Annotated in this window: 45 protein-coding genes and 1 pseudogene (1 of these 46 cut by a window edge); 17 read left to right on the forward strand and 29 right to left on the reverse strand. The window is 70.0% G+C overall.

Annotated features, from left to right (window positions below; genetic code table 11):
* Window positions 1–35: 35 nt before the first annotated feature.
* Together DFJ64_RS02260 and DFJ64_RS02265 are read left to right on the forward strand one after the other, a co-directional pair.
* Window positions 36–617, forward strand: coding sequence for a SigE family RNA polymerase sigma factor (locus DFJ64_RS02260; protein ID WP_245941260.1), 582 nt, complete (start codon window positions 36–38; stop codon window positions 615–617).
* Complete coding sequence (locus tag DFJ64_RS02265; RefSeq protein WP_115848931.1) at window positions 605–1,933, forward strand: WD40/YVTN/BNR-like repeat-containing protein; 1,329 nt, start codon at window positions 605–607, stop codon at window positions 1,931–1,933. The genes DFJ64_RS02260 and DFJ64_RS02265 overlap by 13 nt, the downstream gene beginning before the upstream one ends.
* 131 nt (window positions 1,934–2,064) lie before the next feature.
* Here DFJ64_RS02265 and DFJ64_RS02270 read toward each other — a convergent pair whose 3' ends face one another.
* Genes DFJ64_RS02270 through DFJ64_RS02285 form a run of 4 tightly spaced genes read right to left on the reverse strand, consistent with a single transcriptional unit; the run spans window position 2,065 to window position 6,105 of the window.
* Window positions 2,065–3,153, reverse strand: coding sequence for an ABC transporter ATP-binding protein (locus tag DFJ64_RS02270; RefSeq protein ID WP_115848932.1), 1,089 nt, complete (start codon window positions 3,151–3,153; stop codon window positions 2,065–2,067).
* A gap of 7 nt (window positions 3,154–3,160) precedes the next feature.
* Entirely contained in the window at window positions 3,161–4,048 is an 888-nt protein-coding gene (locus DFJ64_RS02275) for an ABC transporter permease (RefSeq protein WP_115848933.1), read from the reverse strand.
* Window positions 4,045–4,941 (reverse strand): ABC transporter permease, encoded by an 897-nt coding sequence (locus DFJ64_RS02280; RefSeq protein ID WP_211310465.1) that lies wholly within the window; start codon window positions 4,939–4,941, stop codon window positions 4,045–4,047. Before DFJ64_RS02280 ends, DFJ64_RS02275 begins: the two co-directional genes overlap by 4 nt.
* Before the next feature lie 21 nt (window positions 4,942–4,962).
* Entirely contained in the window at window positions 4,963–6,105 is a 1,143-nt protein-coding gene (locus DFJ64_RS02285) for an extracellular solute-binding protein (protein WP_115848934.1), read from the reverse strand.
* Window positions 6,106–6,326: 221 nt separating this feature from the next.
* Here DFJ64_RS02285 and DFJ64_RS02290 point away from each other — a divergent pair, with 221 nt between their 5' ends.
* The 3 genes from DFJ64_RS02290 (at window position 6,327) to DFJ64_RS02300 (ending at window position 12,274) form a co-directional block, all read left to right on the forward strand.
* On the forward strand, window positions 6,327–11,252 hold the full coding sequence (locus DFJ64_RS02290) for an Lhr family helicase (RefSeq protein WP_425452155.1): 4,926 nt from the start codon (window positions 6,327–6,329) through the stop codon (window positions 11,250–11,252).
* Window positions 11,253–11,299: 47 nt separating this feature from the next.
* Window positions 11,300–11,791 (forward strand): metallophosphoesterase family protein, encoded by a 492-nt coding sequence (locus DFJ64_RS02295; protein ID WP_115851763.1) that lies wholly within the window; start codon window positions 11,300–11,302, stop codon window positions 11,789–11,791.
* 87 nt (window positions 11,792–11,878) lie between these two features.
* On the forward strand, window positions 11,879–12,274 hold the full coding sequence (locus DFJ64_RS02300; RefSeq protein ID WP_115848935.1) for a PPOX class F420-dependent oxidoreductase: 396 nt from the start codon (window positions 11,879–11,881) through the stop codon (window positions 12,272–12,274).
* Window positions 12,275–12,383: 109 nt separating this feature from the next.
* On the opposite strand, the gene DFJ64_RS02305 is transcribed toward DFJ64_RS02300, so the two are convergent.
* Window positions 12,384–14,102 carry a glycerol-3-phosphate dehydrogenase/oxidase gene (locus DFJ64_RS02305; RefSeq protein WP_115848936.1) on the reverse strand — a complete coding sequence of 573 codons (1,719 nt, stop codon included), beginning with the start codon at window positions 14,100–14,102 and terminating at the stop codon, window positions 12,384–12,386.
* A 191-nt stretch (window positions 14,103–14,293) separates the two neighbouring features.
* On the opposite strand from DFJ64_RS02305, the gene DFJ64_RS02310 reads away from it, so the two are divergent.
* Together DFJ64_RS02310 and glpK are read left to right on the forward strand one after the other, a co-directional pair.
* Window positions 14,294–15,016 carry an MIP/aquaporin family protein gene (locus tag DFJ64_RS02310; RefSeq protein WP_115848937.1) on the forward strand — a complete coding sequence of 241 codons (723 nt, stop codon included), beginning with the start codon at window positions 14,294–14,296 and terminating at the stop codon, window positions 15,014–15,016.
* 75 nt (window positions 15,017–15,091) lie between these two features.
* Window positions 15,092–16,600: a glycerol kinase GlpK gene (glpK, locus tag DFJ64_RS02315; protein ID WP_115848938.1), complete on the forward strand. Its 1,509-nt coding sequence runs from the start codon at window positions 15,092–15,094 to the stop codon at window positions 16,598–16,600.
* Window positions 16,601–16,648: 48 nt separating this feature from the next.
* On the opposite strand, the gene DFJ64_RS02320 is transcribed toward glpK, so the two are convergent.
* A complete protein-coding gene (locus DFJ64_RS02320; RefSeq protein WP_115848939.1) occupies window positions 16,649–17,245 on the reverse strand; it encodes a nitroreductase family protein in 597 nt (198 codons plus the stop codon).
* Between the two features lie 121 nt (window positions 17,246–17,366).
* Here DFJ64_RS02320 and DFJ64_RS02325 point away from each other — a divergent pair, with 121 nt between their 5' ends.
* A complete protein-coding gene (locus tag DFJ64_RS02325; protein ID WP_115848940.1) occupies window positions 17,367–18,158 on the forward strand; it encodes a DNA-formamidopyrimidine glycosylase family protein in 792 nt (263 codons plus the stop codon).
* A 403-nt stretch (window positions 18,159–18,561) separates the two neighbouring features.
* Here the strand turns inward: DFJ64_RS02325 and DFJ64_RS19810 are convergent.
* The 7 genes and pseudogenes from DFJ64_RS19810 to DFJ64_RS02360 form a co-directional block, all read right to left on the reverse strand.
* A pseudogene (locus DFJ64_RS19810) lies at window positions 18,562–18,795 on the reverse strand (helix-turn-helix domain-containing protein); the annotation flags it as partial.
* A gap of 298 nt (window positions 18,796–19,093) precedes the next feature.
* Window positions 19,094–19,603 (reverse strand): CinA family protein, encoded by a 510-nt coding sequence (locus DFJ64_RS02335; RefSeq protein WP_115848941.1) that lies wholly within the window; start codon window positions 19,601–19,603, stop codon window positions 19,094–19,096.
* Window positions 19,600–20,166 carry a CDP-diacylglycerol--glycerol-3-phosphate 3-phosphatidyltransferase gene (gene pgsA, locus DFJ64_RS02340; protein WP_211310466.1) on the reverse strand — a complete coding sequence of 189 codons (567 nt, stop codon included), beginning with the start codon at window positions 20,164–20,166 and terminating at the stop codon, window positions 19,600–19,602. The genes DFJ64_RS02335 and pgsA overlap by 4 nt, the downstream gene beginning before the upstream one ends.
* On the reverse strand, window positions 20,163–21,812 hold the full coding sequence (gene rimO, locus DFJ64_RS02345) for a 30S ribosomal protein S12 methylthiotransferase RimO (RefSeq protein WP_115848943.1): 1,650 nt from the start codon (window positions 21,810–21,812) through the stop codon (window positions 20,163–20,165). The genes pgsA and rimO overlap by 4 nt, the downstream gene beginning before the upstream one ends.
* Window positions 21,813–21,885: 73 nt before the next feature.
* Window positions 21,886–22,866, reverse strand: a complete 981-nt coding sequence (locus DFJ64_RS02350; protein WP_115848944.1) for a mannonate dehydratase — start codon at window positions 22,864–22,866, stop codon at window positions 21,886–21,888.
* A gap of 33 nt (window positions 22,867–22,899) precedes the next feature.
* Entirely contained in the window at window positions 22,900–23,727 is an 828-nt protein-coding gene (locus DFJ64_RS02355) for an NAD-dependent epimerase/dehydratase family protein (RefSeq protein WP_211310467.1), read from the reverse strand.
* A gap of 257 nt (window positions 23,728–23,984) precedes the next feature.
* On the reverse strand, window positions 23,985–26,558 hold the full coding sequence (locus DFJ64_RS02360; RefSeq protein ID WP_115848945.1) for an FtsK/SpoIIIE family DNA translocase: 2,574 nt from the start codon (window positions 26,556–26,558) through the stop codon (window positions 23,985–23,987).
* Between the two features lie 339 nt (window positions 26,559–26,897).
* Between DFJ64_RS02360 and DFJ64_RS02365 the strand changes: the two genes are divergently transcribed.
* Together DFJ64_RS02365 and DFJ64_RS02370 are read left to right on the forward strand one after the other, a co-directional pair.
* Window positions 26,898–28,124, forward strand: a complete 1,227-nt coding sequence (locus DFJ64_RS02365; RefSeq protein WP_115848946.1) for a cytochrome P450 family protein — start codon at window positions 26,898–26,900, stop codon at window positions 28,122–28,124.
* 168 nt (window positions 28,125–28,292) lie between these two features.
* Window positions 28,293–29,351: a serine hydrolase domain-containing protein gene (locus DFJ64_RS02370; protein WP_245940916.1), complete on the forward strand. Its 1,059-nt coding sequence runs from the start codon at window positions 28,293–28,295 to the stop codon at window positions 29,349–29,351.
* Here DFJ64_RS02370 and DFJ64_RS02375 read toward each other — a convergent pair.
* Entirely contained in the window at window positions 29,342–30,022 is a 681-nt protein-coding gene (locus DFJ64_RS02375) for a permease prefix domain 1-containing protein (protein ID WP_115848948.1), read from the reverse strand. The two genes, DFJ64_RS02370 and DFJ64_RS02375, sit on opposite strands and share 10 nt — an antisense overlap.
* Window positions 30,019–30,342: a PadR family transcriptional regulator gene (locus tag DFJ64_RS02380; protein WP_115848949.1), complete on the reverse strand. Its 324-nt coding sequence runs from the start codon at window positions 30,340–30,342 to the stop codon at window positions 30,019–30,021. The genes DFJ64_RS02375 and DFJ64_RS02380 overlap by 4 nt, the downstream gene beginning before the upstream one ends.
* Window positions 30,343–30,510: 168 nt before the next feature.
* On the opposite strand from DFJ64_RS02380, the gene DFJ64_RS02385 reads away from it, so the two are divergent.
* Window positions 30,511–31,005, forward strand: coding sequence for a hypothetical protein (locus DFJ64_RS02385; RefSeq protein WP_115848950.1), 495 nt, complete (start codon window positions 30,511–30,513; stop codon window positions 31,003–31,005).
* Window positions 31,006–31,069: 64 nt separating this feature from the next.
* Window positions 31,070–32,662 carry a multicopper oxidase family protein gene (locus tag DFJ64_RS02390; protein WP_115851765.1) on the forward strand — a complete coding sequence of 531 codons (1,593 nt, stop codon included), beginning with the start codon at window positions 31,070–31,072 and terminating at the stop codon, window positions 32,660–32,662.
* Window positions 32,663–32,789: 127 nt separating this feature from the next.
* Here DFJ64_RS02390 and DFJ64_RS02395 read toward each other — a convergent pair whose 3' ends face one another.
* Complete coding sequence (locus tag DFJ64_RS02395) at window positions 32,790–34,040, reverse strand: DegT/DnrJ/EryC1/StrS family aminotransferase (RefSeq protein ID WP_115848951.1); 1,251 nt, start codon at window positions 34,038–34,040, stop codon at window positions 32,790–32,792.
* A 149-nt stretch (window positions 34,041–34,189) separates the two neighbouring features.
* Between DFJ64_RS02395 and DFJ64_RS02400 the strand changes: the two genes are divergently transcribed.
* Window positions 34,190–37,357: a heparinase II/III domain-containing protein gene (locus DFJ64_RS02400; protein ID WP_115848952.1), complete on the forward strand. Its 3,168-nt coding sequence runs from the start codon at window positions 34,190–34,192 to the stop codon at window positions 37,355–37,357.
* Window positions 37,358–37,428: 71 nt separating this feature from the next.
* Window positions 37,429–38,631: a DegT/DnrJ/EryC1/StrS family aminotransferase gene (locus tag DFJ64_RS02405; RefSeq protein WP_115848953.1), complete on the forward strand. Its 1,203-nt coding sequence runs from the start codon at window positions 37,429–37,431 to the stop codon at window positions 38,629–38,631.
* 65 nt (window positions 38,632–38,696) lie between these two features.
* Here the strand turns inward: DFJ64_RS02405 and DFJ64_RS02410 are convergent, their stop codons facing one another.
* Genes DFJ64_RS02410 through DFJ64_RS02445 form a run of 8 tightly spaced genes read right to left on the reverse strand, consistent with a single transcriptional unit; the run spans window position 38,697 to window position 48,459 of the window.
* Window positions 38,697–40,361, reverse strand: a complete 1,665-nt coding sequence (locus DFJ64_RS02410) for a hypothetical protein (RefSeq protein ID WP_147304564.1) — start codon at window positions 40,359–40,361, stop codon at window positions 38,697–38,699.
* 54 nt (window positions 40,362–40,415) lie between these two features.
* The gene (locus tag DFJ64_RS02415; RefSeq protein ID WP_115848955.1) at window positions 40,416–41,936 is read right to left on the reverse strand and encodes a polysaccharide deacetylase family protein; all 1,521 of its coding nucleotides are present in this window, start codon (window positions 41,934–41,936) and stop codon (window positions 40,416–40,418) included.
* A complete protein-coding gene (locus DFJ64_RS02420) occupies window positions 41,933–42,790 on the reverse strand; it encodes an ATP-binding cassette domain-containing protein (protein ID WP_115851766.1) in 858 nt (285 codons plus the stop codon). The genes DFJ64_RS02415 and DFJ64_RS02420 overlap by 4 nt, the downstream gene beginning before the upstream one ends.
* Window positions 42,790–43,806: an ABC transporter ATP-binding protein gene (locus tag DFJ64_RS02425; RefSeq protein ID WP_115848956.1), complete on the reverse strand. Its 1,017-nt coding sequence runs from the start codon at window positions 43,804–43,806 to the stop codon at window positions 42,790–42,792. Before DFJ64_RS02425 ends, DFJ64_RS02420 begins: the two co-directional genes overlap by 1 nt.
* Complete coding sequence (locus DFJ64_RS02430) at window positions 43,803–44,744, reverse strand: ABC transporter permease (RefSeq protein WP_115848957.1); 942 nt, start codon at window positions 44,742–44,744, stop codon at window positions 43,803–43,805. Before DFJ64_RS02430 ends, DFJ64_RS02425 begins: the two co-directional genes overlap by 4 nt.
* Window positions 44,687–45,706: an ABC transporter permease gene (locus DFJ64_RS02435; protein ID WP_115848958.1), complete on the reverse strand. Its 1,020-nt coding sequence runs from the start codon at window positions 45,704–45,706 to the stop codon at window positions 44,687–44,689. The genes DFJ64_RS02430 and DFJ64_RS02435 overlap by 58 nt, the downstream gene beginning before the upstream one ends.
* 1 nt (window position 45,707) lies before the next feature.
* On the reverse strand, window positions 45,708–46,598 hold the full coding sequence (locus tag DFJ64_RS02440; protein WP_115848959.1) for a Gfo/Idh/MocA family protein: 891 nt from the start codon (window positions 46,596–46,598) through the stop codon (window positions 45,708–45,710).
* Between the two features lie 34 nt (window positions 46,599–46,632).
* Entirely contained in the window at window positions 46,633–48,459 is a 1,827-nt protein-coding gene (locus tag DFJ64_RS02445) for a peptide ABC transporter substrate-binding protein (protein ID WP_115848960.1), read from the reverse strand.
* A 293-nt stretch (window positions 48,460–48,752) separates the two neighbouring features.
* On the opposite strand from DFJ64_RS02445, the gene DFJ64_RS02450 reads away from it, so the two are divergent.
* The gene (locus tag DFJ64_RS02450) at window positions 48,753–49,775 is read left to right on the forward strand and encodes an NAD-dependent epimerase/dehydratase family protein (protein ID WP_115851767.1); all 1,023 of its coding nucleotides are present in this window, start codon (window positions 48,753–48,755) and stop codon (window positions 49,773–49,775) included.
* Window positions 49,775–50,833: a dihydrodipicolinate synthase family protein gene (locus DFJ64_RS02455; protein ID WP_115848961.1), complete on the forward strand. Its 1,059-nt coding sequence runs from the start codon at window positions 49,775–49,777 to the stop codon at window positions 50,831–50,833. Before DFJ64_RS02450 ends, DFJ64_RS02455 begins: the two co-directional genes overlap by 1 nt.
* A gap of 27 nt (window positions 50,834–50,860) precedes the next feature.
* Here the strand turns inward: DFJ64_RS02455 and DFJ64_RS19145 are convergent, their stop codons facing one another.
* Window positions 50,861–52,120 (reverse strand): response regulator, encoded by a 1,260-nt coding sequence (locus DFJ64_RS19145; protein ID WP_147304565.1) that lies wholly within the window; start codon window positions 52,118–52,120, stop codon window positions 50,861–50,863.
* 75 nt (window positions 52,121–52,195) lie between these two features.
* Between DFJ64_RS19145 and DFJ64_RS02465 the strand changes: the two genes are divergently transcribed.
* Window positions 52,196–53,188 carry a dihydrodipicolinate synthase family protein gene (locus tag DFJ64_RS02465; RefSeq protein WP_115848963.1) on the forward strand — a complete coding sequence of 331 codons (993 nt, stop codon included), beginning with the start codon at window positions 52,196–52,198 and terminating at the stop codon, window positions 53,186–53,188.
* Window positions 53,189–53,254: 66 nt separating this feature from the next.
* On the opposite strand, the gene DFJ64_RS02470 is transcribed toward DFJ64_RS02465, so the two are convergent.
* From DFJ64_RS02470 to DFJ64_RS02485, 4 genes are all read right to left on the reverse strand, one after another.
* Window positions 53,255–53,632 (reverse strand): hypothetical protein, encoded by a 378-nt coding sequence (locus tag DFJ64_RS02470; protein ID WP_115848964.1) that lies wholly within the window; start codon window positions 53,630–53,632, stop codon window positions 53,255–53,257.
* Window positions 53,633–54,253: 621 nt separating this feature from the next.
* A complete protein-coding gene (locus DFJ64_RS02475; protein WP_147304566.1) occupies window positions 54,254–55,090 on the reverse strand; it encodes a hypothetical protein in 837 nt (278 codons plus the stop codon).
* Between the two features lie 230 nt (window positions 55,091–55,320).
* Window positions 55,321–55,695 carry a hypothetical protein gene (locus DFJ64_RS02480; RefSeq protein WP_147304567.1) on the reverse strand — a complete coding sequence of 125 codons (375 nt, stop codon included), beginning with the start codon at window positions 55,693–55,695 and terminating at the stop codon, window positions 55,321–55,323.
* Between the two features lie 916 nt (window positions 55,696–56,611).
* Window positions 56,612–57,671: the 3' portion of a ribonuclease J gene (locus DFJ64_RS02485; protein WP_115848967.1), read on the reverse strand. 632 nt of this gene lie beyond the right edge of the window; the window shows 1,060 of its 1,692 coding nt (coding positions 633–1,692); its start codon lies off the right edge, out of view; it ends in the stop codon at window positions 56,612–56,614.

The following is a 57,671-nucleotide window of genomic DNA, read 5'->3' on the forward strand; positions in this document are numbered from 1 at the left end:
GCGAGGAGGCGTTCGATGCGTTTGTCCGCACTCGCATGCCGGAATTGTTGAGGTTCGCCCACATGTTGACGGGCAACCCCGACGCCGCCGCGGACTTGGTGCAGGACGCCTTGGAACGCGCTCTCGACGCCTGGCCTCGGATTCGCAATCACGAGGACCCGGAAGGCTACGTCCGCCGGATCATGGTCAACCGAAACGTCAGCATCTGGCGTCGCCGACGGCGTGAGTACCTCGTCGAGGGGGTCCCCGATCAAGCGCACCACGACGACCCGCCCATGCTCGACCCGGAGCTGCGCGCCGCGCTCGCGGCACTGCCACCGCGTCAGCGGACCGTCCTCGTCCTCCGGTACGGCGAGGACCTGTCCGAGCGGCAGGTCGCGGAGATGCTGGGCTGCTCGGTCGGCACGGTGAAGAGCCAGGCCTTCAAGGCGCTCGCGAAACTGCGGGAGCACTTGTCACGCCCCACCGACAGCACGCCGGCGAGCACGGCCGTGGCCGCCCCCACGCGCGACGACCCGGTGCGTGGGAAGCCGGTGTCAGCGCCGAGAACCAGCGGACGGGACGAGAGCACCCCAAGCGAACCCGGCGGGGAGGAGGCCACTCCATGGACCCGCTAGAGGAACGCCTCCGTCAAGCGCTGCGGGACGAGGCGTGGAGCCTGCCGGTCGACCCCGCGCTGCTGTCCCGCGTGCGCGCGGGAGCCGCCCGGAGGCGCCGGCGGCGGTCGCTCGCGCTCGCTGCCGCGGCGGTCACGATCGTGGCGACCGGCTTCGGCGTCGTCGGTCTCCTCCTGGGCTCGGAGCAGGCGACCGTGGCGAGCGGGGCGGGCGAAGCGGCGACCATGATGGAGCGCTCCGCAGCGGGTGACGACACCTCGACGTCGACCGGTGCTGATCCAACGCCGCTCGACGCGGGAGCCGAGCGGGCTCCCGTCCCCGACACACCCGACCCGTCGACGACCCGGACCCACCGGGCCGGACCCACCCGCGCTCCGGCCGAGGCGCCCGTCCCCGACGGCTTCACGCCGACGGCCGTCGCCGCCGCGAGCCCCAGCACCGCCTGGGTGCTGGGAACCTCGGACGGCGTCGATGGCGCGGTCGTGGCCGTGTCCGAGGACGGCGGGGCGACGTTCGCGCTCGCGGGCACGATCGGGGCCGCCCTCGCTCGCAGCGACGGCGAGACGGGACCGGACACGGTGCGCTGGCTCACGTTCGCCGCGGACGGACGACACGGATGGGCCTACGGCGGCGCTCTGTGGACGACCCAGGACGCCGGCCGGTCCTGGTCGGTCACCCGCAGCGTTCCCGGCACGGTGGAGCGCGTGGAGACCGACGGAACGACCGCGTACGCGCTCGTCCGCGACGGGGACGTCTGGCGGCTGTGGCGGGCTCGCGTCGGCACGGTGGACTGGCGGGCGCTTCCGGTCGAGATCCACGACCCGAGGACGGTGACGGTCACGGATCGGCTCCTCGCTCTCACCGACCGCGACGACACCGGTGCGTACGTCCTGGTGTCCACCGACTCCGGCGCTTCGTTCACCCGGCAGGAGACGCCGTGCTCCCCGGACCTCGACGCCGGGCAGGTGACGGCCGCCGGCGCCTCCCTGTGGCTCACCTGCCCCAGCGGCAGCCAGCAGACCGTGCACCTGTCGACCGACCACGGCCTCACCTGGACACAGGTCCCGACGGGACCGCTTCCCGCCACCGCCGCCGAGCTCAGCGCCCGCGGCGCACGTGACGCGGTGGTCGCTCTTCCCGGTCGCGCGATGCTGCTCGACCCGGACGGCGCCCGGCACGCCAGCGTTCCCGGCATGGGCGAGCCGATGATGGCCGCGTTCACCACCGAGGGGACCGGCTATCTCCTCGACGTCGAGGGCAATCTCTTCCGCACCACCGACGAAGGCAGCACGTGGAGCCGCGTGACCGTCGACTGAGCCCGTGCGCCGCACGGTGAGGGCGTCAGGCGCGTGCTCGTCGACAGCCGGCGCCGGCCAGGGCCAGCCCCTGGGCCTCCGGTCTCGTCACACCGCGTGCCAGACCGTCGTAGCCGGGGCCCTCTCGGGACTCAGGAAGCCGCCACCGAGCCCGTCGGCGCGGTGGGCGAGCCGCGACGCAGCCGGTCGTCGACGTAGACCAGCGCACGGCCGAAGCGGACCCGCACCTCTTCCTCCGTCCCTTGCTCCAGACCGACGAACGCGCGCACGGTCACGACGCCGAGGTCGAGCACGATCTCCTTGTAGTGCCCCCGCGGCATGACCCGGACGATCCGCGCCTTCGCGCCGTCACCGTCGGCCACGATCTGGACGTCCTCGGGACGGACGCCGACCGTGCCGGGCGTGTCGAGCAATGCGGTCGGCGCCGCGCAGGGGACCACCACGCCGTCGCCGAGGTCGACCACGGCTCCCTGGCCCGTGGACCGCACCCGGGCCTCGAGGAAGTTCATCGTGCCCACGAAGTCGGCGACGAATCGGGTCTCCGGCTCCCGGTACAGCGCGTGTGGATCGGCGTACTGCTCGATCCGACCGTTGTTCATGACAGCGATCCGGTCGGAGATCGCGAGCGCCTCGTCCTGGTCGTGCGTGACGAACACCGTCGTGATGCCGACGCGCTGTTGGATCTGCCTGATGTCCTCGCGTACCCGCACCCGCAGCTTCGCGTCGAGGTTCGACAGCGGCTCGTCGAGCAACAGCACCTTGGGCTCGAGGACGAGCGCCCGGGCGAGCGCCACACGCTGCTGCTCCCCGCCGGAGATCTGCGCGGGATAGCTGTGGATGTGATGGGTCAGGTTGACCGACGCGAGAACGCGTTCGACCCGCTCGGCCACCTCCCGCTTGGGCAGCTTGCGCAGCCGCAGACCGTATGCGACGTTCTTGAAGACGGTCATGTGCGGCCACAACGCGTAGTTCTGGAACACCATCGCGGTCGGGCGCCGCTCCGGCGGCGTGTGGGTGTACGGAGTGCCGTCGATCAGCACCTCGCCCGCGTCCGGACGCAGGAAGCCGCCGATGATCCGCAGGGTCGTCGTCTTTCCGCAACCGGAGGGACCGAGCAGACAGACCAGCTCGCCACGGCGCACCTCGAGGTCGAACCCGTCGACGATCGTCCGCCCGCCGAGCACCTTGGTGATCCCGCGCAACGTCAACCCGTCGCTCATCTGACCCCTAACGCAGGTGGAAACCCTCGGCGAGACGACCGCCCATGACGTGCCGACGCACCAGCAACATGAGCAGCACCGAGGGGATCGACAACAGGATGGAGAACACCGCCGCGGCCTGCTCCGGGTAGTTGAGCACGAGGGTGTACATCTCGGTCGGCATGGTGATGTAGTTCGGCGCGCCCACGAGGAAGGTGCCCTGAGCCTCGTCGAACGACGCGAGGAACGACAGGATCATCGCGACCAGGATGCCCGGCGCGGCGAGCGGGAACGTCACCGTGAAGAACACCCTCAACGGCCCCGCGCCGACGTCCCGAGCCGCCTCCTCCAGGCTGCGGGGAACGGACGCGAACGCCGCCGCGGGTATCCACGTCATGAAGACGATCGTGCCGAGGAGCTGGACCACGACGACGCCGAGGAACGTCCCCATGAGGTGGAGGCTGTAGAGCAGGCCGGCGACCGACACGAACAGTCCGATCTTCGGGAACGCGTTGGTCGCGAAGAGGGAGACGAGGAGCACCCGCCGCCCCGGGAAGTTGAACCTCGCGAACGCGTAGGCAGCGGGCAGGCAGATGAGCGCGGAGAGCGCCGTGACGACCGGCGCGAACGTGAAGCTCAGCCGGATGGAACTGCCCAGCGTCTGGTCCGCCAGGACCTGCCGCCACCAGCTCAGCGTCCAGCTCTCCGGCAACAGCGAGGGGTACGACCAGGAGGCCGCGAACGCCCGGAGGGACAACCACACGAGCGGGCCGAGAATGAACACCGCGAGCAGGAGCACGCACAACCCGAGCACACCCCGGGCGACCACCCGGCGGACGACGTTCACGACCGGCCGGCGGGGCTCCGGGACCGCGGACGCCTCGTCGACCCGCTGACGCGCCTGCACCGTGCTCATAGCACCGCTCCCGAGCGCTTGGCGGAGCGGAAGTTGGCCCAGACGTACACCGCTCCGATGCCCGCCGCGATCGCGAACACCACCATCGCCATCACCTGCGCCTGCTGGGGTTGGTTGAACGCGCCGAAGGTGTTGGTCATGAGGGGGCCGAGCATGTTGGGCGCCGAGGGCCCCGTGAGGTAGGGCACCGTGAAGCTGCCCAGCACGGCGATGCCGGTGAAGGACGCGACGATCACCGTCGGGACGAGGTTCAGGGGCACGAGCACCGACACCACCGCACGAGGAAGCGAGGCGCCCGCGTCACGGGCCGCGTCGATGAGCACGTCGGGCACGGCGGCGAGGCCGGACGTCATCATCAGCACGCCGAACGGCAGGTTCACCCACACCTGCGCGATCGTCACCGCGACCATGGTGTAGCTGAACGTGGGCGCCGACTCCCAGCCGAGGAGAGCCGCGACCGTCCGGACGAACCCGTCCGACGCGTAGAACGTGAGGATGGCGTACGACGCGATCACCACCGGGATGAAGAGCGGGACGACGGCGAGGGCGGAGAACACCTTCGCCACCCGACTCCCCGACAGTCGCACGTACAGCGCGATCGCCCACGCGAGCGTCAGCGTGACCGCCACCGACACGACGGTCACGATCACGGTGGCGACCACGCTGCGCTGGAACTGCTGGCTCGCGAAGACCTCGGCATACGCGTCGGTGGTCCCCCACCAATGGTCGGCGAAGTGCTGCCGCTGACCGATCGAGGCGACCACCGAGTTGGGCCCTCCAGTGTGACCGAGCGTGTACATCGCCGCAGTCAGCACCGGAAAGCCCACGAAGAGTGCCACCACCAGGACGGGCGGCGCGACCATGAGCAGGCCACGGATCCGCTGGCTTCTCATCCGCGCGTTTCCCCGGCCGGCTCAGCCTGGCACCTTCTGCTGCCAGAGGTTGTTGAGGTCGCTGATCATCTTCTGCGAGTAGGTGAGGCGGAGGTTCTGGGTCTCCAGCCCGGCGAACTTCTCCTGCACCTCGGCCGGCATCTTCTCGAGGTTGATGGCGGGATAGCCGGCCAGGACCTCGACGATCTTCTGCTGTTGCTCGGGCTCGAGCACCCAGTTGAGCAGCTTCAGCGCCGCCTCCTTGTTGCGGGCGTTCTTCGGCATCCCGAGGTAGGCGGCACCGCCGGTGAACGAGGGGTTTCTGATCTGGGTGAGCTTGATCTCCGGCCCGAGCAGGCCGCTCTCCATGCTGGAGAGCGCCATGTCGGACCAGACCGGCGCCATCCAGATCTCCCCCTTGCCCAGGAGGTTGAGGACGTCTTGGTTGCCGTTGGGGTAGACCCCCTGATAGATCGCGGGATGCAGCTCCTTGAGGACGGCGAACCCCTCGTCCCACAGCGACTCGAGCTCGGGGACGTACCCTTCGACCATCTTCTGACGGTCCTCCTCGGAGAGGAACTTGTCGAGGACCGTCGTTACGAACGACTGGCCGGAGCCTCCGGTGCTGGGGGAGTTGTAGGTGAACTTTCCGGGATTCGCCTTGATCCAGGCCAGCAACTCGTCGAGGGTCTGCGGCGGCTCCTTCACCTTGGAGGAGTTGTAGGCGAGGACGACCGACGACCCGCGGTAGGGCACGGCCGCGTGGTCGACGGGTTCGAGCGCGCTCTCGTCGACGTTGGCGAGGTTGGGGACGCTCGTCGTGTCGACCTTGGCGAGCAGACCCGACGTCGCCGCCTGGCGCACCAGGCCGCTGTCGGCGAGGTCGAAGCCGGCGTCCTGGTCCGCCTTCACCGCGGCGCCGAGTTTCGCGAGCGTCGTCGTGTCGTTGACACCGTGCTCGGAGAACGTCACCCGGACGTCGTAGCCCGGGTGCGCTTCCCGGAACGCCGGTATCAGGGTCTTCTCCCACAACCCTCGAACGTTGACGTCACCACCGATGTAGAGGCGGACCGTCTTGCCCTCGCCGGACGAGCCCGCCGACGTGTTTTCCCCACCACAGCCTGCGGCGGCGAGCGCGACCGTCGACGCCACCCCGGCGACCAGAAACTTCATGAGCGTGCGCACGACAGACCCCTTCGTCGTCCTTCGCACCCTCCTGTTCGATTGGTGGGGGAATTACACATTGACTGGTGGGCGTTAGGCAATATCTCGGCGGAGATGGGACGGGTGGCCGTTCGACCGCCACGGCGGCCGGCCGAGGGCCCGACGACGCGTCGGCCTTGTGAGGATCCGTCGCGAACGCGGGGTTCCTTGGGCCTGTCGACGCCGTGAGGGAGTATGGGGCGGTGGTGCCCCACGGTGACGTCCTCGAACGCTTCTCACCGGCGACCAGGGAGTGGTTCCGGTCGTCGTTCCCCGAACCCACGCCGGCGCAGGTGGGCGCGTGGGACGCGGTGAGCCGGGGCGAGCACAGCCTGGTGGTGGCGCCGACCGGGTCGGGCAAGACGCTCGCGGCGTTCCTGTGGGCTCTCGACCGGCTCGCGACCAGCTCGCCACCCGCCGACCGGCGCCGTCGCTGCCGAGTCCTCTACGTCTCGCCGCTCAAGGCCCTCGCCGTCGACGTCGAGCGCAACCTGCGTGCCCCCCTCGCCGGCATCCGGCACACCGCGCAGCGGCTCGGCCTGCCGACCCCCGAGATCGAGGTGGCGATCCGGACGGGAGACACACCCGCCGACGCTCGGCGCCGGTTCAGCCGCCGTCCCGCCGACATCCTCATCACCACGCCGGAGTCGTTGTTCCTGCTGCTGACGTCCCAAGCTCGCGAGGCGCTGCGCGGCGTGGAGACCGTGATCGTCGACGAGGTGCACGCGCTCGCCGGCAACAAGCGGGGCGCGCACCTCGCGCTGAGCCTGGAGCGCCTCGACGCGCTCGTCGCCGGCCGGCCGGGAGCACCCCGTGACGGGGACACCGGTGAAGGGGGCCCTTCTCCCTCCGGTCCATCCGGTCGACCCCAGCGCGGCCCCACCCAGCGCATCGGGCTGTCGGCCACGGTCCGTCCCGTGCAGGAGGTCGCGCGCTTCCTCGGCGGCGTGGCACCGGTGACCGTGGTCAATCCGCCGTCCGCCAAGGAGCTCGACCTCCAGATCGTCGTCCCGGTCGAGGACATGGGGGAGCTCGGGCAGACCTTGCCGATGGAGGAGCAGCTCGGCGCCGCCGCCGGCCCGGAGCGCCGCTCCTCGATCTGGCCACACGTCGAGGAACGGGTCGCCGACCTGGTGGAGCGGCACCGGTCCACCCTCGTCTTCGCCAACTCCCGTCGGCTCGCGGAGCGACTCACCGCGCGGCTCAACGAGATCCACGCCCTTCGGCTCGAGGAACGAGGCGACGGGGACGTCGACTCCGCGGCGGACGGGAGCTCGGCGCCCAGGATCCCAGCGCAGATCATCCCGGCGCAGATCATGGCCCAGTCAGGGGCGAGCCGAGGCTCTCCCGCCGTCCTCGCCCGCGCTCACCACGGCTCGGTCAGCAAGGAGCAGCGGGCACGCATCGAGGACGATCTGAAGTCCGGTCGGCTCCCGTGCGTCGTCGCCACGAGCAGCTTGGAGCTGGGCATCGACATGGGGGCCGTCGACCTCGTCGTCCAGGTCGAGTCCCCGCCCTCCGTGGCGAGCGGTCTGCAGCGCGTCGGCCGGGCGGGACACCAGGTGGGCGCCGTCTCTCGCGGAGTCATCTTCCCCAAGTACCGCGGCGACCTGCTCGCCACCGCCGTCGTCGCCGAGCGCATGCGCGCTGGTCTCATCGAGGAGACCCGCGTGCCGGTCAACCCGCTCGACGTCCTCGCCCAGCACATCGTCTCCGCCGTGTCCGTCGACACCTGGCACGTCGACGACCTCTTCGACCTCGTACGCCGGACGGCGTCGTTCCAGACCCTGCCCCGCTCGGCCTACGAGGCGGTGCTCGACATGCTGGCCGGACGGTACCCGTCGGACGAGTTCGCCGAGCTACGGCCGCGCCTGGTCTGGGACCGCGTCGCCGGGACCCTCACCGCCCGCCCCGGCGCCCAACGGCTCGCGGTCACCAGCGGGGGCACGATCCCCGATCGGGGGTTGTTCGGCGTCTTCCTCGTCGGCGAGAAGTCCAGCAGGGTGGGCGAGCTCGACGAGGAGATGGTCTACGAGTCCCGGGTCGGCGACGTCTTCACGCTCGGCGCGTCCTCCTGGCGGATCGAGGACATCACCCACGACCGGGTGCTCGTCTCCCCCGCGCCGGGTCAGCCGGGCCGACTCCCGTTCTGGCGAGGTGACACCCTCGGGCGACCCGCCGAGCTCGGACGGGCGATCGGCGCGTTCGTTCGGGAGCTCTCCCGCCTCGATCCCGACCAGGCCCGCGAGCGGGTACGCGCCGCGGGTCTCGACGAGTGGGCGACCGACAACCTCCTCGACTACCTGGAGGAGCAGCGCCAGGCGACGCGCCACCTGCCCAACGACCGGACGATCGTCGTCGAGCGGTTCCGCGACGAGCTGGGGGACTGGCGGGTGTGCGTGCACAGCCCCTACGGCGCGGCGGTGCACGCTCCGTGGGCACTGGCCATCGCCGCCAGGTTGCGCGAGCGGTACGGCGTCGACGTCCAGGCCATCCACGCCGACGACGGCATCGTGCTGCGCATCCCCGACACCGAGGACACCCCACCCGGCGCCGACCTCGCGCTGTTCGATCCCGACGAGATCGAGCAGATCGTCACCGAGGAGGTCGGTGGGTCGGCGCTCTTCGCGGCACGGTTCCGCGAGTGCGCCGCCCGCGCCTTGCTCCTGCCACGTCGGGACCCTCGACGGCGGTCTCCGCTCTGGCAACAGCGCCAACGGTCGGCGCAGCTGCTCGCGGTGGCGAGCAAGTACGGGTCGTTCCCCATCGTGCTGGAGACGGTGCGGGAGTGCCTGCAGGACGTCTACGACCTGCCGGGCCTCGTCGAGGTGCTGCGCGGCATCGCCGCCCGCCGGATCCGCGTCGTGGAGGTCGAGACCAGCGAGCCGTCGCCGTTCGCCAAGTCGCTGACCTTCGGCTACATCGCCGCGTTCATGTACGAGGGGGACGCGCCTCTGGCCGAGCGGAAGGCCGCCGCGCTCTCCCTCGACCGGTCCCTGCTGGCGGAGCTGCTCGGCCAGGCCGAGCTGCGGGACCTGCTCGACCCTGAGGTGATCGCCCACACCGAGGCGGAGCTCCAGCGGCTCACCCCCGACCGTCGCTGCCGCGACCTCGAGGGCGTCGCCGACCTGCTCCGGCTGCTCGGGCCGCTGTCCACCGAGGAGGTCGCGGCACGCTGCGCCGAGCCTGACCGAGCCGCCGCGTGGCTGGCGGAGCTGGAGCGTGCGCGACGGGTCATTCGCGTGCGCGGACCGGCGACCCACCCGGCTGGAGCCGGCGAGCAGGCGGAGCCGGTCGAGCGGTGGGCGGCCATCGAGGACGCGGGACGGCTGCGCGACGCCTTGGGCATTCCCCTGCCGGTCGGGGTCCCGGAGGCGTTCACCGAGCCGGTCGCTGACCCCCTCGGCGACCTCGTGGCCCGCTACGCCCGGACCCACGGGCCCTTCCACGCCGTCGACGTGGCCCACCGCTTCGGTCTGGGCGTCGCCGTCGTCCTCACGACCCTGCGCCGCCTGGCGGCCGAGGGACGGGTCGTCGAAGGCACCTTCGGAAGGTCGCCTTGGACCAGCCCGCCCTCCGACGGCGCTGGTGATGGGCTCGCCGCGGACTCGGACGCGTTCGTGGACGCGAGCCTGTCCGGAAGCGAGTGGTGCGACGCCGGTGTGCTCCGACTCCTGCGGCGGCGTTCACTCGCCGCCCTCCGCCGCGAGGTCGAGCCCGCCGAGCCGGAGACCCTGGCCCGTTTCCTGCCGGTCTGGCAGCACGTGGGTGGCCGGCTTCGCGGGACAGAGGGCGTGCTCCGGGTGGTGGAGCAGCTGGCCGGGTGCGCGGTGCCGGCGTCGGCGCTCGAACGGCTCGTCCTCGCCGTGCGAGTCGCCGACTACTCCCCCGCCATGCTGGACGAGCTGACCGCCTCCGGCGAGGTGCTGTGGGCCGGTCACGGATCCCTCCCCGGCACCGACGGGTGGATCTCCCTGCACCTCGCCGACACCGCGCCGCTGACCTTGCCCGAACCGGACCCCGCGTTCGAACCCGGACCACTGCACCGCGCGATCCTGCGGGTCCTCGAACCCGGCGGTGGCTACTTCTTCCGACCGCTGGCGGACGCCGTCCAGCGCCTGCTCCTCGACGAGCGCCCGTCGGACCAGGCCCACGAGGACGCCGGCGATCCGACCCTCGTGACCGACGCGGCGCTGGTCACCGCCCTGTGGGACCTGGTCTGGGCGGGGTACGTCACCTGCGATACCGCCGCCCCGCTGCGGGCGCTGCTGTCCGGCGGATCGCCGGCGCACCGACAGCGGACGACGCCGACCCGGGCGAGATTCGCTGGTCGGCCGTCCCTGCGCGGCCGGCCGGCGCTGCCGACCCGGACCGGGCCACCGATCGCCGCCGGCCGGTGGTCGCGACTGCCGGAGCGGGATCCGGACCCCACCCGCCGGGCCCACGCGATCGCCGAGGTGCTGCTCGATCGTCACGGCATCCTCACTCGTGGCGCCGTGGTCGCCGAGCGGATCCCGGGTGGCTTCGCCGCCGCCTACCAGGTTCTCTCGGCCTTCGAGGAGGCGGGCCGCTGCCGTCGGGGCTACTTCGTCGCAGGGTTGGGCGCCGCGCAGTTCGGGGTGCCGGGGGCGGTCGATCAGCTCCGCGCGATGGCGCAGGAGGCACGGACCGACGGCGCGCCCCTGGACCTCGCGGTGGTGCGGGAGCGGACGGTCGCGGACCGTTCCACTCGTACCCTCGTGCTGGCCGCGACGGACCCCGCGAACCCCTACGGCGCGGCACTCCCCTGGCCGCCCCGCCCTCACCAGGTGCAGGAGGAGTCCGCCGGGCACCGGCCGGGCCGGAAGGCGGGCGCGCTCGTCGTCTTGGTCGACGGTCGGCTCGTGCTGTACGTCGAACGGGGTGGTCGGACGTTGCTGACCTGGAGCGACGACCCAGGGGTGCTGCAGCCCGCGGTGGACGCCCTGGCGTTGGCCGTGCGGGAAGGCGTCCTCGGCAAGCTGAGCGTCGAGCGGGTCGACGGCGAGGCGGTGCTCAGGGCGCACACGGACGGCGAGAGCCCGCTCGCCTCCGCTCTCGCCGCGGCGGGCTTCTACGTCACGCCTCGCGGCCTGCGCCTACGCGGGTGAGCGCCGAGTGCGAGGCTCCGACCACCGCGGGAGAGGACGAGAACAGGATGCGACTGCTGGTGGTGTCCGACACCCACGCGCCCCGTCGCTGGCGCTCCTGCCCTGAGCGTGTCGCTCAGCACGCGCGGACGGCGGACGTGATCCTGCACGCGGGGGACGTGTGCGTCCCCGGCGTTCTCGACGAGCTCTCCGCCTTCGCGCCGGTCCACGTCGTACGCGGGAACAACGATGGACCGGACGTCGCCGCGTGGGGAGCTCCGGAGGAGCTCGAGCTGACCCTCGACGGCGTCCGGGTGGCCATGGTGCACGACAGCGGTCCGACGAAAGGTCGCGCGCACCGGCTGCGCCGCCGGTTCCCCGAGGCCGACCTCGTGGTGTTCGGCCACTCCCACATCCCGTGGGTCCAGGAGGACGACGGGGTCTGGTTCGTCAACCCGGGCTCACCGACGGACCGGCGTCGGCAACCCCACGGCACGATCGGGATCGTCGACGTCGAACGTGGCCGGGTCCTGGACGTGCGCATCGTCCCCGTCACGTAGGGCGCCCGCCGGCCGTCCGGCGGCCCGGCGGGCCGCCCTATCATCGGGGCGGTTCGTGGCCGTGGTCGTCAGCGGAAAGGAGGCCCCGTGCCCACGCCGCCCCTGCCGGCGCACTTGATCCAGACGCTGACCAAGCCCAATCCCGCAGTGATGGCCACCGTGCGTCCAGACGGGACGCCGGTCAGCGTGGCGACCTGGTATCTGTGGGATGACGGACGGATCCTGCTCAACATGGACGCCGGCCGGGCCCGGTTGGGTCACCTGCGTGTCAACCCGCGCGTCTCCCTCACCGTGTTGGACGACGACTCCTGGTACCGCCACATCAGCCTGCAGGGCACGGTGACGCTCCAGCCCGACCCTGACTTGGTCGACATCGACCGCCTGGCACGCCACTACACCGGCAAGCCCTACTGGAACCGGGAGCGTCCGCGGGTGACCGCGTGGCTGGAGATCAGCTCCTACCACGCGTGGGGCTTCGACTGAGCCGACGCTCCCCGGGTAGGCGCGCCGGCGCGACGTTCTCTGGCGCGACGTTTTCTGGTGTGACGTTTTCTGGTGTGACGGCCCCAGCCCCCCGGCACACCGTCACTCGTCACAGCAGGGCGCGACCGACCGCGAGCTCACGGGTGTCGGGCGCCAGCAGCCGCTCGGCGTCGGCGCTCAGGTCGTCCGGTTTGCGCTGGGACTCCCGCTCCGCCGCGACTCGCGCCTTGTAAATCTCGACCTCGGTCCGAACCCGGTCCTCGTCCCAGCCGAGCACGTCCGCGACGCAGCCCGCCGCGGCCGCCGCCGTCTCCGTTCCCCGGTGCGCGGTCTCGATGGAGATCCGAGTCCGACGGGCCAGCACGTCGTCGAGATGGACGGCGGCCTCGTGCGTCGCGGCGTAGCGCGCCTCGACGGCGAGGTACTCCCCGGCGCCGGGCAGCGGCTCCAGCAACGTGCGGTCGTGCTCGGCCAGCTCCAGCACCTCATCGATGAGGGAGCCGTACCGCCCGAGCAACCGCTGCATCCGCCACACCGGCAATCCGTACTCATCCGCGAGCGTCTCGACCTGGTTGGCGAGCGCGTGGTACCCCTCCGCGCCCAGCAGGGGCACGTTCTCGGTGACCGAGTCCGGCACCGACGGATCCAAGTCGGCCCGTGCGGCGTCCACGGCGTCCTTGGCCATGACCCGGTACGTCGTGTACTTGCCACCCGCGATCGAGACGAGGCCTGGCAGCGGCCGGGCCACGGCGTGCTCACGCGACAGCTGGCTGGTCTGCTCAGACTCCCCCGCCAGCAGGGGGCGGAGGCCGGCGTACACCCCCTCGATGTCGTCGGGTGTGAGCTTCTCCACCAGCACGTCGTTGACGTGTGCGAGGAGGTAGTCGATGTCGGCCCGGCTCGCCGCGGGATGCGCCTTGTCGAGATTCCAGTCCGTGTCCGTCGTGCCGACGATCCAGTGGTTGCCCCACGGGATGACGAAGAGCACGGACTGCTCCGTCCGCAGGATCAGGCCGACCTCCGACGGGATCCGGTCCCGCGGAACGAGAATGTGCACGCCCTTCGACGCCCGCACTCGGAACCGCCCACGACCGCCGGTCAGCCGCTGCACGTCGTCCGTCCACACACCAGTGCAGTTGATGACCACCTTGGCCCGGATCGTCGTGGTCGCGCCGGAGTCGACGTCGCGCACGTGCGCGCCCACGATCCGTCCGCCCTCGCGGAGAAACCCGGTGACCTCGGAGGAGTTGCGCACCACCGCCCCGTAGCGCGCGGCGGTCCGAACCACGGTGAGCGTGTGGCGGGCGTCGTCCACCTGGGCGTCGTAGTAGCGAATCGCACCGACAAGGGAGTCCCGCCGCAACGCCGGACACAGTTTGAGGGCGCTGCCCCGGGTCAGGTGCCGGTGCATCGGGGTCGTCCGACGTCGCGCCATCGTGTCGTACAGGATCAGGCCCGCACCGACGTAGGGACGCTCCCAGAACCGGTGGCGCAGCGGGTAGACGAACGGCACTGGCCTGACCAGGTGTGGTGCGAGGCGGGAGAGCATGAGGTCGCGCTCCTGCAGCGCCTCCGCGACGAGCTCGAAGTTCAGCTGCTCCAGGTAGCGCAGACCCCCGTGGAAGAGCTTGCTGGACCTGCTCGAGGTCCCGCTCGCGAAATCCCGCGCCTCGACCAACGCCGTGCGCAACCCCCGGGTCACCGCGTCCAGCGCCGTGCCCGCGCCGGTCACACCGCCACCGATGACGAGCACGTCGAACGGCTCGCGGCCGAACCGCCTCCACGCCTGCGCTCGTTCGGCGGGGCCGAGCCTCGCTGAATTTCTCACAACACTATCTCCCCCGATAAGTTCCGACGATTCTACGAGGATTTTTTACTTCGCGAGCGAAGGATCAACACAGTCGGCAGGATCTTCACAGCGGATCCTCACAACGGATAGCGCTGAAAACACGACGCGCGCGATGCCCACACCGTTCTCAGGAAACCACACCGAGGACGGCCCGGCAGGAGGTCGCAACGATGTGGAAGATCATCCTTTCCGAGACCGTCGGGACGATGCTGCTGACCCTGCTCGGCTGCTCCGTCGTCGCGAACAATCTGCTCAAGAACACGAAGGGACACGCCGATGGCTGGCTGCTGATCTGCTTCGGGTGGGGTCTTGGCGTCTTCGCCGGGGTCTACGCGGCCTTCCATTCGGGCGGACACATCAATCCTGCGGTCACGGTCGGCATCCTGGTGAGTGGCGCGTCGAGTTATGCGCCTGGCATTCCGGTCACCTTCGCGAATACCATCGCCTACTTCGTCGGAGAATTTGTCGGCGCATTTCTCGGCGCCGTCTTGACCTGGCTCGCTTATCGAGAACACTTCCAACGCACGGAGGCCCCGGCCGACAAGCTCGCGGTGTTCTCCACCGGACCGCAGTACCGCAGCTACCCGTGGAACTTCCTCACCGAGGTCGTGGCGACGTTCGTCCTCGTCTACGTCGTCTTGGTGTACGGCCACACACCGTCCGGGCTCGGCCCGCTCGGCGTCGCGCTGGTCGTGGTGGGCATCGGCGCGTCCCTCGGCGGTCCGACCGGGTACGCGATCAACCCGGCCCGCGACCTCGGGCCGCGCATCGCCCACGCGGCCCTGCCGATCAAGGGCAAAGGGAGCAGCGACTGGTCCTACTCGTGGGTCCCGGTCGCCGGACCACTCGTTGGCGGTGTCCTCGCGGCGCTCCTCTCGCGCGTCGCCACCTGACCCACGCCACCTACCGACCTCCGTCGGCGCTCCGTACGCTACCCCCACACTCACCGATCAGCGAGTGGAGATTCGATGACCGACTACGTCGCCGCGATCGATCAGGGAACGACCAGCACTCGGTGCATGATCTTCGACCACCTCGGTCGAGTCGTCAGCAGCCACCAGGTCGAGCACAAGCAGATCTTCCCCCGCGCGGGCTGGGTCGAGCACGATCCCGAGGAGATCTGGACCAACACCCGTGAGGTCGCGGCCGGAGCCCTCGCCAAGGCGGGCCTCAACGCGAGCTCCATCGCCGCCATCGGCATCACCAACCAGCGCGAGACCGCCCTGGTGTGGGAGCGGTCGACGGGGAAGCCGGTCTACAACGCGATCGTGTGGCAGGACACCCGCACCGCCGAGATCTGCGAGCGGCTTGGCGCGTTGGGCGGCGGCGCGGATCGCTACCGCGATCGCGTGGGCCTCCCGCTGGCCACGTACTTCTCGGGCCCGAAGGTCATGTGGATCCTGGAGAACGTCGAAGGCGCTCGGGAGAAGGCCGAACGCGGTGAGCTGCTCTTCGGCACGATCGACACCTGGCTGCTGTGGAACCTCACGGGTGGCCCCGACGGAGGGCTCCACATCACGGACGTGACGAACGCGTCCCGCACGATGCTGATGGATCTCGAGACGCTCCAGTGGGACGCCGACATCGCGGCCGAGATGGGCATCCCCCTGTCGATGCTGCCGGAGATCCGTTCCTCCTCCGAGGTCTACGCGCCGGGTCGCGCTGGAGGTTGGATGTCGTCGGGGGTTCCCATCGCCTCCGCGCTCGGTGACCAGCAGGCCGCGACGTTCGGCCAGGTGTGCTTCGACGTGGGTACGGCCAAGAACACCTACGGCACCGGGAACTTCCTCCTGCTCAACACCGGCACCGAGCGGGTGCGCAGTGAGAACGGCCTGATCACGACCGCGTGCTACAAGATCGGCGACGGCCCGTGCGTCTACGCCCTGGAGGGCTCCATCGCGGTGACCGGCTCCCTCGTGCAGTGGCTGCGCGACAACCTCGGGCTCATCAAGAGCGCCCCGGAGGTCGAGGACCTCGCCCGCACCGTCGAGGACAACGGCGGAGCCTACTTCGTGCCGGCGTTCTCCGGGCTGTTCGCGCCCTACTGGCGGTCGGACGCGCGTGGCGTGCTCGTCGGCCTCACGCGTTACGTCAACAAGGGCCACATCGCGCGTGCCGTGCTGGAGGCGACCGCCTTCCAGACTCGCGAGGTCGTCGACGCCATGAACGCCGACTCGGGCGTGGCGTTGAGCGAGCTGAAGGTCGACGGCGGCATGGTGGCGAACGAGCTGCTCATGCAGTTCCAGTCCGACATCCTCGACGTTCCGGTGATCCGTCCGCAGGTGGCCGAGACGACCGCGCTGGGCGCCGCGTACGCCGCCGGGCTGGCCGTGGGGTACTGGTCCAACCAGGACGACCTTCGGCGGAACTGGCAGGAGGACAAGCGCTGGCTGCCGAACATGGACGCCGAGGTACGCGAGCGCGAATACGCCCGATGGAAGAAGGCGGTCACCCGAACCTTCGACTGGGTGGACTGACCGACTGGGTGGACTGACGCGCGCCTGCAGCGCGCCCTTCCAGCGCGCCTACCACCGGCCGCGGTGGACCACCTCGTCCAAGCCTCGCCTACCCCGTCGCAGCGAGGGCGACGGACGGTCGGGCGCTCGGTGGCCGAGCGCGACGACGCCGATGGGCGTCTGGTCCTCGGGCACCCCGAACGCCGCACGGAACGTCTCGAGGCGCTCGGGTGGGATCCCGAAGAAGCAGGCGCCCAGCCCTTCGTCGGTGGCGGTGAGCAGCATGAGCAGGGTGGCCATGCCGGTGTCGATGTGCCAGTACGGCACCGGCCACCGCGACTCGTCGCGGTCGGTCCAGCCCTTGTCGGGCTCGGCGTAGCGGTCGAGGTAGGCGCGCTTGCACGACATCGGCACGATCAGCACGGGCGCTCGTCGCAGGCCCCGCGACCAGGTGTCGACACCCCGACCCGGAGGAGTGGCCGCCTCCCAGAACCGCGCCACGTCCTCCGGGGTGTCCAAGAGCAGGAAGCTCCACCCTTGGGTGAAGCCCGCCGACGGCGCGCGGATCGCGTTGCCGAGAACGCGGGTCACCACAGCCGGGTCGACCGGCCGTGGGTCGAAGTTGCGCACCATGCGGCGTCGCCGTACGACGTCCTGGAACTCCACGCCTCGCCTTCCGCTCCCCGGCCGGAGACCCTGCCGGCCTCGGCAGCCGATCGTACGCCCGCGGGCGAGAATGGCCTGGTGAGGACCCTGGTGAAGATCACGTCGGACGCGCTGGTGTGCAGTGCCTGAAGGCGACACCGTGTGGCTCACCGCGCGGCGCCTGCACACGGTCCTCGCCGACCAGGTCCTGGTCCGCGCCGAGCTCCGCGTGCCCAGATTCGCCACGGCCGATCTGGTGGGCCGGCGTGTGCTCGAGGTGCTCTCCCGAGGGAAGCACCTCCTGACCCGGATCGAGCCGAACCTCACCCTCCACACGCACCTCGGCATGGACGGCTCGTACCGCATCCATCGCGCTGGCCGATGGTGGCCAGGGACGCGCGAGCCCGTCCGAGTAGCCCTGGCGACCGCGCGTCACGTCGTGGTCGGCCGGAATCTCGCCCGGGTCGACCTCGTGCCGCTCGAGGAGGAGTCACAGCTCATCGGCCACTTGGGTCCCGACCTGCTGGGCGCGGACTGGGATCCTGACGAGGCGGTTCGGCGGCTGATGCGCGATCCGGATCGCTCGATCGGTGAGGCGCTGCTCGACCAGAGCAACCTCGCCGGAATCGGCAACCTCTACCGGGCCGAGCTGCTGTTCCTCCGTGGCGTGCATCCCGCCACGCCCGTGCGTGACGTCGGTGACCTCGACCAGCTGGTCCGCCTCGCCCACCGACTCCTGTGGGTCAATCGCGAACACCCCGAGCAGACGACCACGGGAGACCCCCGAAGGGGGCAGGAGCATTGGGTCTACCGCCGCGCTGGTCAGCCGTGCCGACGCTGTGGGACGACCGTTCGGCGCGCCTTCCTCGGACCCCCAGGGCAGGAACGCGTCACATTCTGGTGCCCCACCTGCCAACCCGAGCGACCCACGTGACCATGCCGCACGGCAGCCGGCGCCAGTCGACCACCGTCCACGACGAACGTCAGTCGCCCCGTGGGGGAAGCGGTGGTCAGGCCGCGGCGACGACGTCGTGCGAGTCCGCGGCGTCGACGAGCTCGCCCTCGTCGAGGCGAGCCTTCTCCACCCGCGCCGACTCCACCACGCGAGGCTCGATCTTCTCCACGACGCCCGGCGGAACGTCGTCGACGACCGCGTGGTCGAGTGTCGGTCGGCTGACCCGGCGTCGTCTGGTCCGGCTCGGCTGCTCGTCTGCGGCGTCGGCCGGAGCGCCGTTGGCTTCGACAACCTCGGCGACACCGATCGGGGTGGAGTTCAGGTGCCGAGACGGCACACCTCGCGGCGCCGTGGTCGAGCCGGCCGCGAGCGCCGCCGCAGCTTCGACCTTGTCGATCTCGTCACAGACCTCGCGCAGTACCTCGGACAAGGGAACGTCGAGCGCCTGACAGATCGCGGAGAGCAACTCGCTCGAGGCTTCCTTCTGCCCGCGCTCGATCTCGGAGATGTATCCGAGGCTGACCCGAGCGTCCCGGGAGACCTCGCGGAGAGTGAGCCCTTGCCGCAGGCGCTGGCGGCGCAGCACGCCACCGATCACGTGCCGAACCAGGACCATCCTTCACTCCCTCCGCATCTCCGACTGTGGACACTCGCTGACAAGGGACGCACGACACTGATACGCGCCCAGGCAGCACCCACCGTACCCGGGACGACCGTCAACTGACGACCCATGACTCTGGTCTTATCACCCGTGCGGTCGACTGCCGGAGCCTGGCGTCCCCGCCGGACGACCCCTACCGGACCAACCGGACCAGACAGCCCGATATTCCGATCCGCCAACGAGAGTCCGCCAACGAGAGTCCGCCGGGGAGAGAGGCGGCCGACGAGCTGGCCTGGCGCCGCACGGTGAGCGATCACCCGGTCGTCCGGATCAGGACCTCGCGGAGCAGCTCGAGGGCGGCCACGACCGCCGCGCGCCGCACCGCCTGGCGGTCTCCCGACAGCTGGTACCGCCGAACCACCGTCTCCCCCGGTCCCGCACAGGCCAGGTCCACGGTGCCGACCGGCTGACCGCCGTGCGGCTCCGGCCCGGCGACACCGGTGGTCGCCAGGCCGTACGTGGCACCCAGTCGGTCACGCACGCCGACCGCCATGGCCTGCGCCGTCCGCGGGTGTACCGGTCCGTGCCGCTCCAACTCGGCGGCCGAGACCCCGAGCAGCGAGACCTTGAGGTCTGACGCGTAGGCGACCACGCCGCCACGGTAGATCCGCGACGAGCCCGCCCGCGCGGTCAGCGCCGCACCGAGAAGGCCACCGGTCAAGGACTCGGCGGTCGCCACCGTCCGTCCAGCCGCGAGAAGCCGCTCGTGGCACCACGCGGCGAGCTCAGCGCTCTCGTCCGCGGACGTGGTCGCTCCCGTCATCGTGTGCTCGCCTGTCGCAGCCGAACCGCCCGAACGACATAGTCGATTCCCGTCGCGACGGTGAGCACCACCGCCGCGCCCATGGTCACCTCCGCCACGAGTCGGGCCGCCCCCTCCAGGGGTAGCAGGTAGAGGGCGATCGCCACCGTCTGGAGCAGCGTCTTCGCCTTTCCACCGGGACTCGCGGCGATCACGCCGTGCCGGATCACCACGAACCGCACGGCGGTGACGCCGAGCTCGCGGACCAGGACGACCGCCGTGACCCACCAGGGCAGCTCGTTCAGCGAGGACAGGCAGATCAGCGCCGCCCCGACGAGGACCTTGTCCGCGACCGGGTCCGCGATCTTCCCGAAATCCGTGATCAGCGCGCGTCGGCGGGCCAGCTCGCCGTCGACCTTGTCCGTCAACGCCGCGAGGAGGAACGCGCCGAAGGCGAGCAGCCGTTGGCTCGAGCCGCCGTCTACCATCAGCCAGACGAACGGTGGCACGAGCACCAGGCGTAGCGCCGTCAGCGCGTTGGCGACGTTCCACGGCCCAGGACGGCGCTCCGATACCTGCGTCACCCGCCCACCTCGACCCACTGGTGGCCGACTGCTTCTCCGCCGGCCCGTTCGGGGCTCGTCCCGTCGCGGTCGACTGCGGCCGCGATGAGGTCGACGCCTTCGGTGGCGACGACACGCGCGCGCACCACGTCGCCCACCCGCGCGGACGTCACCCCGAGCACCCGCGTGGTGCCGTCGACCTCAGGTCCTTGGTGGGCCGCACGCCCCTCGATCACCACCGACCTCGCACCGCACGCCTCGGAGGTGCCACCGTCGTCGAGACCGCCGTGCGGGGCTCCGTCGACGTCTGTCTCGCCGGGTCCCGCCTCCCCAGGGCCAACGCTCTCGACGATGACGTCGACCACCTCCCCGATCCGGTCCTCGGCCCGCTGCGCCGTGAGCTCGTCGACCAGCGCCGTCACGTGCTGAACCCGGGCTTCGATCTCGTCCTCGTCGAGCTTGCCGTCGAACGTCGCGGCCTCGGTCCCGTCCTCGTCGGAGTAGCCGAAGACGCCCACGACGTCGAGCCGGGCAGCCTCCAGGAACTGGCAAAGCTCCTCGACATCGTCCTCGGTCTCGCCCGGAAAGCCCACGATCACGTTGCTCCGGATGCCGGCGGTGGGGTCCTTGGCGCGGATGGCCTCGATCAGGTCGAGGAAACGCTCCCGGTCGCCGAAGCGTCGCATCCGGCGTAGCACGGTAGGGCTGGCGTGCTGGAACGACAGGTCGAAGTACGGCGCCACGCCCGGTGTTCCCGTCAGAGCGTCGACGAGGCTCGGCCGCAGCTCCGCGGGCTGCAGGTACGAGAGCCGGATCCGAGCCACGCCCTCGATGGCGGCCAACTCCGGCAGGAGCCGTCGCTCCAGCAGCCGGAGGTCGCCCAGGTCCTTGCCGTAGGAGGTGGAGTTCTCGCTGACCAGGAACAGCTCCCGCGCGCCGTGCTCGACGAGCCACCGCGCCTCGGCCAGGATCTCCTCGGGCGGCCGGGACACGAAGGCACCCCGGAACCGCGGGATGGCGCAGAACGTGCACCGCCGGTCACATCCGGAGGCGAGCTTGAGCGGCGCGACCGGACCCTTGCCCAACCGCCGGCGGTACACCCGTGGCCCGCTCGCCGGACTGATCCCCACCGGCAGGTCGGGTGGCGCGAGCTCGGGCGGCTCAGGCGAGACGGCTCCGTGTCCGGGAATCACCGCGCGTGCGTTCCTCCGCTCGACCGGCGTGATGGGGAGCAGGGTCCGCCGGTCGCGTGGAGTGTGCGCCTCGTGCGGTGTGCCAGCGAGGATCGCCTGGAGCCGCGCCGCGATGTCTGGATAGTCGTCGAAGCTGAGAACCGCGTCCGCCTCGGGGAGCGCCTCAGCGAGCTCCTTGCCGTAGCGCTCGGCGAGACAGCCGACCGCGACGACCGCGCGTACGCGGCCGTCCTCCTTCAGGTCCGCCGCCGCCAACAATTGGTCCACGGAGTCCTTCTTGGCGCTCGCCACGAAGCCGCAGGTGTTGACCAGGACCGCGTCCGCCTCGCTCGCGTCATCCACGAGCGTGAAGCCGTTCTCGGCCAGTCGCCCGGCCAGCTCTTCGGAGTCCACCTCGTTGCGGGCGCAACCAAGCGTCACCAACGCCACCGCTGTGGGACGCGTCGCGCGCGTCGAGCCATCGTGCTGCGTCATCGGCGTCCATCTTCGCGTACGAGCGCGCCGTTGACGCAGCCCGGCCGCCGAACATCGTGGGATTGGTTGATTCCTACGAGCGGAGCGCCTCCTGCATGCCGCGTATGTACCCAAGTGCGAAGAGTCGCCCGTACATCGAGTAGCCGGGCTGATCGTTGCTGTCACCCTCCACGGTGGGCACGTGATCGGGCCGAATCGGCCCGTCGAAACCCACCTCGTGGTAGGTGCGCAGACACTCCCACATGTCGGTGGGCCCGTCGTCGTGCCACGTCTCCACGAACTTCTCGGCCGTGCCACGCACGTCTCGGAAATGGACGAAGAAGATCTTGCCTTGCCGACCGAAGTGGCGGATCACCGCGGGCAGATCGTCGGTCATCAGCCGGAAGTTGCCCTGACAGAAGGTGATGCCGTTGACCGGGCTGGGCACGAGGTCGAGCAGCCGCTGAAAGTTCTCGACGCTGCGCATGATCCGGCCGACCCCTCGAACCGGCGAGATCGGCGGGTCGTCGGGGTGCATGGCGAGCTTGACGTTCGCCTTCTCCGCCACGGGCACCACGCGGCGCAGGAAGTACTCCAGGTTGGCCCAGAGCTCCTCCTCACTGATCGGTCCGGCTTCGCTCGGCGGCGCCTGCTCCATGAGCGCGTGGTCGTAGCCGCTCACCAGCGATCCACCGCGCGAGGGAACGGCGGTGTCAGTCCGCAGCCAGTTGAAGTCCGCCATCCACTCGTAGCACCACACGGGGATGCCGAGCCGCCCCATGTTCTCGATGAGCGTGCAGACGGCGTCGATCTCCTCGTCGCGTCCCGGCAGTCCGCGCTTGGTCTTCTGCAGGGGCGGACGGGCCTCGATGACCGCCAGTCGCAAGCCCGCGTTCTCGTAGCGCTGCTTCATCGACAGCAGCGGTAGGTAGTCCCACGGGGCGTCACTGCCGCGGCGGTCGACACCGCTCGTGACAGGCAGTCCACCGACCGCCCACTGCACACCGGCTTGCACGACGAGTCTGCGCAGGGCGTCCGCCTCAGGTCCCGGTGGAACGAACTCCGCGAGCTTCATGGCGTCCCTCCCTACGCGTGGCGCGCGTCGGCCTCAGGCGTCGTGCGTCCACCCGAGCACTCTCGTCGCCTTCTGGCAGTCGTAGAACCCCTCGTGGCGCTCCAGCGGACGTCGAAGTGGAACGTCGGGATAGAACCGGCGATGGAGCTCAGCCGACTCGATGGCGCTCGTCGTCGTGGGCGCGACGATGAAGAAGACCTCGTGCCCGGTGAAGTCGGCGCGCAGTCCGAGCAGGCAGGCCCGCACGCTGGCGTCGAGGTCGACCCAGCCCCACAGGTGCTTGGCCTCCGCGGCGAGCTGGTCCGGCGGAGCCACCTCGCGGGGCGGCGGGCCGGGCCGAATGCCGTGGAACCGCAGACTGGCGATGCGCATGTCGGGGTAGAGCCTGGCCACGGCGTCGGCCTGCTGTTCGCCCAGCCATTTCGACAGGCTGTAGGCGTCCTCGGCGTAGGTGGGGTGTGCTTCGTCGACGGGGAGGTAGTCGTACCGTGGCCGCCGGCTGTAGATGCCGCCGATCGCGTTGATGCTCGACGCGCAGACCACGCGACGGATGCCCACCTCCGCGGCCGCCATGAGCGCGTTGTAGGTGCCGACCACGTTGTTGGCGTGCACGACGTGCGGTGGTGCGTCCCACGGGGACGGCCTGGCCGCGAGGTGGATCAGACCCTCACAGCCGGCCAACCGAGCGCGCAGAGCGTCGTAGTCGGTGACGTCCACAGCGGTGACCGGGAGCGAGGCCGAGGTCCGAGCGGCCGGTTCGGCCACCTTGTCGAGCGCGACGACCTCGTGTCCTTCCGCCGCTGCGGCCGCGACCACGGCCCGGCCGAGTCGTCCACTGGCACCAGTGACGGCGATACGCACCCGCCCACCCCTCTGTGTCTTCGCCTCGGTGTCCCTGTCGGTGTCGCTGTCGGTGTCGGTGTCGCTGTCGGTGTCGCGGCGTTGCCGTGGTGTCGCCCTGTCCTCGCGGTCGACGACCGGGATCGCTTCGCGCTCGGTTCCCTCAGGGCGTCGGAACACGGCCGTGGACCGCGAGCCCGCACGCATCATCCCTGATCCCGCACGAGCGGTCGCGCCGACGGCCGAGGTTGGTCGCCCCTCGACGGCGAGACGGCGGCTCAGCCTTCGCCACGGAGCCGGGCGAGGAGGTCGTCCAGCTCCTCCGGCTTGACCAGGACGTCTCGCGCCTTCGATCCCTCGCTCGGTCCGACGACGCCCCGGCTCTCCAGGATGTCCATGAGCCGGCCGGCCTTGGCGAACCCCACCCGCAGCTTGCGCTGCAGCATCGATGTCGAGCCGAACTGGGTGGAGACGACGAGCTCGGCGGCCTGCAGCACGAGGTCCAGGTCGTCACCGATGTCGTCGTCGATCTCCTTCTTCGTCGCCGCCGACGCGGTGACGTCCTCGCGGTAGTTGGGCTGGAGCTGGCTCTTGCAGTGCTGGACGATCTTGCGGATCTCGGCCTCGCTGACCCACGCGCCCTGGATGCGGATGGGTTTGCTCGCGCCCATCGGAAGGAAGAGCCCATCACCTTGCCCGACGAGCTTCTCCGCGCCTGGCTGGTCGAGGATGACGCGGCTGTCGGCCATGCTCGACGTGGCGAACGCCAACCGGGACGGCACGTTGGCCTTGATCAACCCGGTCACCACGTCGACCGACGGGCGCTGGGTGGCGAGGACCAGGTGGATGCCGGCGGCCCGGGCCAGCTGAGTGATCCGGACGACGGAGTCCTCGACGTCGCGCGGCGCGACCATCATGAGGTCGGCCAGCTCGTCGACGATGACGAGCAGGTAGGGATAGGGCGCGAGGACTCGTTCACTGCCCGGCGGCGGAGTGATCTTGCCGGTACGGACGGCCTTGTTGAAGTCGTCGATGTGCCGGAAGCCGAAGGCCGCGAGGTCGTCGTACCGGCGGTCCATCTCGGACACCACCCACTGCAGCGCCTCGGCGGCCTTCTTCGGGCTGGTGATGATGGGCGTGATGAGGTGGGGGATGCCGTCGTAGGCCGACAGCTCGACCCGCTTCGGGTCGACCAGGATCATGCGCACCTCGTCCGGCGTGGAGCGCATGAGGATCGAGCAGATCATCGAGTTGATGAAGCTCGACTTACCGGAGCCCGTGGCGCCGGCCACCAGCAGGTGCGGCATCTTGGCGAGGTTGGCGACGACGAAACCGCCCTCGACGTCCTTCCCGAGGCCGACCACCATCGGGTGCGAGTCCCGACGGGCGACTGACGAGCGCAGGACGTCTCCGAGACTGACGATCTCCTTGTCGGGGTTCGGGATCTCGACGCCGATCGCCGACTTGCCGGGGATGGGCGACAGGATGCGGACCTCGTTGCTGGCCACCGCGTAGGCGATGTTCTTGCTCAAGGCGGTGACCTTCTCGACCTTGACCGCGGGACCGAGCTCGACCTCGTAGCGGGTCACGGTGGGACCGCGGGTGTAGCCCGTCACCTGCGCGTCGATCTCGAACTGCTCCAGCACCTCGGTGAGCCGCTCGACGATCTTGTCGGAGGCCTTCGTCCGAGGCTTGTGCGGCGACCCAGGAGCCAGCAGGTCGCTCGGTGGGAGAACGTACGTCACGTCACCCGACAGCGCCAGCTGCTCGACCCGTTGCGGGAGAGGTGAGTGCGGCGGAGGTTCCGGTGCCTTGGCCCCCTTGTCGGCGTCCGCCGGATCTGGTGCGGCGTCGACCGTCGCGCGCGCCTCGGTGCCGGACGCGTCGGCGCCGGTCGACCGGGCGCGTTGCGCCTCCTTGCCGGCCAGCACCGGGCTGTCGTACGGCAGGTCGCCGCCGACCGCGTCGTCGGACCCGCCTTGCGTCATGGCGCCGATCCGTCGGCGTGGCCGGGACCGACGCAGCGGCTGAGTCCGCTTGGCGTCCTCGTCGACCAACGTGTCGCCGTTCGCCGAGGAACCGGCCGAGCCAGGGTGGCGGATCCTCGTGTAGAAGTCGTGCACCCGGCTCGACAGCGCGTGCAAGGGAGTGCCGCCCAGGACGAGCACGCCGAAGAGCGTCAACAGCACCAGCAGGGGCGCCGCGACGTACGGCGTGAGCAGATCGGCCGGAAGCGAGGCCATGACGTACCCGATCGCTCCCCCAGCCGGCTCCAGGCTCTCGACCCCGTTCGTCGGGCGCGGGATGCCGTGCCGGATGTGGATGAGCCCCAGCGATCCGCCCAACACCGACAGCCAGCCGATGAGCTGACGTCCGCCGGGTCCGTCGCGGTCCGGATGACGAAGGGTCCGCCAGGCGACCACGAGGAGCAGCAACGGCATCGCCCAGCTCAACGTGCCGACACTGCCGGACACGATGCTCCGTACGACCTCGCCGACCCGGTTGGGCATCTGCCACCAGACCGACGCCGCGACGATCACCGCGACTCCGAGGACCAGCAGACCGACGCCGTCCCGACGGACCTCGGGGTCGACCTCCTCGGTGCCGGAGCCGAGCCGGCGCACGATGCCGCCGACGAGATGGGCGAGACCGAGCCACACGCCGACGACGAGGCGGGCCAGCGCGACACCCGCCCGACTGACCACGCCACTGCCCAAGGGCCGAGGTGGCGGGCGGCGAGCCTGAGGGCGGCGGGTGGCGCCACGGGTCTTGGTCGCGGTCGCCCTGGTGCGGGCGGAACTGGTGGTGCGTGCCTGCCCCCGGCCTACGGACGACGACGTACGGGGCGACATGACTAGTGAGCGTACGGGATCGCCGCTGCGGGCTCACGTCTCACACGCCGTCGCGGCCGAGGGCCCGGGATCGGACGTCACCCGGCGGATCCGGCGTGGTCGCGAGCGTCACCGAGGGGCTCGACGTACGTCAGCTCACGGCCAGCTCACGGCTCGTCAGCTCACGTCAGGTCACCGTTGGGAGCAGGAGTCCTGTCGGCCAGGAGTCACTGTCCGGAGCACGAGCCACTGCGGGAGCAGATCGCCACCCCTTGATCGTTGCCATGACATCAGCGGACGCTCAGAGCCTCTGGAGCTTCTGACCGACCTCAGCCGGACCACGAGGGAGGACGCACCGGCATGGCCCAGACCGACATCGTTGGGACGACCGAACCGCTGGCGTTGGACGACAGCTTCGTGCAAGACCCCTACGCGGTCTACGAGTGGCTGCGCGACGAGGGACCGGCCCGCAAGGTGCTCCTCCCGAGTGGGTGGGGCGTGTGGGTCGTCACCAGGTACGCGGAGGCTCGCGCTGCCCTCACCGACCCACGTCTGCGCAAGGACAGTCGGGTCCTCCAGCGGTACATGCCGGACGCGGCGCCTCCTGAGGATGACTCCTTGGCCCTGGCTTTGCAGGCCCACATGCTCAACTCGGACCCTCCCGACCACACCCGGCTCCGGAAGCTCGTGGGCAAGGCGTTCACCGCCCGTCGGGTCGCGGCGCTGCGACCGCGGATCGAGGCCATCACCACGGAGCTGCTCGACGCGATGGCGGACCTGGACGACGACCCGGTGGACCTGATCGACCACTTCGCCTTTCCGCTACCGATGACCGTCATCTGCGAGCTGCTCGGCGTCCCCGACGGCGACCGACAGGAGTTCCGCGCCTGGTCGACAACCGTTCTGTCGGACGCTCCGGACCAGGAGGTGCGCGCGGCGTCGACTGCGATGGCGGACTACCTCGTCGACCTGCTCGCGGTGAAACGCGCCAAGCCCGCGGACGACCTGCTCACCGGGCTCATCCAGGCGCGTGACCACGAGGACCGGCTCAACGAGCAGGAGCTCGTGTCCATGGTGTTCGTGCTCCTGGTCGCCGGGCACGAGACGACGGTCAACCTCATCGGCAACGGCACTCTCGCTCTGCTCCGCCACCCCGACCAGCTGGCCCGACTCCGTCAGGACCCGTCGCTCGTTCCGGGGGCCGTCGAGGAGCTGCTGCGCTACAACGGACCGGTCAACCTGGCGACGATGAGGTACACGACCGAGCCGGTCCGACTCGGCGATGTGGAGATCCCGGCCGGGGAGTTCGTCCTGGTCTCCCTCGCGTCCGCGAACCACGACGACCGACGGTTCGCGGACCCGGAGCGGCTGGACATCGGCCGCGAGGCGACGGGTCACCTCGCGTTCGGCCACGGCATCCACTACTGCCTCGGCGCGCCCTTGGCACGTCTGGAGGGGGAGGTCGCCTTCCGTCAGCTTTTCGACCGCTTCCCCGGCCTCCGGCTCGCCGCCGCGCCTGCGGAGCTGCGCTGGCGGAACAGCACGCTGATCCGCGGGTTGGTTCGCCTGCCCGTCCACCTGGCCTGATCGCGCCCCGCGGGCAACCTGCCTCGCGAGCAACCCGCCCCGTGGCACGCCGGCCACGGGTGGGCAGGACCACGGTGTGGCGCGCGCCGGCGCGGATGATGATCGACACAGAGGATGATCGGGGAGTGGGTGACGACCCCCTCTCCACCAACGAGTCGAAGGAGCCTCGTGACCGCGGACCCACTCGTGTCACACCTCCGCGCCGCCCGCGCGGCGCGCGCGTTCTCCGGCGCCGCCTGGTCGGTCGGCACCGCGGACGGACCGGTGAGTCGGGGTGTCGTGGGCACCCTGTCCTGGGATGGTCCGCCCGTCGCCGACGACACCCTCTGGGACCTCGCGTCGCTCACCAAGCCGATTGTCGGGCTCGCCGTCATGGCGCTGCTCGAGCGAGGACGGATCGCCCTCAGCGACTCGGTCGAGATGCACCTGCCGGACTATGCCGGGACCGAGGTAGGCGGTGTGACGGTCTGGCACCTGCTGACCCACACCGGCGGAGTGCCCGGGCACCAGCCGCTGTGGCGAACGCACTCGAACCGGTCGGGCATGCTCCGTGCGCTCCGCGAGCTGCGCCTGCAGAGTCCGCCGGGCACGCGGGTCGCCTACTCCTCCCCCGGTTTCATGATCCTCGGACTGGTCGCCGAGGCCGCGGCCGACCAACCGCTTGACGAGCTCGTCCGCCAGACGGTCACCGAACCGGTGGGGATGCCGGACACCGGGTTCAACCCTCCGCGCGACCGGTGGGCGCGGACCGCCGCCACCGAACGGTGTCCGTGGCGGGGGCGGGTCGTGCAGGGCACCGTGCACGACGAGAACGCCCACGTCTTCGGCGGTGTGGCCGGGCACGCCGGGCTGTTCTCCTCCCTCGGCGACATGGAGCGGCTCGCGCTCGCTCTGCTGCGTGGTGGCCGGACGGAGGCTGGTCGTCTCCTGGACGCCCACACGCTCCACGTCATGACCAGCCCGGCCACCGATCACCTCAACGAGCGACGGTCGTTGGCCTGGCAAGGAGTCGACCGGCTCGCGGCGGCTCCGGGCGACCTGCTCAGCGCCCGCGCCTACGGGCACACCGGCTTCACGGGGACGAGCGTGTGGGTGGACCCGGAGCTGGACTTCTACGCGGTACTGCTCACCAACCGCGTCCACCCGACCCGGGACTCGCCGCAGATCGCGACGGTTCGGGCGAGGTTCCACAACCTCGCCGTCCTGCGGACCCGACGTCAGCCCTGACGGAAGACCAGCCGAGCGGTTCGGTACAGCGACGCCACCTGCCAGGCCACGACGATCAGCGTGGCCAGGCCGACCAGGCTGACCGGGGTCGATGCCGCCATCATGTCGAGCGCCCGGGCCGGGGTGAGCAGGTTCATCGCCACCGAGCTCGCCACGACGGACGCCACGGCGACACCGCACACGGCGACGAGGGCGACGACGACGGGACGGACCGGCCGGCGTCGCCGTGCGGTCCAGGTCACCGAGGCGAGTCCCGCGACACCGCCCAGCGCACCGAGGATGCCGAACCCGTCGGTCAGCGTCGACAGCAGGCTGACCAGCCGGCTCGACGGCTCGGATGGCGACATCGCCGCGCCGGCCGGTGGCCACAGGCGCCAGGAGAGCATCCAGGCCAGCGTCAGCGCCGGCATCGAGAGCGCGAAGAGCGTCGCGGTCCGCCCCGCCTGGGCCGCGAGGAGCTCAGGACGATACGCCGCCGCCACGTCAGCAGGTGGGCCGGCGTCGGCGACCGCCCGGCGCTCGGCGTCGTGAGCGGACAGGCCCGCCCTTCGGTACGCGTGTGCGGCGTCGTGCAACCCGTCGGCCAGCTCGGCGAGGACGTCACGACGGAGGCCGCGGGGTCCGGGTAGATCCTTCGCCACCTGGCGCACGTACGCGCTGATGACGCTCACGCGTGGCTCCCGAGGGCCTCGCCAATGACCTTGGTGAAGTGTCCCCACGCGTCCCGCTCCCTGGCCAGGGCGAGCCGTCCAGCGGGGGTGAGCGCGTAGGTGCGCCGCCGCCGTCCGCCGACGACATTCCACTCGCCGCTGATGTACCCGGCCCGCTCGAGTCGGCGCAAGGCCGGGTAGACGCTGCCGGTGGGGGCATCCAGGGCCCCGCCGCTGCGGACCTGGAGCGACTCGATGATGGCATACCCGTGGAGGGGGCCGTCCTCGAGTGCGGCCAAGAGCAGGGCGTCGAGGTGGCCGCGGACGAGGTCGATCTTCACGACTCGCAGCGTAGCCCGTCGAACCGGTCATAACGCGGCCCGAGCGCGAGGTCAGGGTGCGCTCAGGGTTGCCCTGACCGCCGGCCCGGGGCGGGCCAGGGGCGTTCCGGATGCATGCGTAGGCAGCCAACGCATAGGGTCGTCGGCGTTCGTCATGAGGGAGGAGTTGTGACACCCGCCGCTAACCTCGCCGCCGCGGACGCCGTCTCATCCACGCAGTCCCCCACGGGACCGCGCGCCAGCCTGTGGACACTGCGCGTCATCGTGTCCCTCCACGCGCTGTTCGCCCTCGCTCAACCGGTGCTGGCGGGTGCGTACCTCAACGGCGAGTTCGACGCCCTCAGCTACCACGGGATCAACGCGGACCTCGTCATCTTCTTCGACATGGTCCAGTTCGTCGTCGCGGTGATCTACTGCTGGGCCGGGAAGGGCTCGGGTCTGCCGGCTCTCCTCTCCGTCGCGCTGTTCTTCGCCGAGGGTCTGCAGATCGGCATGGGCTACGAGCGCAACCTCTTGATCCACATCCCCCTCGGCGTCGGCATCGTCGTGCTGCAGCTCGCGCTCGCCGTGTGGGTCTGGCGCGCGAAGGCACGGAGACCGAGGAGCTGGGGTTTGCGCGCACGGCCCTCCAAGGCGCGCGCCCAGGCGCGTCCTCGCCCGTAGCGTTCCCCGCCCCGGGCCTCGACCATCGCCGGACTGTCAGCTCACATCGCAGGAAGTGTTCGTGATGACTTCGCCGTTCCGCCACGCCTCCGCGCGGCCCGCCCTCACCCGACGCGGGTTCCTCGGCCTCCTCGGCGCGGCCGGCGCCGCGACCGCCCTCGCCAGCTGCGGGCTCGGCGGGCTGATCGGCCAGACCGCCGAGCTGCTGACCAGCCGGGCTCCCCTGCCGAAGCCGTTCCGGGTGCCGTTGCCGATCCCGCCTGTCAAGCGTCCCGTGCGCAGCGACGGAACCACCGACTACTACGAGATCGTGCAGCGGCCGGCCGAGGTCGAGATCCTTCCAGGGCTGAAGACGCCGATCTTCGGCTACGACGGGATCTTTCCCGGCCCGACCCTGGTGACCCGCAGCGGCCGGCGCACGGTGGTCCGCCACCGCAACGAGCTTCCGGTGCCGGTCGTGGTGCACCTCCACGGTGGCCACACCCCGGCCGACAGCGACGGCTTCGCCACGGACCTCGTGCTGCCGACGAGCGGCTGGCGGCCTCCCCGCCACATGGCCCACGGAGGCGGCGCCATGCTGGGCGACGTCTCCGAGGGCGAGCGGGAGTACGTCTATCCGATGAACCAGCGCGCGGCGACGCTGTGGTACCACGACCACCGGATGGACTTCACCGGTCCCCAGGTCTACCGGGGCCTGGCCGGCATGCACCTGGTTCGGGACGACGAGGAAGAGGCACTTCCCCTTCCGGACGGCGACCGCGACATCCCGCTGATGATCTGCGACCGCGCCTTCGAGGAGGACGGCGCCTTCCGCTACCCCGCGCTCGACCGGAAGCTCTACGACACCCCCGGTGTGCTCCCCGACTACATGGAGGGTGTGCTCGGCGACGTCATCCTCGTCAACGGAGCGCCGTGGCCGGTGCTGGAGGTCGAGGGCGCCCGTTACCGCTTCCGCATCCTCAACGCGTCCAACGCGCGTCGGTACCGCCTCGCCCTCCGGCCGGGTCCCTCGGAGGGAGCTGCGTTCGTCCAGATCGGTGGTGACGGCGGCCTGCTCGAGGCACCGCGCGAGCACGACCACCTCGACATCGCGCCCGCCGAGCGTTTCGACGTGGTCGTGGACTTCTCGGCGTACAAGCCGGGCACCGAGGTGACCATGGTCAACCTGCTGGGCGAGGACTCGACCACCCGGGTCATGCGGTTCCGGGTCGGTCGCCGCGTGCGTGACCACAGCCGGGTACCCGCCAAGCTGTCCACGATCGAGCGCCTCGACCCGGCCAAGGCCGTCCGCACCCGCGAGTGGTGGTTCCGGCGCGGCAGGACCGGCAGCCACAAGGGCTGGACGATCAACGACAAGACGTTCGATCCCCGGCGGATGGACGCCCGACCGAAGCTGGGCGACATCGAGATCTGGCGGTTCGTCACCGACCTGCACCACCCGGTGCACGTCCACTTGGACCCGTTCCAGGTGATCAACCGGGGTGGCCACGCACCGGGCCCGTTCGACGCCGGCTGGAAGGACACGGTGGACGTCCGTCCGGCCGAGCACGTCGAGGTGGTCGTGCGGTTCACCGACTATCGCGGGCCGTACATGCTGCACTGCCACAACCTCGAGCACGAGGACATGGCGATGATGACGAACTTCGAGACGGTGTAGCCGCGCCCTTCGGGACCTCGAGCCGTGTCCTCGAGGGGTGCGAGCCCGCCGCCGGGGTCGTGCGGTCGCGTCCGGGCCCCTGTCACCTACGCGTCAGTCCCACCTACGCGTCACGGTGGTCGCCGTCTCACGCGGTGAAGGCGCGGTGCACCTTGGTGATCGCCGTGGCGATGTCGTCCACGTCCGCGGCGGTGTAGCGCTCGTTCCAGGCGATGACCAGCAGCCGCTTCGCGATGAGCGACTCCGCCACCGGACAGATCCCCTCGTCGTACGACGGGACCTCCCGCGCGGGCGGAACGCACAGCGGGTAGCCCGACGTGCCGTAGGTTTGACGCTCGGCCAGGACCGGCGTCCGGTAGACCGGTCGGGTGAGGTAGCCGCCGTTCGCTGGGATCCCCTCAGCGGCGAGCGCCTTCGCGTAGTCGTGGCACGTGCCGCCCGCTTGGTCCGGGTCGATGATGATCGGGTACTGCCAGTACGACATGCCGCCGTGGTCCGGTGGCGGGGTGATGCCAGCGAGTGGAGCGAGCGCCTTGCTCAGCCGCTCGGCGCCAGCCCGACGGTCGGCGACAACTCCGGCGAGCTTGGGCAGCTGGGCTCGCGCGACCGCCGCCTGCAGCTCGGTCATGCGGTAGTTGACCGACAGGAACAGGTGCGTCCGCTCGTCGGTGTCGCGCGGCCAGCCCTTGTCGGCGAAGAGCCGCATTCGTCGCGCCAGCGCCGCGTCGTCGGTGATGCACAGCCCACCGTCCCCTGCGGTGATGTGCTTGGACTGCTGGAGGCTGAAGCAACCGATGTGGCCGACGGTGCCGGCGAGCCTGCCGTCCGGGCAACGGGTCAGGTACGCCTGGGCGCAGTCCTCGATGAGCATGAGCCCGTGCTCGTCGGCCAGCGCTCGCAAGCTCGCCACCGGCGCTGGCGAGCCGAACAGGTGGACCACCATGATCGCGCGAGTGCGCGAGGTGATGCGCGCGCGAACCGACTCCACGTCGAGGTTGCCGGTCACCGGATCGACGTCGGCGAACACCGGCACGGCGTTCTGCATGAGGATGGGCAGGACCGTGCCGGCGTCGGTGATGGGGGTCGTGATGATCTCGTCGCCGGGCTCCGGGTTGACCGCGGCCACCGCGAGGTGAAGGGCAGCGGTGCCGGAGGTGGACGCCACGGCGTGCGCCACGGAGTAGTAGTCGGCGAACTCCCGCTCGAGTGCCCGCGTCTCGCCTCCGATCGTGGAGTTGAGTTGTCCTGAGGCGATGACGCGACGCAACGCCTCGAGCTCCTCGGCTCCGAGCGTCCGTCCGCTGGCGTTGTTGACGGTCGGGAACGGGGTCGTCCGCACTGGCGCGCCTCCGTCGAGCGCGAGATCGCCTGAGCTCATGCGCCTCCTCCTACCTCGCTCCGTGGCCGTCGTGGCCTGCCCTGGTTGGTCACCCATCCTTATACGGTCTTGACCTAAAGTCGAGCGTGCGTGAAGCTCGCCTCATGGGCCGGCGCCCAGCCCTCGCGCCACACCATCGAGGAGGAGCGATGCGCAACTCCAGACCGCCCCGACCATCCGACCACGTCAACCCCAGCAGACGCGACCTGCTGCGCACCACTGCGCTCGTCGGCGCCGCCGGAGCCCTCACGTCGCTGGGGGTTCCTCCAGCGGTGGCCGATACCGGCACCGCACCGCCCCGCCGACTCTCGGCGACCGTGTCCACCAAACGCGGGTCGACCTACTACACGCCTGCCAAGGTCGCCGCGGCACGACGGAACGTCGCCACCTACGACTGGGCGCGCCAGCTCCGTGACGACGCGGTCACCAGAGCGCAGCGCTACCTCGACAAGGGTGACGAGTGGCTGTGGAGCCTGGTGACCAGCCAGAGCCTCCCGCGCAGCTACGCGGTCAACCAGGACCTGGGCTCGCCCGTCACCGGCCGCGACATCTTCCAGTACGGCAACTACCCGTGGCTTGCCGATCCGTTGAACCGCCCCTGGAAGATCGTCGACCCCAGCAGCGACTACGTCTTCCCCACCAACGACTTCGCCGCCTACTACGCCAGCGGGCTCGACGAGCACGGCCTGTTCGACCCCGCTCGCGCGGACCGCAGCCTGCTGGTCAACGAGCTCTATCCCGAGCGTGGGCCCACGTGGGGCGTCGACGACGGCTTCGGCTGGGTCGACGAGGACGGCAACAAGTGGACGTTCATCGCCTACTACCACCACTGGCACCTGTGGTACAGCGGCACACCCACCGCGGAGGCGGCGATCGCGTACGCGTTGCGGTCGTTCCGGGACGCATTCCTCTACACCGGCGACCTGACGTACGCCCACGCCGGGCTCATCCTGCTCGACCGGATCGCCGACATCTACCCGGCGATGGACGCCTCCGCCTACAAGCGGGAGGACGGCTACCTGCAGTCGGACGGCCTGTCCGGCCAGGGCAAGATCCTCGGCTGCATCTGGGAGACCAGCCTGGCGAAGGACTTCATCACCGCCTACGACGCGTTCTTCCCCGCGATCGCGACCGCTGACGACGCGAACGTGGTGCCGTTCCTGTCGGCCAAGGCCGAGCAGTACGGCCTTCCCCCGAAGGACTCGATCGAGGCGATCAAGACCAACATCGAGGACAACATCCTGCGGGTGGCGTTGGAGGCGGTCCCGCGTGCCCAGATCCGGGGCAACTTCGGCTCCCACCAGGCGACGGCCGCGATGGCCGCGGTCGTGCTCGATTCCCCGACCGAGTCGAAGGAGTGGATCGACTGGGTCTTCCAAAGCGGACAGTACATTCCGCCGGACCAGATCACGGGCGGCAACGTCTACGCGACACTGGTCAACGACGTCGACCGTGACGGGTTCGGTAACGAGGCGTCCCCTGGATACAACTACGGGTGGATCAGCCAGCTGGCCGGTGTCGCTGACGCCCTCGCCGACTACGACGGCTACGCGGGCGCCGACCTGTACCAGCACCCCAAGTACGCCCAGATGATCGCCGCCCTGCCGGCGCTCGTCATGCTGAACCGCTACCTGCCACCGATCGGCGACACCTTGGCCACGGGACAGCCAGGCCTGCCGGGGACGGCCCAGCAGTACACGACCTACTTCGAACGGTACGGTGACCCGGTCTTCGCGCAGATGGCGTACCTGTCCAACGGCGAGTCGGTGGAAGGCCTCTACTCCAGCGTCTTCGCCGAGGTCGCCGACACCCAGGAGCGCATCGCGGCGATCGTGGAACGCGAGGGTCCTCTCGCGTTGCCGAGCGTCAACCTCACCGGCTACGGCTTCGCAGCGCTGCGGTCGGGCACCGGCCGCCACATGAGAGGCATCTGGACCTACTACGGCCGCAACCGCGGCCACGGGCACGCCGACGCGCTCAACCTCGGCATGCACGGCTTCGGCGTCGACCTGTTGCCCGATCTCGGCTACCCGGAGTTCGCGGACAACAACGCGCGCCGGCACGAGTGGACCGCGAACACCGTCGCCCACAACACCGTCGTGGTCGACGCCAGCAAGCAGCAGTCGCACTGGGTGGGCCAGCCTCACGGCTTCGCCGCCACCGAGGACGTCCAGCTCTTCGACATCGCCGCGCCGGAGGTCTACCCCCAGACCAGCCTCTATCGCCGGGTGTCGATCCTGGTCAAGGTCGACGAGGAGAACTCCTACGTGGTCGACGTGTTCCGGGTCGTGGGCGGCCAGCAGCACCACTTCTCCTTCCATGCGGCCGAGGGCCCGGTGACCACGGATGGCCTCACCTTGGTTCCGCAGGAGACGGGAAGCTACGCCGGGCCGGACATCGAGCCGCCGCCGGACAACGCGCCGCCCCGCCCCGACGCGAGCGGCTTCGACTGGCTGTCCAACGTCTCGCGCGACACCGCACCGCCGAGCACGTTCAGCGTGGACTGGAGCGTCAAGGACACCTGGAACGTCCACGATCCGGACCCCGACCTGCACGTCCGGCTCACCATGCTGACCGAGGTCGACGAGGTGGCGCTCTGTGACGGGATCCCACCGCGCAACAAGCCAGGCAACCCGGCGTCGCTGCGCTACGTCATCGCCCGTCGGGCTGGAGAGAACCTCGCGAGCCAGTTCGTCTCCCTGGTCGAGCCGTACGTCGGCCAGCGCTACGTCCGCGAGGTCACCACGGTGCCCATCCGTGCGGTGAACGGGACGGTCGCGGACCACGAGGTCGCTGCCGTCAAGGTGACCTTGACCAACGGTCGGGTCGACTACATCGTCAGCTCGCTCAAGACCGACGTCCTGCTGCGCGTGGACGACACGTTCATGTTCCGGGGCAGCGTCGGTGTCTACTCCACGCGGGACGGCCGTGTCCAGTACGCGTTCGGCCACGACGCCTCCATGGTCGGGCCGCTCCCCCGGATGCAGGGCGCCCCCGCCGTGGTCGGCACGGTGACCGACTTCACCCTTGAGCTGTCCAGCAGCAACAGCCTCACGCTGCGGCTGACGGAGGAAGGCCCGGCGCCCGACGCGCTCGTCGACAGCTACGTCTACGTGGAGAATGACGGTGTCCGGAACGCCGTGTACCGCGTCGTCGGCGCCCGGTACGACGGGCCCGACACCCTGGTGCTCGACATCGGCCCGACGACGACCATTCGCGGCTACGTCGACCCGAACGACTTCGACAAGGGCTACACGTACGACGTGGAGGTCGGCCAGACCGCTCGCATCCCACTCACCAGGCAGTGGCGGCGCTAGCGTCCAAAGCTGCCTTGAACGGCCACGACCAACCACCCACCCGACAGGCGATCTTCTGAGGTGACGACGTTATGACATCCACACTCGCGGTCAACGGCGGCGAACCGGTGCGGAGCACGCCGTTCCCCGCGTGGCCGACCGCCGACTCAGCCGACGAGGCGGCTCTCCTCGACGTCCTCAGGTCCGGAAAGTGGGGCAGCACCCACGGTGACCTCGTGGCGCGCTTCGAGCGGGAGTTCGCCCAGTACCAGCACGCCCGCTTCGGCGTCTGCGTCTGCAACGGCACCCTCGCCCTCGCCGCCGCGTTGCGCGCGGTCGGCGTCGGCCTCGGAGACGAGGTGGTGGTGCCGCCGTACACGTTCATCGCGAGCGCGGCCGCGGTCACCTTCGTGGGCGCGATCCCCGTCTTCGCGGACATCGATCCGGACACCCACCTGCTCGATCCGCAGGCCGTCGAGGCCGTCATCAGCGAGCGCACCAAGGCGGTGATGCCGGTCCACATCGCCGGCCGGCCATGCGACATGGACGCGTTCGCCGAGCTTGGGCGACGCCACGGCGTCGCGATCATCGAGGACTCCGCCCAAGCGCACGGCGCGGAGTGGAAGGGACGTCGGGTCGGCGCCCTGGGCGACGTCGGCACCTTCAGCTTCCAGACCTCGAAGAACGTCAGCGCCGGCGAAGGCGGCATCGTGGTCACCAACGACGAGGCGCTCGCCGACCGGTTGTACTCGATCGCCAACGTCGGGCGGGTGCGGGGCGGGGGCTGGTACGAGCACCAGCACCTCGGCTACAACCTACGGCTCACCGAGTTCCAAGCGGCCCTGCTCTTCGGGCAGCTGCGCCGGCACCCCGAGCAGCAGGCCCGGCGGGCCACCAACGCCGCCTTGCTCCGTCGGCTGCTCGCCGACGTCGACGGCGTCTGGCTTCCGCCGGAGGACCCGGCGGTGACCGCACACGGCTGGCACCTGTTCCTGCTCCGCCTGCCAGGAATCGGCGGTCGCAAGCACGCCTTCGTCCGCGCGCTCGCCGCGGAAGGCATCCCCTGCTCCGCCGGCTACGACGGGCTGCACCGCAACAAGGCGCTCAACGACGAGATCGCCACCATCGTCAAGCGGCTCGACGTGCCGTGGAAGGAGCCCCACCTTCCGGTCGCCGACCGGCTGGTGTCCGACACGATCTGGCTGCCGCAACCCACCCTGCTCGGCACCGAGGAGGACATCCACGACATCGCGACGGCGATCACCAAGGTGCTGGCCCACGTCGACGAGCTGTGAAAGAACGCCGGGGGCGCCGGCTCACCACCGGCGCCCCCGGACCTCACCCTGATGACATCGGTCGATCAGCTCGGCGTCTGGTTCGCGAAGCGGCGCGCGTACCAGTTGAGGTTCGCCACACAGGCCACACCCGAGCCGGAACCGGGTTGGACGTCGTGGTCGACGTAGATGGCGAGGGCATGGGTGAACAGCGCGGGATCCCAGGGCGCGACCGCCATCCAGCGCGGTGCTTGCAGGTACTGACCTGGCGGCGCCAGACCACCGCCGCCATCCACCCGGACGTACGTGGTGGCGAGGCCGTCCGCGCTGGTGGCGAGGTTCTGGGTGAAGGTCCGCGCGAGCCGCACCATGTCCAGGCCCTTGAACACCACACCCGCCCGGAAGGCGAGCGCGGCGAAGTCCACCTCGATCGCCGCGTGGCTGAGGTCCTCGTACTGTTGGGCGCCTCCGCTGGCGCTGCCGTACGAGGGCGTGTACTCCGAGACGTCGGTCGCCGGGTCACCGGACTTGCCGTAACCCTGGTAGACCTCGCTGAACGTCGGCCAGTACGGCCAGATGTAGGCGCCGCCGCTGTCAACGACGAGCTGCGCCCGGACCATCGTGGCGAGCGCCTGGGCTCGTCGTAGGTAGTGCGGGTCCCGGGTGACCCGCGCGAGCTCCAGGTAGGTCCGACCGAGCGCGACGCTCTGGTTGATGGGCTGGATCGTCCCGTCGTAGGGCACCGGCATGCCCTTCGGCCAGCGGAAGTAGCCCGCTCCGTCGTCCTCGCGCCACTCGGAGTCGTGGACGGCGACCGCCGCCTCCACGGCCGCCAGGTACTCTTCGGCCTTCGCCTTGTACCGGGAGTTCCGCCGCAGTGTCGGGGTCGTGGCGACGACGCGGACGAAGGTCGCGATCGGGTAGGTGATCATGCCCGTGTGGACGGAGAAGACCACCGGCTGGGACGACAACGCGAACGTCCCAAGCCTGGGCGGGTCTGTCCGGTCTGCGGGATCGGCCCGCAGGTCCCGCACCGTCGTCATCGCCGGTCCCGGATAGGCGTCGTAGACACGACGAACCACGTAGTCCGAGCTCGCCGGGTCCATGGTGACGTCGGGGAACGTGTCGACGCCGTACCTGGGACTCACCACCTCGAGGGTGACCCGACCGTCGCCACTCCCCGACCGCACGGTGACCGTGGTCTCGTCGGCGTACGCCCGGGCGCTGCGGACCTCGAGCACCTCTCGCCCTCGTCCATCGGTGAGGCGAACCGTTCCCACGGTGTAGGGGTGCATCGCCCGCCACGCGGGCAGTGAGCGACCCGTGTAGTCCGTGACACCACGCACGCTGTCCCGGTTCGCGAGGACCAGGTCGACGTTGTGGATGAGGCGATCGAGGTAGTAGGTGTCCCGGTAGGCGTCGTACATGCGCATGAATCCCATGAGCACGTACGACTGTCCCCACGCCAGACCGCCATGGTCATTGGGCTGGTCCGGTTGGCCGGCGGCTCCGCTGGAGTGGAAGACGCGGTCGAAGGGGTCGAAGGTCTCGCGTGCGGTGTAGTCGTACGTCGCCGCCGACGCCCGGCGAGGGCGGAGAAGGTCGACGGGGACAGCGAGCGCACCCGCCACCGTGGCCAACCCGGCCAGGAATCCTCGCCGATTCGTTCCCGTCCCCTGACGGCTCACCGGATCAGATGAGGGGGACATGGCCGTGCGCGCCGGGCCGGCCGGTCCGGTCAGCTCGGACATCGAGATCACCTCTTTCGCGAGCGGAGGATCACGGCCGGCCCGGCCCCGCGAGGCTCAGCCGGCCGCGACGGTGAACCTGGACACGCCAGCGGGCAGGTCAGCCGCCAGCTCCAGGACGTGACGACCGTGCCGGGTGACGACCCGGGCGGTCGCCTTGCCCTCCGTCACCCGGAACGTCGCGTCGGGGGTCAGTCCGGGCCACGCGAGCACCACACCGGCCTGGTCGATCGCGGCCTGCGCCGTCACCTCGACGCGGAGCTCGCCGTCCGACGAGCCGGGCAGCGTCGTCAACCGCACTCCCCTGCGGGCCCGCTCCCACGCGTTGAGCTGCTTGCTCGTCCACCACGGCATGCCACGGCGACGAGCCTCGGCCGCCACCTGGCGGCACGCCTCGGCGACGTACGGCTTGGTGGCCAGATGCGCGGAGTGGAACAGGAAGTGCGCGACGCCGTGCACTTCGAGCACGCCGTCCAAGATCACGTCGCGGATCGACTCGTGGCTCGCCCAGGCGAGGTCCTGGGTGTGCAGGGGAAGCTCCAGCACATCGATTCGCCGGTTGCGCTCGGCCGGGCCGGCCATGGGGAACCACAGGTGGCACGAGCCGAAGGGGAAACCGACATTGCCCTGCTTGCTCGGACCGCGGGACTGGTCGATCCGAATGCCGACGCGCTCACACCACAGGAAGAACTCGTCCCAGCCTTCCCACCTGGTGTAGTGGTTCTTGTTGGAGACGATCTCCTCCACGCCGGTGAGGGCTTGCACCCAGGCGTACTGGGCCCGCAGCTGCGGCCATCCCCACGAGGCGATATCGGCATCGCCCATCGCGTTGTAGTGGAGAGCCTGCTCGTGTCCTCGAGCCGCGATCTCGGCCACCACCTCGGGCCGGTAGCCGCCGGGGTAGCAGTGGCACCAGGTGACCTTGACGCCAGCCTCGTCGAAGACGCGCAGCCCCGCCTCGGCGTGCTCGGAGACATTGCCGTCGGAGTCGTGGGACATGTGGGCGACGGCGGGAACACCGGCCGGCCAGTAGTGCAGCCACGGCAGGGCCAGGCCCGCCGTGGCCGCGGCGTCGAACACCGCCGTCAAGAACTCCAGGCGCAGCAGGTCCGCCGTAGGCCGGTGGAAGATCGGCGCCGCCGCTCGCGGCGGGTACACGTGGGGGAAGACTCCCTCGACCCGCACCTGGCCCGGCGGCAGCGCCCGCTCGTCGTACGAGAGCGCCAGACCGTCGTCGCACTTGAGGATGCCGTCGTCGACGGGGCACGAGCCATCCGGCGCGGGCGGTCCGTCCTGCTCGACCGGGTGGCCCTGCTGGATCGTCACGATCCGCTCCCACACGTCCGCGGGGAACGTGGTCTCGCCGGCCCGAGAAAGCACACGACCCTCACGCGGGAACACCGCCAGGACGTTGCCCTCCGCGAGCCGTGCGCGGACGTCGTCTCGCTCGACGACCTCGTACGGCAGCCGCACGTGGTCGAGGACCTCCGTGCAGTACAGCCACCAGGCGTTCTCGCCCTTGTCGTGGCGAGCCGCCGCCTCGGCCTCGTCGAGCACGACGACGATCGATGAACTCACCGTGCCTCCTCCTTGGGACGTTCGGGGGTGCTGACGCCGGTGCCGCCTCGTTTACCCGTGACCGCTGAGCCGTTCCTCGCGCCACGCACCGGCAGCACCGCGGCCAGCAACGTGCGTGTGTAGGGGTCCTGGGGCTGGCTGAACAGCTGCTCGGTCGGCGCGAGCTCGACGAGTCGGCCGCGGTTCATGACCGCCACCCGGTCGGCCAGGCGTTCCACGACGGCGAGGTTGTGCGAGATGAACAGGCAGGTGAGCCCGAGCTCGTCGCGCAAGTCCAACAGCAGCTTGAGGATCTGCGCCTGGATGGAGACGTCGAGCGCGGACGTCGGCTCGTCGCACACCAACAGGTCCGGGCTCAGCGCGAGCGCGCGGGCGATCGCGATCCGCTGCTGTTGGCCGCCCGAGAACTGCCGCGGGTACAGGTCGGCGAACCGCGGGTTGACGCCGACCAGCTCGAGCAGCCTCAGCGCCTCGGCTCGTCGCGACTCCTTGTCGCCGATCTTGTGCAGGCGCAGCGGCTCGGCGACGTTGGCCGCGGCGGTGTAGTGAGGCAGCAGCGAGCCGTACGGGTTCTGGAAGACCATCTGCATGCGGCGCCGAATCGCCCGCAGCTCCTTCGCCGAGCAGGTCGCGAGGTCGCGGCCGTTGAACAGAACCCGACCCGACGTCGGCTGGATCAGGCCCATGAGCAGCCGAGCCATCGTCGACTTCCCGCTCCCGCTCTCGCCGACGAGGCCGAGGGTCTCGCCCCGACGCACCTCGAGCGACACGTCCTCCACCGCCGGGACGTCACCGGCTCGACTGGAGAAGATCTTGGTCACGTTCTCGGCGCGCACGAGCACCTCGTCGGCCATCAGCGCTCCCTCACCTTCCAGCACGCCACCTGGCGCCCCTCACCGATCGGCAGCAGCTCCTGGGGCGACAGGCACGCCGGACGCTCGGCCATCGAACACCGGGGGTGGAAGGGGCAGCCCTCGGGTAGTCGGGCCAGGTCCGGTGGGCTGCCCGGGATCGGAGTGAGTGGCCGGTTCCGGTCTCCCAGCTCCACCGAGGAGTCCAGGAGGCCGACGGAGTAGGGATGACGCGGATCGTCAAGCAGGTCCTGCGTTGGTGCCCGCTCGACGACCCGGCCGGCGTACATGACCACGATGTCGTCGCAGAAGTACCGCGCGACGCCGAGGTCGTGGGTGATGAGGATGATGCCGGTGCCGCGCTCCTTGACCTTGACCAGCAGGTCGAGGATCTGCCGCTGCACCGTCACGTCCACCGCCGTGGTGGGCTCGTCGGCGATGAGCAGCGCCGGCTCGGTCAACATCGCCATGGCGATCATCGCGCGCTGGCGCATTCCACCCGACAGCTGGAACGGGTAGGTTCGAATCCGCCGTTCCGGCTCGGGGATCCCCACGTCGGCGAGAGCGCGGATCGCCCGCTCGCGTGCCTCCGCTCGGCCGCACACCCCGTGCCAGACCAGGTGCTCGGTCAACTGGCGTTCGAGCGTGAGCGTCGGATTCATCGCCTCCATGGCGTTCTGGAACACCATGGCGATCTCTCGACCCCGCACCCGACGCATCTCCCGCTCGCTCAGCGCGAGCAGGTCCCGACCACGGAAGTACGCCTCTCCACCGACGATCCGCGCCGACCGCGGCAGCAGCCGCAGGAGGCTCCGAACGGTGACGGTCTTGCCGCTGCCGCTCTCCCCCACGATCGCCAGTGCGCGCCCGGGCGCGAGGTCGAAGCTCACGCCCTCGACCGCGGGCAGCGTCTCGCGGCCTCGGACGAAGTGGGTCCGCAGACCGCGCAGCGACAGCAACGGCTCGCTGTCACCGGCCTTCCCGCCCACGTTGGTGGGCGCACTCGTCGGCGCGGTCATCGCTGCTCACCACTCGGGTCGAAGGCGTCACGCAAGCCGTCACCCACCCAGGTGAACGCCAGCAGCGTGAGCGCGAAGAGCAGGGCAGGGAACACCATCATGTGTGGCGCCGCCAGCAGATAGCGCATGCCGTCAGTGATCATGGCTCCCCAGGAAGGAATCGGCTGCACGCCCAGGCCCAGGAGGGCCAGGCCGGCCTCGGCCGCGATCGCGGCCGGGATCCCGAAGCTCGTCGTGACGAGGATCGGTCCGATCGCGTTGGGCAGGATGTACCGGACCGCGATCGTCGTGCCTCGAGCGCCCATCGCCCGTGCCGCCTCGACGTACTCGCGCTGTTTGAGCGTGAGGACCTGCGCGCGCACGAGCCGGGCCTGGGTGACCCACGACGCGATCCCGATGGCAAGGATCAGCGAGAACAGGCCGCGGCCGAGCACGGTGACGAGCACCACCGCGAAGAGGTAGCTGGGGAACGCGTACATCACGTCCGTGAAGCCCATCAGGACTTGCTCGACCCGCCCGCCGCGGTAACCAGCCACCAGGCCGACGACCAGGGCGAGGACGAGAGCGGTCAGCTCGGCGCCGAAGGCCACGGTGAGCGCTGTCCGCAGACCGTAGAGCAGCCGGCTCGCGATGTCGCGACCCAGCAGGTCGGTCCCGAGCAGGTGGCCTTCGGTGCCGATGGGCGCCAGCCGGGCGTTGTAGTCGGTCTCGCTGTAGTGGTACGGCGCGATCAACGGCGCGAACACCGCGACCACCACGAGCAGGCCGGCGAAGATCAGGCTGGCGAACGCGAGCCGGTTCGCCCGGAACCGGTCCCAGGCCCGAGCCCACTGTCCACGCGGGCGCGGCAGCTCTGGCTGACCCGCCTGGTCGGGCTCGGCTAGAGCACCTGTGTCGACTCCTGCTGCGAGGCTCTCCGAGGTCGCCGTTGTCCCCACCCCCCTTCGGCGCGGATGCGTGGATCGAGGACGCCGTAGATGAGATCCACGACGAGGTTCGTGACCATGAGGATCACCGCGAAGAACAGGGTGCTCCCCATCAGCAGCGGCATGTCCCGACTGGCCGCGGCGGTGGCGAAGTACAAGCCGAGGCCGGGGATGCGGAACAGCGCCTCGATGAACACCGTGCCCGTCATCAGGCTCGCCAGCAGGGGCCCCACGACGGTCACCAGCGGAATGAGCGAGTTGCGCAGGGCGTGGCGGACGATGACGGTGCGCCGTGGGCCGCCCTTGGCCAGGGCAGCCGTGACGTACTCCTCACGCAGCGTCTCCAGCATGCTGGAGCGCACGTACCGCGCCAGCACCGCCGCCGGTCCGATGGCCAGCGCGAGGACGGGCATGATGAGGTTCCGCGGCCCCTCCCACCCGCTCGAGGGCAGTACGTGCAGGGTGGCGGTGAAGAGGAGGACGAGGAACGCGGCGCTGAGGAAGCCCGGGAGCGCGTGGCCGAGCGTCACGAGGAACATCGCCACGTGGTCGGCGGCGGAGTTCTGCCGCAACGCCGCGTACACGCCCACCGGGAGCGCGATCAGCAAGGCCAGGGCCACCGACAGGATGGCCAGCGTCGCGGAGATCGGGAACGCTTTGGCGATGATCTCCTGGATCTCCAGGTGGGGGTACTTGTAGGACGGACCGAAGTCCCAGGTCAGCGCCCCCTTCATGAAGATGAGGTACTGCTTCCACGGCGGGATGTCGGCGCCGTAGCGGGACTCGAACGCCGCCATGACGTCCTCGGTCCCAGCCGAGCCGATCGTGGTGGCTCCGCTGCTGATGCGCTGCAAGTCGGCGAAGTTGCCGGGGGCCAGCTGCAGCAGGGTGAAGGTGATGATGGAGACCGCGATGAGCGAGACCACCAACCGCAACACCCGCCGGGCCAGGTAGCCGGCGAAGCCCCCGAGCATCTCAGGCTCCGTCGAGGACGCTGGCGACCGTGACCCGGGCGCCGCCGCGCTCAGCCGAGAGCACGCCGGCCCGCAGCACCGCGAGGAGCTCGAGCGTCTCCTGCGGCTCGATCGGGGGCTTCCCGGTGCGCGCCATCGCGACCGCGGCACGCATCTGGGCGCCGTAGAACCCGTTGGAGTCGCTGATCTGCACCGCGTGCAGGCCGTTGGCGCCGTAGGCGGTGAGGTGGAAGCAGTACGCCGCGTCCCGCAGCGTCTGCACCACCGCGGTCGGCCCGTCCGCGTACGACAGGATCGCGACGTCCCGGTCCGGCCAGGTCAAGCGCTGCACCCACTCCACCCCCGGTCCGACCAGGGCGTACAGCTGCTCGACCGCGTGGACGCCGTAGTAGTACCACTCACCCGGACCGACGCTGACCACGGACGACAGCGCGCCGAGGTCACGGAACCGCTGCCGCTCCGCCTCCAGCTCCACCGCGAAGCGCAACGCCGAGGAGCTGGTCACGGGCGTGCCCTTCTCCTCGGCGAGCTTGAACAGCGAGACCGCCTCCTGGAGGTCGACCGCCATCGGCTTGTCGACGAACGTCGGCACACCGGCGGCGACGAACGGCCGAGCCAGCGGCACGTGGTTCGCGCCACCGCCGGTGTCGTCGACGACGAGGACCAGATCCGTCTGGTCGATCAGGTCGGTCGGCTCATTCACCACCTGCGGGATGTCGTAGGTACTCGCCAGGGTCTCGGCGTCGGGCTGGTCGGGACGCAGCTCGCCACCCCACACCCACGTGATGCGCGCCCCGTCGGCGACGTCACGCTCGTTCAGCAACCGTGCGTAGGCGCTCGCGTGCGAGGTGTTGACTCCGACCAGCCCTACCCGAAGTTGGCCTGCGCTCATGCGTGTCCTCTCCATCCCACGTGCAGGTTCGATGTCACGCCTCGCCCTCGATGCTGATGCCCTTGAAGTAGAAGAACTCCGGGGCAGCGCGGAGGTTGAGCCCCTTCACCGTCGGGCGCACGGCGAACATCGCGTCACCCCACAACAGTGGCACGAAGAGGGCCTGTTCGTCGCGCAGCTTGGCGGCCTCGATGAACAGCTCCGTCTGGCGCTGCTCGTCCCGCTCCGCCGAGGCCTGCTCGACGAGCTCCGCGAGCCGTTTGGATTCGGGGCTGGCGTGCTGCTCCAGGATGGCGTCGAGCTGCCGGGTCTTCTCGGCGGGCTCGAGCTTGGTGTCCTGCTCGATCTGCTGGTACCGCGCCCAGACGTCGGCAGGCAGGCTGAGCTTCTGCACGTCCTTCGGCGACCACAGGACACCCACCATGACCGGCCAGGTGTGCAGGCCGGCGAAGGTGCCGTAGTAGAAGCCGATGTAGTCGCCCTTCTGCACCTGCCAGCGCCGTTCGACGTAGACACCGGCCTCGACGACGTCGAGGCTGGCCTGGATGCCGAGGTTCTTCTTCCAGGCGTCGACGACACCCTCGATGACCGGCGACTGGGTGCCCGCGAGGATGCGGACCGGCGGAAGGCCCTTGCCGTCGGGGTAGCCGGCTTCGGCCAGCAGGCGTTTCGCCTCGTCGATGTCCTCGCGGATCGTGAGCTGCTGCGCGTCCCAGCCCTTCACGTCGTCGACGACGAGCGACACGCCCGGTCGCAGGCCGGGGCCGATCTTGGCCAGGGTTTCCCGACCGATCGCCAACGACAGCGCGCGACGCACCCGGACGTCGTCGAGGGCGGGGTTCTCGCTGCGCAGCTTCGCCAGGTAGTGGATCGAGTACGTCGGGATCGAGCGGACGTGCTTGGACAGCTCCGGGTCCTTCATAAAGCGGAGCGCGTCGGCGTCCGCCAGGCTGATGACGTCGACCTCGCCGTTCTCGTAGGGGACCGTCGCCGTGCCGGTCGCCACCGACTCCTGCAGGTCGATCTCGATCCGGTCGAGGTGGACCGCCTCCTTGTCCCAGTAGTGCTCGTTGGGGACCAGCACGATCGAGGAGTTCTGCGTCCAGCTCTCCACCTTGAAGGGGCCGTTGGACACGAACTTGTCGGGGTTCTGCCAGTCCTTCGGGTTGGCTTCCACGGTGTCCATGTGCAACGGCAGCATGGACGGGTGGGTGAGGCCGAACAGGAAGCCGGGGTTGGGATTCTCGAGGGTGAAGACCAGCTCGTAGTCGCCCGTGGCCTTGACGCCGACCTGCGACCAGTCGGTGAGCGTCCCGGCCAGGAACTCCTCAGCGCCCTTGATGCCGGTCGCCGCCTGGTAGGAGTTGGCGCCCAGCGTGGTGCCGCCGGCGGACGCCTGGCTCGGCGTGAACAACCGCTTCAGCGTGCGTTCGAAGTCCGAGGCGACGACCGGGTCACCGTTGGACCACTTGGCGTTCTGCCGCAGCTTGAACGTGTAGGTGAGGCCGTCGTCGGAGACGGTCCAGCTCTCCGCCACGGCGGGGATGACCTCACTGCCGTCCGGGCTCTGCTGGACGAGGCCCTCGAGGATGCCTCGCAGGGCCAGCCACATGCCGTTGGTGATGACCTGAGGGTCGAGGACCGGGAAGTTCGGGAAGCCCAACCGGAGGACCTGGGCGGGCTTGCCGTCTCCGCCCCCACCACCGCCACCCGACGGTTCGGTGCCGCTGTTCTCGAACAAGCTGCAGCTCGTCAGTGCCCCAGTGCTGGCGAACAGGGCCAGCAGACTCGTGCCCCGCAGGAGCTCCCGTCGGGTCGTGCCCTTGGTCACGATGACGCGGGAGAGGATTCGCTCGCTCATAGGTACCGCCACTCGATCGTGGGCCGGTGAATTTCGGTCCCGACCGTAGGACCCGCCTCCTTCGCCTGTCAATGGGGAGACACACCGTTTACCGTTCGGTGTCCTCCGCCTTACAGGACCGACGCCGTCCGCTCGAGGACGCGGACTGGACGACCCGTCCGGCGCGACAGGACCCGCGTTGACGTCTGATGTCGGCACAGATTACGGTCTCGACCGTTAGTCCTTTTCTCGCTTTTTCGTTGCTGTCATGATCGAGCCGGCTACGAGCCGTGCCCGCTCTGGAGGGGGACAGGGTGTTCGAGTCCGAAGAGGACCTAGAACGACGACTGGCGACGCCGTCACCCGGCCTCGTCGCCGACCTCGCACACATCGACGGTGACCTGGTGGTGCTCGGCGCCGGGGGCAAGATGGGGCCCAGTCTGTGTCACCTCGCCCGCCGTGGTCTCGACGCGGCCGGACGCTCCGACGTTCGGGTCTTCGCCGTGTCCCGGTGGAGCGACCACGAGGTCGAGGAACGACTGCGTCAACGCGGCGTCGAGACCGTGCGGTTCGACCTGTCACCCGACGCGGACCTGAGCGCACTCCCCGACGCCGGCAACGTCGTCTACATGGTGGGCGCCAAGTTCGGCACCGCCGACCGCCCGGCCACCACCTGGGCGGTCAACACGTTCCTCGCCGCGGCGGTGGCGCGCCGCTACGCCGACGCGCGCATCGCGGCGTTCTCCACCGGCAACGTCTACCCACTAGTGCCGGTGACCTCGGGCGGATGCACCGAGGACGACCCACCCGACCCGATCGGCGAGTACGCGATGTCATGCCTCGGACGCGAGCGGGCCTTCGAGCACGCCAGCCTGGAACGAGGCACTCGCGTCACCCTGCTGCGGCTCAACTACGCCGTCGAGATGCGGTACGGCGTCCTCGCCGACATCGCCAGCACCGTGCTCGCCGGTGAACCTCTCGACATCACCACCGGACACGTCAACGTCGTGTGGCAGGGGTACGCCAACGAGGTAGCCCTGCGCTCCCTCCTCCACGCCTCGAGCCCGGCGCTGACCCTCAACGTCACCGGACCGGAGACCTTGTCGGTCCGTCGCCTGGCCGAGCGTTTCGGCAAGCTCCTGGACGTCACGCCGTCGTTCGTCGGCGAGGAAGCGCCGACCGCCCTGTTGTCCGACGCCAGCCGCTGCCACGCGTTGTTCGGGTACCCCGAGCTGTCGGTCGGCGCTCTCGTCGAGGCGCAGGCCGACTGGCTGCGGCGCGGCATGGTCCTGTGGAGCAAGCCGACGAAGTTCCAGAGACGGGACGGGCGGTTCTGATGGCGCCGACACTTCCTCCCGACGTCGCTCGACTGCTCGCGGAAGGCTGCGTCATCCCAGCCCACCCGCTCGCCTTGAACGAGCGGCGGCAGCTCGACGAACGCCGCCAGCGCGCGCTCACCCGCTACTACATCGCCGCCGGCGCGGGTGGCGTCGCGGTCGGCGTGCACACCACGCAGTTCGCGATCCGGTCCGCGGGCCTGTTCGAGCCCGTCCTCGAGCTCGCCCGGGAGACCATCGATCAAGAGGTGGGCGACCGGCCGTTCCTCCGGATCGCGGGAGCCATCGGTGACGTCCGCCAAGCGGTCCGGGAGGCCGAGATCGCCGCTGAGCTCGGCTACCACGCCGTCCTGCTCGGGCCCACCACCTCCGCCGTGGACGAGCAGGAGCTGCTGCTGCGGGCGAAGGCGGTCGGCGAGGTGCTGCCCGTCATGGGCTTCTACCTCCAGGAGGCGGTCGGCGGCCGCTACCTCTCCCGGAACTTCTGGCGGGCGCTCGCCGACCTCCCGTGCGTCGTGGCCGCCAAAATCGCGCCCTTCGACCGCTACCGCACGCTCGAGGCCGTGCAGGGCATCGCCGAGGCCGATCGTGGCGACGAGGTCGCGCTCTACACCGGGAACGACGACACGATCATCACCGACCTGCTCACCCCGGTGATGGTCGACGTCGGCGGCGGCCGAGTGGTCCGACGCCGCATCGTGGGCGGGCTGTTGGGCCAGTGGGCGGTGTGGACTCGGCAGGCGGTCCGCCTGCTCGAACGCGCACGCCGCGCCTGGGCCGGGGACGACGCGGAGCTTCGCGCGCTGTTGGAGCTCAGCCCGTCGCTCACCGCCGCGAACGCGGCCGTCTTCGACGCGGCCAACAACTTCGCCGGCTGTATCGCGGGGGTCCACGAAGTGCTCCGACGTCAAGGGCTCCTCGCCGGCACCTGGTGCCTGGACCCCCACGAGACGCTCTCGCCCGGGCAGGCCGAGGAGATCGCCCGCGTCTGCGCGGCCTACCCCGAGCTCACCGACGACGACTTCGTCGCGGAGCACCGAGACGAGTGGTTGCGCTGACCGGCGATCGAGGGCGGGCAGCCGCGGTCACACGTCAACCCGGTAGATGACGGGCGGTCGGCCCATCTGACCCTCGCTGAGGGTGCCGACCGCCACCGCGGCGCCGGCGCGCTCGAGACGCTTGAGCAGCCGGCGGGCGCTGCGCTCCTGGATCCCGAACGCCTGGGCCAGCTCGGCCGCGGTGACCAGGCGGTTCTCCCTTCCCTCGAGGAACTGCCGAAGCGACTGCAGGGTCGCTCGACTCATGCCGAGCCGCTGCGCGAGCCGCCCCAGGTCCGTGGGCACGGCACCCTGGACCGCGCCCTTGGTCAAGACGATGTCGGAGTCGTGCGGCCCGCCGAGGACCGCCGCGACGTCGCCTTGGGCCCGGGCACGGGTCAGCGCCCGCGACGCGTGCGCGGCCGCCTCGCCGGCCGACCGGCCGATGCCGAGACCGATCCGGACGACCTTGTGCCGCTTGGCGATCGGCTCCAGGAACGGCGCGCCCTGGAAGTCAGCCGTCACCCGCTCGAGCGGGCCACGCGTGGTCACGAGCAGGTAGCGCTGCTCATCGAGCTGGACGACCGTGCCGCCGAGCTGGCCGAGGTCGCGTTGCAGCAGCGGGTCGGCGCGCTCCAGCTCGACGAAGCCCAGCGCGACCTGGGCATCGGAATGGTGACGGTTGCGGGTCCGCAGCGCCAGGGCGTCGATGGCGTTGCGGATGTCCCGCGGTGACGGCGCCAGCCGGACCACCGGCATCTCCTTGCGGAGCACGTCGTAGGCCGACCGCAGGCAGGTGATCGCCACCGTCGTGTCGTACTTGGCTCGGGCCTCGCAGTGGAACGCCACGACGTCCCGTGACCGCACCGGCAGGTCGTAGACCATCGTCACGGCCGTGTCGGGCGGGAGACCCGCCTCGGACAACGTCTCCGACACCTCGGCGGGGTCGAGGGTGTCGATGCTGATCCGACTCAGGTCCCGACCACTTCTGGACAGTCGGAACAAGGCGGCCAGCAGCGTGAGGCCGCTGTAGGAGACGTGCTCCGCGGGCAGCGTCACCGCCTTGGCCGCGACCGCGATCGCGTGCGGCACGACGCCCGTGAAGAGCCAGGCGTCCACCTCGTCCGCGTGCTTCTCGAGCAACCGGACCGTCTCCTGCTCCTGCCGGTACGGCAGCCGTCGCGCACGCAAGGCAGGCGTTCGGTCGACGGCGTTGGCGACCCGGGGCACGAGGTCGGCCGGGCCCACCACGCCGAAGGTCAGTACCCGATCAGGCCGGTTCGTCGCCCGCCGCTGACGTCCGTCCATGCCTGTACGTTACGGCCTCGGCCGGAAACATTCGCCTCACCCACGCGCGCCGCGGATGGGGCACACTCATGGGTCATGACGAGCAACGGGACCGGCCCCCGCAGGCCGGCTGCCGTGGCGCGGGTTCGTGACCTGCTCCGCGGCCGGGTCGTCGCCGCCACCCTCACACCCTTCCACGCCGACGGCCGGATCGCCCGGGAGGCGGTCGCCGGCTACGCGGCGGCGTTGCGCCGCGGCGGCGCTGGCGCCCTGGCTGTCGGAGCCCACACCGGCCGAGGCGGCCGTCTCCAACCGGACGACCTCGCCGTGCTGGTGAGCGAGTACGCCGACGCCTCCGGGCTGCCCATCATCGCGGGGCTCGCCCTCGCCCCCGAGCGGCCGGTCGAGGACGCGATCCGGTTGGGTCTGCGGCTGCGGGCCGCGGGCGCCGCCGCGCTCCTGGTCTGTCCCGTCTCCGGCGCCTCGCCAGCGGACATCGTCCGTCTGCACGAGCGGCTGGGCGAGGAGACCGAACTCCCGCTCATGGCGTTCGTCCTCTACGAGCGGGCGAGTGGCTGCCAGTACGCCGAGGAGACGGTCGCCGAGCTTCTCACGCTCCCGTGGGTCTGCGGCGTCAAGCTCGCCTTGCTCGACAACGCGGTGGCCTGCCAGGACATTCTGGCCACCGCCCGGGCGGTTGACCCCGACGCCCTCGTCATGACCGGTGAGGACCGCATGTATGGGCCGTCGCTCATGTGGGGCGCCGACACCGCTCTCCTCGGGATCGCGTCCGCCCTCCCCGAATGGTCGGTCGCGGTGCTGGACGCCTGGACGCGAGGCGACCACGCGTCGTTCGTCGCCGCCTCGACCCGACTCGACGCCCTCGGTCGACTGACGTTCCGCGAGCCGATGGAAGGCTACGTGCAACGCATGGCGTGGATCGCGGCGTGGCAGGGGATCTTGCCGTCCGAGGTCGCGGTCGACCCGTTCGGCCCTCCGTTGCCGGCAGGCGAGCGCGAGCGGCTGCTCTCCGCGGTCCGGGCGCTTGCCGACACACCAGACGCACGACTATGCCAGTCCCGCCTCTAAGGTGCCCGTCCTGGTCGCCCACACCCGCGGCGATGTCCGCCGCGACATGGGCTCATCCTTGGGCGGTCAGGATTCGCGTACCCACGTGGTGAGGGTGAACCTCACCAACGCGTGGTGGTCATCGTCGAAGGTGATCCTCGTGATCGTCGCCTTCGCCACCCGACCCTGTGGTGTCACGGCACACAACGAGGCGCCCACCTCGAAACCGGCTACCTCTGGGTCAGCCCTCTCATCGATGCGCAGCGCGCCTCCGATGGAGGCCCCTGACGCCGCCGCGGCGCACCGCTCCGGCGTGACCTGAGCCCCGGCTTCGGTTTTGCTCAACAGTCCGACCTTGGCGCCCGCGGCCACGCTCAAGGTCGCGTCCCACCCACAGGCCGTGTAGTACATGTCGATGGCGTCGCGCTCGTCGGCGGACAGGTCATCCTGGTCGTCGTCGGGCACCAGGCGGGTGATGGGCGGTCCATTTCCAGAGGGGTCGCCATCGAAATCGACGGCGATGGAGTCCCCGCATCCAGTCCCTGGGCTATAGATGGCCAGTGGCACGTTCTCGTGCTCCACGCGGTAGACCGTCGATGCGGGTCCGGGCTCCTCGGTGGGAGGTGTGCTGGGTCCTGGTGTCACGATGGGCTCCGCCGACCTCGAGGGCGAAGATGACGGTGTCGTTGTAGGCGAACGACTCTCCTCGCTTGGTGCCCGCGTGCCCTCGGACACCTGAGTCGTGGTCTCACTCTCGCCTCGTCGTGATTCGGGTGCACTGTCGAACCACAGCTGCGCGAGCAAGACGCATACGGACACGACCGAGGACAACGACGCGATCGCAGCCACCCACTCCGTAGTGGGGTGCCGGTTACGCCGTGCCCACCACCACGCCCCGCCACACGCAGCCAGGGCGACGAGGAGGCCCACCAGGACCGCGAGACGTCCGCCGCTCATGATCACGGATCGTAACAGGATGTGATCACGGCGCGTAGGTGCACGAGCATCATGAGCCTTCAGGCGCCAGATGTCACCACGCCCACAAGAGTGCCCGTCACCACGTTTAGCGACTTCGGCGAGGAAAGGTTAGGAGGAGGCGCGGACCCATGTGGTGAGGGTGAACTCGACAGCTGGGAACCCGCTCTCGTAGCTGATGTGCGTGATCGTCGCCTTCGCCACGCGGCCCTGTGGTGTCCGAGCGCATAGCGAAGCACCTACCTCGAAGCCAGCGTCGCGCGCGTCAGCGCTGTTGTCGATGCGAAGCTCGCCTCCGATGGAGGCGCCCGACGCCGCCGCGGCGCACTGCTCCGCGGTGACCTCCTCTGCGGCCTCACCCTTGCGCAACAACCCGACCGAGGAGCCCGGCGACACGCTCAAGACCGCGGTCACGCAGGTCTCGTAGTACATGTCGATGGCTTCGCGCTCGCTGCTCGTCAACGCGTCCCAGTCGACTACCCGTCGCGTGATCGGCGGACCGTCCCCGAACGGATCACCGTCGAAGTCGACAACCGTGTAGGCACTCTCACACGTGCCCGGGGAACGGATGGCCAGCGGCACATCCTTGTGCTCAAGCCGGTAGGTCGGCGTCGAGCGGACTTCCGAGGGCAACGACGCCGACGGCGCAGGCGTCGTGATGGGCTCCGCCGTCGTGGTCGGCGACGTCCTCTTCTCATCCGGTGCTCGGGACCTGCTCTCCGCTGTCTGACTCGTGGCGGGGTCGTCGCTTGGTCGTGGCTCCGGGCCCTCCTCGAACCACAACTGCGCGATCACGACACCCACGGACACCACCGAAGCGAGTCCGGTGAGCGTAGCCAACCATTCCGTCTGGGAGTCCTCGTTGTGTTTCGCCCACCACCGCGCCACGACACAGGCGACCAGAGAAATAACGAAAGCCACCAACAGCACGAGGCGTCCGCCGCTCATGACCAGCGGATCGTAGCAAAAGATGATCATGGAGCGCCGGAGGGTGACCGTGGTGTTCCTAGGCTCGATGACGTCGATTCACGACGTCATCGAGGTCGCGTCCGATCGAGCCACGTCGGGCACGTCACGAGGCGCGGATCAGGTAGTGAGGTCGAACTCTACGAGCGCGTTCCCGAGATTGTCGTAGGTGATGTTGGTGATAGTCGCCTTCGCTACCCGACCTTCCGGGGTTACGGCGCACAGGGACGCGCCGACCTCGAAGCCAGCCCTTCTGCGTGAGCGCCCTTATTGATGTGCAGCTCGCCCCCGATGGAGGCGGCCGACGCCGCGGCAGCGCACTGCTCCGGCGTGACCTCCGCTCCGTCCTCGGTCTTGCGCACCAGGCCGACCGAGGCACCCGGCCTGACGCTGAGAGTCGCGTAGATGCCACAGGTCTCGTAGTACATGTCGATGGCTTCGCGCTCACTGGGCGACAGGTCGCTCATGTCGGCGACGCGTTGAGTGATCGGCGTTCCATTCATAAACGGGTCGCCGTCGAAATCCACCGCGAGGTGGTCACATCCGCCCGGAGGACGGATAGCCAATGGCACGTCTTTGTGCTCCAAACGAAAATCGGATGACGAAAGCTCGGGCTCTGCTGCTGGGGATGTGGTGGGTTCTGCTGTAGTGGCAAGCTCTACTGACGCGCTGGGCGAGGACGCCGGTGTCGTAGTAGGCGACGGACTTTTTTTCATCTGCCGCCCGGGATCGAGACCCCATGCGAGTCGTGACGTGCTCATCTGATGGCGTTCCTCGTTCCTCACGTACAGCTTCACCGATAGCGAGGAATAGGCTCGCAATCGCAGTGAAGGTGGTCACTCCGAACACCCACGCGGCTTTCGTCTTCTCACTGTGGCGCGCCACAAGGACGCCAATAACGAAGACTACAACTGCGATACCAGGAACGCCCACTCATGATCGCGAATCGTAGCAGAACGCGATCATGGTGCGTCGAAAATGAAACTATGCTTCGAGGTGCCGAAGAAGCCCGCCCGCACACGCGTTCGGGCACTTCAGGACTGGGTGGCCTCTGTCGTTGTGACGGGCTCCGCTGGCCTGGTGAGCGGAGGCTTCGGCGTCCTCACGGGTGGAAGACCTCCCTCGTCTGGCGCTCGGAATTGGCCACCTGACGCTTGGGTTGTGGTACCGCATCGCGGGACCCTGGCGGTTCGTCAAAGAATGGCTGCACGTGACAGCCGGACGCGACCGTGAAGAACGCCGCCAGGATCCCGGCCCCCATGCCAGGAGTTCCTTCCCACCGCGGCGAGCCCGATATCACAGCCCGAGGGAGGCGAGCGCGGTGGCTACGAGACTCACCAAGACCGCAAGACGTCCGCCGCTCACGGTCGGCGGACCGCAACAAAGATGATCACGGGTTGGCGGCTCGTGGCTTCGTGTCGCCCGCGAGGTTGAGACCCGGCCGACAGGCCTGCCACCACGACCAGAGTCGCCGCGCCGGACGCCGGTCAGGTCTCGACGGCCTCAGATCTCCACGACGACCGGGATGATCATGGGGCGCCGGCGGTAGGAGTCGCTGACCCACTTCCCGACCGTCCGGCGGATCAGCTGCTGGAGCTGGTAGGTGTCGTCGATCCCGTCCCGACCAGCGCGGTCCAACGCCTCCTGGATGAGTGGGCGGACGGGGTCGAAGACCGAGTCGTCCTCGGCGAAGCCACGCGCCTTGATCTCCGGTCCGCCGGTGACCTTCCCGGTGACCGAGTCGACGACGACGATGACCGAGATGAAGCCCTCCTCGCCGAGGATGCGGCGATCCTTGAGCGAGCTCTCGGTGATGTCGCCAACCGTCGAGCCGTCCACGAAGACGTACCCGCAGTCGACCTTGCCGGCGATGCGCGCCACACCGTCGACGAGGTCCACGACCACGCCGTCCTCGGCCAGCACGATCCGCTCGCGCGGCACGCCGGTGGCCGCCGCGAGATCGGCGTTGGCCCGCATGTGCCGGATCTCGCCGTGGACGGGCAGGACGTTGCGAGGCTTGACGATGTTGTAGGCGTACAGCAGCTCGCCCGCCGACGCGTGGCCGGAGACGTGGACGAGCGCGTTGCCCTTGTGGATGACGTTCGCGCCCCAGCGGGTCAGGCCGTTGATCACCCGGAAGACGGCGTTCTCGTTGCCCGGGATGAGCGAGGACGCCAGCACCACCGTGTCGCCAGGCTCGACCCGGATCTGTGGGTGGTCGCGTCCGGCGATCCGGGACAGCGCCGACAGCGGCTCACCCTGCGAGCCGGTGGAGATCAGCACGATCTCGTGGGGCTCGTAGTTGTCGAGCTCCTTGACGTCGACGACCAGACCCGGCGGCACGCGCAGGAAGCCGAGCTCCGTGGCCACGGACATGTTGCGCACCATGGAGCGGCCGACGTACGCGACCTTGCGCCCGTGCTTGGCCGCGGCGTCCAGCACCTGCTGGACCCGGTGGACGTGGGACGCGAAGCAGGCGACGATGATGCGGCGCTCAGCGCGCGTGAAGATCCCGTCGATGACCGGCGTGATGTCGCGCTCGGACGTGGTGAAGCCCGGCATC

The sequence above is a fragment of the Thermasporomyces composti genome, from assembly GCF_003386795.1.
Taxonomy (GTDB): Bacteria; Actinomycetota; Actinomycetes; order Propionibacteriales; family Actinopolymorphaceae; genus Thermasporomyces; species Thermasporomyces composti.

Bases quoted from the DNA above. Each gene is read 5' to 3' on its own strand.
- DFJ64_RS02260 (WP_245941260.1), top strand. From the start codon at position 36: ATGCCGGAATTGTTGAGGTTCGCCCACATGTTGACGGGCAACCCCGAC.
- DFJ64_RS02265 (WP_115848931.1), top strand. From the start codon at position 605: ATGGACCCGCTAGAGGAACGCCTCCGTCAAGCGCTGCGGGACGAGGCG.
- DFJ64_RS02270 (WP_115848932.1), bottom strand. From the start codon at position 3,153: ATGAGCGACGGGTTGACGTTGCGCGGGATCACCAAGGTGCTCGGCGGG.
- DFJ64_RS02275 (WP_115848933.1), bottom strand. From the start codon at position 4,048: ATGAGCACGGTGCAGGCGCGTCAGCGGGTCGACGAGGCGTCCGCGGTC.
- DFJ64_RS02280 (WP_211310465.1), bottom strand. From the start codon at position 4,941: ATGAGAAGCCAGCGGATCCGTGGCCTGCTCATGGTCGCGCCGCCCGTC.
- DFJ64_RS02295 (WP_115851763.1), top strand. From the start codon at position 11,300: ATGCGACTGCTGGTGGTGTCCGACACCCACGCGCCCCGTCGCTGGCGC.
- DFJ64_RS02310 (WP_115848937.1), top strand. From the start codon at position 14,294: ATGTGGAAGATCATCCTTTCCGAGACCGTCGGGACGATGCTGCTGACC.
- glpK (WP_115848938.1), top strand. From the start codon at position 15,092: ATGACCGACTACGTCGCCGCGATCGATCAGGGAACGACCAGCACTCGG.
- DFJ64_RS02335 (WP_115848941.1), bottom strand. From the start codon at position 19,603: ATGACGGGAGCGACCACGTCCGCGGACGAGAGCGCTGAGCTCGCCGCG.
- rimO (WP_115848943.1), bottom strand. From the start codon at position 21,812: ATGACGCAGCACGATGGCTCGACGCGCGCGACGCGTCCCACAGCGGTG.
- DFJ64_RS02350 (WP_115848944.1), bottom strand. From the start codon at position 22,866: ATGAAGCTCGCGGAGTTCGTTCCACCGGGACCTGAGGCGGACGCCCTG.
- DFJ64_RS02360 (WP_115848945.1), bottom strand. From the start codon at position 26,558: ATGTCGCCCCGTACGTCGTCGTCCGTAGGCCGGGGGCAGGCACGCACC.
- DFJ64_RS02365 (WP_115848946.1), top strand. From the start codon at position 26,898: ATGGCCCAGACCGACATCGTTGGGACGACCGAACCGCTGGCGTTGGAC.
- DFJ64_RS02390 (WP_115851765.1), top strand. From the start codon at position 31,070: ATGACTTCGCCGTTCCGCCACGCCTCCGCGCGGCCCGCCCTCACCCGA.
- DFJ64_RS02395 (WP_115848951.1), bottom strand. From the start codon at position 34,040: ATGAGCTCAGGCGATCTCGCGCTCGACGGAGGCGCGCCAGTGCGGACG.
- DFJ64_RS02400 (WP_115848952.1), top strand. From the start codon at position 34,190: ATGCGCAACTCCAGACCGCCCCGACCATCCGACCACGTCAACCCCAGC.
- DFJ64_RS02405 (WP_115848953.1), top strand. From the start codon at position 37,429: ATGACATCCACACTCGCGGTCAACGGCGGCGAACCGGTGCGGAGCACG.
- DFJ64_RS02410 (WP_147304564.1), bottom strand. From the start codon at position 40,361: ATGTCCGAGCTGACCGGACCGGCCGGCCCGGCGCGCACGGCCATGTCC.
- DFJ64_RS02420 (WP_115851766.1), bottom strand. From the start codon at position 42,790: ATGGCCGACGAGGTGCTCGTGCGCGCCGAGAACGTGACCAAGATCTTC.
- DFJ64_RS02425 (WP_115848956.1), bottom strand. From the start codon at position 43,806: ATGACCGCGCCGACGAGTGCGCCCACCAACGTGGGCGGGAAGGCCGGT.
- DFJ64_RS02435 (WP_115848958.1), bottom strand. From the start codon at position 45,706: ATGCTCGGGGGCTTCGCCGGCTACCTGGCCCGGCGGGTGTTGCGGTTG.
- DFJ64_RS02440 (WP_115848959.1), bottom strand. From the start codon at position 46,598: ATGAGCGCAGGCCAACTTCGGGTAGGGCTGGTCGGAGTCAACACCTCG.
- DFJ64_RS02445 (WP_115848960.1), bottom strand. From the start codon at position 48,459: ATGAGCGAGCGAATCCTCTCCCGCGTCATCGTGACCAAGGGCACGACC.
- DFJ64_RS02455 (WP_115848961.1), top strand. From the start codon at position 49,775: ATGGCGCCGACACTTCCTCCCGACGTCGCTCGACTGCTCGCGGAAGGC.
- DFJ64_RS19145 (WP_147304565.1), bottom strand. From the start codon at position 52,120: ATGGACGGACGTCAGCGGCGGGCGACGAACCGGCCTGATCGGGTACTG.
- DFJ64_RS02465 (WP_115848963.1), top strand. From the start codon at position 52,196: ATGACGAGCAACGGGACCGGCCCCCGCAGGCCGGCTGCCGTGGCGCGG.
- DFJ64_RS02475 (WP_147304566.1), bottom strand. From the start codon at position 55,090: ATGAGCGGCGGACGCCTCGTGCTGTTGGTGGCTTTCGTTATTTCTCTG.